At 68.0% G+C, this 55,437-nt stretch carries 50 protein-coding genes and 14 pseudogenes (1 of these 64 running past the window's edge); 32 read left to right on the top strand and 32 right to left on the bottom strand.

Translation table 11 applies throughout. The annotated features are described in order from the left end of the window. On the bottom strand, positions 1-560 hold the 5' portion of the coding sequence (locus NP777_RS31400) for a class II aldolase/adducin family protein (RefSeq protein ID WP_256653546.1). Its footprint begins 232 nt before the window's first position; only the first 560 of its 792 coding nucleotides appear in the window; its start codon is at positions 558-560; its stop codon lies off the left edge, out of view. 120 nt (positions 561-680) lie between these two features. Then, positions 681-2,144 carry a sodium:solute symporter gene (locus tag NP777_RS31395; RefSeq protein WP_256653545.1) on the bottom strand — a complete coding sequence of 488 codons (1,464 nt, stop codon included), beginning with the start codon at positions 2,142-2,144 and terminating at the stop codon, positions 681-683. Positions 2,145-2,447: 303 nt separating this feature from the next. On the opposite strand from NP777_RS31395, the gene NP777_RS31390 reads away from it, so the two are divergent. After that, the gene (locus NP777_RS31390) at positions 2,448-4,037 is read left to right on the top strand and encodes a PucR family transcriptional regulator (protein WP_256653544.1); all 1,590 of its coding nucleotides are present in this window, start codon (positions 2,448-2,450) and stop codon (positions 4,035-4,037) included. A 70-nt stretch (positions 4,038-4,107) separates the two neighbouring features. Here NP777_RS31390 and NP777_RS31385 read toward each other — a convergent pair. Then, positions 4,108-4,314 (bottom strand): annotated as a pseudogene (locus NP777_RS31385) (DUF1343 domain-containing protein); the annotation flags it as partial. Here NP777_RS31385 and NP777_RS31380 point away from each other — a divergent pair. Further along, positions 4,314-4,505 (top strand): annotated as a pseudogene (locus tag NP777_RS31380) (IS701 family transposase); the annotation flags it as partial. The pseudogenes NP777_RS31385 and NP777_RS31380 sit on opposite strands and share 1 nt — an antisense overlap. A 224-nt stretch (positions 4,506-4,729) precedes the next feature. Further along, positions 4,730-5,059 (top strand): annotated as a pseudogene (locus tag NP777_RS31375) (transposase); the annotation flags it as partial. Positions 5,060-5,222: 163 nt separating this feature from the next. On the opposite strand, the gene NP777_RS31370 reads toward NP777_RS31375, so the two are convergent. The 4 genes and pseudogenes from NP777_RS31370 to NP777_RS31355 form a co-directional block, all read right to left on the bottom strand. Next, positions 5,223-6,764 (bottom strand): M81 family metallopeptidase, encoded by a 1,542-nt coding sequence (locus tag NP777_RS31370; RefSeq protein WP_256653543.1) that lies wholly within the window; start codon positions 6,762-6,764, stop codon positions 5,223-5,225. 48 nt (positions 6,765-6,812) lie between these two features. After that, positions 6,813-8,315: a xylulokinase gene (locus NP777_RS31365; protein ID WP_256653542.1), complete on the bottom strand. Its 1,503-nt coding sequence runs from the start codon at positions 8,313-8,315 to the stop codon at positions 6,813-6,815. Positions 8,316-8,327: 12 nt separating this feature from the next. Further along, positions 8,328-9,548, bottom strand: a complete 1,221-nt coding sequence (locus tag NP777_RS31360) for an MFS transporter (RefSeq protein ID WP_256653541.1) — start codon at positions 9,546-9,548, stop codon at positions 8,328-8,330. A gap of 433 nt (positions 9,549-9,981) precedes the next feature. After that, positions 9,982-10,186, bottom strand: a pseudogene (locus NP777_RS31355) (hypothetical protein); the annotation flags it as partial. A gap of 400 nt (positions 10,187-10,586) precedes the next feature. Between NP777_RS31355 and NP777_RS48845 the strand changes: the two are divergent. Next, the gene (locus tag NP777_RS48845) at positions 10,587-10,832 is read left to right on the top strand and encodes a hypothetical protein (protein WP_308405269.1); all 246 of its coding nucleotides are present in this window, start codon (positions 10,587-10,589) and stop codon (positions 10,830-10,832) included. Beyond that, positions 10,829-11,011, top strand: coding sequence for a hypothetical protein (locus NP777_RS31345; RefSeq protein ID WP_256653540.1), 183 nt, complete (start codon positions 10,829-10,831; stop codon positions 11,009-11,011). Before NP777_RS48845 ends, NP777_RS31345 begins: the two co-directional genes overlap by 4 nt. Before the next feature lie 60 nt (positions 11,012-11,071). Here the strand turns inward: NP777_RS31345 and NP777_RS31340 are convergent, their stop codons facing one another. Beyond that, a complete protein-coding gene (locus NP777_RS31340; protein ID WP_256653539.1) occupies positions 11,072-11,782 on the bottom strand; it encodes a TetR/AcrR family transcriptional regulator in 711 nt (236 codons plus the stop codon). 134 nt (positions 11,783-11,916) lie between these two features. Between NP777_RS31340 and NP777_RS31335 the strand changes: the two genes are divergently transcribed. Continuing rightward, positions 11,917-12,942 carry a hypothetical protein gene (locus NP777_RS31335; RefSeq protein WP_256653538.1) on the top strand — a complete coding sequence of 342 codons (1,026 nt, stop codon included), beginning with the start codon at positions 11,917-11,919 and terminating at the stop codon, positions 12,940-12,942. A 120-nt stretch (positions 12,943-13,062) separates the two neighbouring features. Here NP777_RS31335 and NP777_RS48840 read toward each other — a convergent pair. Further along, positions 13,063-13,206 (bottom strand): annotated as a pseudogene (locus NP777_RS48840) (alpha/beta hydrolase); the annotation flags it as partial. 265 nt (positions 13,207-13,471) lie between these two features. On the opposite strand from NP777_RS48840, the gene NP777_RS31325 reads away from it, so the two are divergent. Together NP777_RS31325 and NP777_RS31320 are read left to right on the top strand one after the other, a co-directional pair. Beyond that, positions 13,472-13,969, top strand: a complete 498-nt coding sequence (locus NP777_RS31325; RefSeq protein ID WP_256653537.1) for a GNAT family N-acetyltransferase — start codon at positions 13,472-13,474, stop codon at positions 13,967-13,969. A gap of 123 nt (positions 13,970-14,092) precedes the next feature. Next, a pseudogene (locus NP777_RS31320) lies at positions 14,093-15,235 on the top strand (IS1182 family transposase); the annotation flags it as partial. A 175-nt stretch (positions 15,236-15,410) separates the two neighbouring features. On the opposite strand, the gene NP777_RS31315 reads toward NP777_RS31320, so the two are convergent. From NP777_RS31315 to NP777_RS48835, 8 genes and pseudogenes are all read right to left on the bottom strand, one after another. After that, positions 15,411-15,845 carry a DUF2267 domain-containing protein gene (locus NP777_RS31315; protein ID WP_256653536.1) on the bottom strand — a complete coding sequence of 145 codons (435 nt, stop codon included), beginning with the start codon at positions 15,843-15,845 and terminating at the stop codon, positions 15,411-15,413. Positions 15,846-15,918: 73 nt separating this feature from the next. Beyond that, positions 15,919-16,416 (bottom strand): Hsp20/alpha crystallin family protein, encoded by a 498-nt coding sequence (locus NP777_RS31310; protein WP_256653535.1) that lies wholly within the window; start codon positions 16,414-16,416, stop codon positions 15,919-15,921. Between the two features lie 22 nt (positions 16,417-16,438). Continuing rightward, complete coding sequence (locus NP777_RS31305) at positions 16,439-18,241, bottom strand: FAD-dependent oxidoreductase (RefSeq protein ID WP_256653534.1); 1,803 nt, start codon at positions 18,239-18,241, stop codon at positions 16,439-16,441. Then, on the bottom strand, positions 18,241-18,444 hold the full coding sequence (locus tag NP777_RS31300; protein ID WP_256653533.1) for a hypothetical protein: 204 nt from the start codon (positions 18,442-18,444) through the stop codon (positions 18,241-18,243). The genes NP777_RS31305 and NP777_RS31300 overlap by 1 nt, the downstream gene beginning before the upstream one ends. 5 nt (positions 18,445-18,449) lie before the next feature. Beyond that, a complete protein-coding gene (gene trxA / locus NP777_RS31295) occupies positions 18,450-18,914 on the bottom strand; it encodes a thioredoxin (RefSeq protein WP_256653532.1) in 465 nt (154 codons plus the stop codon). Between the two features lie 6 nt (positions 18,915-18,920). Continuing rightward, positions 18,921-19,139, bottom strand: a pseudogene (locus tag NP777_RS31290) (hypothetical protein); the annotation flags it as partial. A gap of 70 nt (positions 19,140-19,209) precedes the next feature. Beyond that, positions 19,210-20,379 carry a glutathione-independent formaldehyde dehydrogenase gene (locus tag NP777_RS31285; protein WP_256653531.1) on the bottom strand — a complete coding sequence of 390 codons (1,170 nt, stop codon included), beginning with the start codon at positions 20,377-20,379 and terminating at the stop codon, positions 19,210-19,212. 227 nt (positions 20,380-20,606) lie between these two features. Beyond that, positions 20,607-22,392 (bottom strand): annotated as a pseudogene (locus NP777_RS48835) (ATP-binding SpoIIE family protein phosphatase); the annotation flags it as partial. A gap of 269 nt (positions 22,393-22,661) precedes the next feature. On the opposite strand from NP777_RS48835, the pseudogene NP777_RS31275 reads away from it, so the two are divergent. Both NP777_RS31275 and NP777_RS31270 read left to right on the top strand, forming a co-directional pair. Then, positions 22,662-23,576, top strand: a pseudogene (locus NP777_RS31275) (IS110 family transposase); the annotation flags it as partial. Positions 23,577-24,253: 677 nt separating this feature from the next. Further along, positions 24,254-25,090, top strand: coding sequence for a reverse transcriptase domain-containing protein (locus NP777_RS31270; RefSeq protein WP_449343554.1), 837 nt, complete (start codon positions 24,254-24,256; stop codon positions 25,088-25,090). Here NP777_RS31270 and NP777_RS31265 read toward each other — a convergent pair. Together NP777_RS31265 and NP777_RS31260 are read right to left on the bottom strand one after the other, a co-directional pair. Next, positions 25,081-25,622, bottom strand: a pseudogene (locus NP777_RS31265) (reverse transcriptase domain-containing protein); the annotation flags it as partial. The gene NP777_RS31270 and the pseudogene NP777_RS31265 overlap by 10 nt on opposite strands. A gap of 70 nt (positions 25,623-25,692) precedes the next feature. Further along, the gene (locus NP777_RS31260; protein WP_256653530.1) at positions 25,693-25,899 is read right to left on the bottom strand and encodes a hypothetical protein; all 207 of its coding nucleotides are present in this window, start codon (positions 25,897-25,899) and stop codon (positions 25,693-25,695) included. A gap of 133 nt (positions 25,900-26,032) precedes the next feature. Here NP777_RS31260 and NP777_RS31255 point away from each other — a divergent pair, with 133 nt between their 5' ends. Beyond that, positions 26,033-27,040, top strand: a complete 1,008-nt coding sequence (locus NP777_RS31255) for an LGFP repeat-containing protein (protein WP_256653529.1) — start codon at positions 26,033-26,035, stop codon at positions 27,038-27,040. 271 nt (positions 27,041-27,311) lie between these two features. Here NP777_RS31255 and NP777_RS31250 read toward each other — a convergent pair whose 3' ends face one another. Both NP777_RS31250 and NP777_RS31245 read right to left on the bottom strand, forming a co-directional pair. Beyond that, positions 27,312-28,244 carry a recombinase family protein gene (locus NP777_RS31250; RefSeq protein ID WP_256653528.1) on the bottom strand — a complete coding sequence of 311 codons (933 nt, stop codon included), beginning with the start codon at positions 28,242-28,244 and terminating at the stop codon, positions 27,312-27,314. A gap of 272 nt (positions 28,245-28,516) precedes the next feature. Beyond that, entirely contained in the window at positions 28,517-29,116 is a 600-nt protein-coding gene (locus tag NP777_RS31245) for a TetR/AcrR family transcriptional regulator (protein ID WP_256653527.1), read from the bottom strand. Between the two features lie 99 nt (positions 29,117-29,215). On the opposite strand from NP777_RS31245, the gene NP777_RS31240 reads away from it, so the two are divergent. The 4 genes and pseudogenes from NP777_RS31240 to NP777_RS31225 all read left to right on the top strand — a co-directional run bounded on the left by NP777_RS31240 (position 29,216) and on the right by NP777_RS31225 (position 33,103). Beyond that, positions 29,216-30,247, top strand: a complete 1,032-nt coding sequence (locus NP777_RS31240; RefSeq protein ID WP_391858612.1) for a zinc-binding dehydrogenase — start codon at positions 29,216-29,218, stop codon at positions 30,245-30,247. After that, a complete protein-coding gene (locus NP777_RS31235) occupies positions 30,244-30,846 on the top strand; it encodes an NADPH-dependent F420 reductase (RefSeq protein ID WP_256653525.1) in 603 nt (200 codons plus the stop codon). Before NP777_RS31240 ends, NP777_RS31235 begins: the two co-directional genes overlap by 4 nt. A gap of 65 nt (positions 30,847-30,911) precedes the next feature. Continuing rightward, the gene (locus NP777_RS31230; protein ID WP_256653524.1) at positions 30,912-32,027 is read left to right on the top strand and encodes an alkene reductase; all 1,116 of its coding nucleotides are present in this window, start codon (positions 30,912-30,914) and stop codon (positions 32,025-32,027) included. Between the two features lie 72 nt (positions 32,028-32,099). Further along, a pseudogene (locus NP777_RS31225) lies at positions 32,100-33,103 on the top strand (IS5 family transposase). 215 nt (positions 33,104-33,318) lie between these two features. On the opposite strand, the gene NP777_RS31220 reads toward NP777_RS31225, so the two are convergent. Further along, positions 33,319-33,798: a tectonin domain-containing protein gene (locus tag NP777_RS31220; RefSeq protein ID WP_256653523.1), complete on the bottom strand. Its 480-nt coding sequence runs from the start codon at positions 33,796-33,798 to the stop codon at positions 33,319-33,321. Between the two features lie 316 nt (positions 33,799-34,114). After that, on the bottom strand, positions 34,115-34,294 hold the full coding sequence (locus tag NP777_RS31215) for a hypothetical protein (RefSeq protein WP_256653522.1): 180 nt from the start codon (positions 34,292-34,294) through the stop codon (positions 34,115-34,117). 196 nt (positions 34,295-34,490) lie between these two features. On the opposite strand from NP777_RS31215, the pseudogene NP777_RS31210 reads away from it, so the two are divergent. Further along, positions 34,491-35,388 (top strand): annotated as a pseudogene (locus NP777_RS31210) (aminoglycoside phosphotransferase family protein). A 335-nt stretch (positions 35,389-35,723) separates the two neighbouring features. Here the strand turns inward: NP777_RS31210 and NP777_RS31205 are convergent. Together NP777_RS31205 and NP777_RS31200 are read right to left on the bottom strand one after the other, a co-directional pair. Continuing rightward, positions 35,724-36,173, bottom strand: a complete 450-nt coding sequence (locus tag NP777_RS31205) for a hypothetical protein (protein WP_256653521.1) — start codon at positions 36,171-36,173, stop codon at positions 35,724-35,726. Positions 36,174-36,337: 164 nt separating this feature from the next. Continuing rightward, positions 36,338-37,129 (bottom strand): IPT/TIG domain-containing protein, encoded by a 792-nt coding sequence (locus NP777_RS31200; protein ID WP_256653520.1) that lies wholly within the window; start codon positions 37,127-37,129, stop codon positions 36,338-36,340. Positions 37,130-37,761: 632 nt separating this feature from the next. Here NP777_RS31200 and NP777_RS31195 point away from each other — a divergent pair. Then, positions 37,762-38,322, top strand: a complete 561-nt coding sequence (locus tag NP777_RS31195; RefSeq protein ID WP_256653519.1) for a hypothetical protein — start codon at positions 37,762-37,764, stop codon at positions 38,320-38,322. A 155-nt stretch (positions 38,323-38,477) separates the two neighbouring features. On the opposite strand, the gene NP777_RS31190 is transcribed toward NP777_RS31195, so the two are convergent. Then, positions 38,478-39,620 carry a hypothetical protein gene (locus NP777_RS31190; protein ID WP_256653518.1) on the bottom strand — a complete coding sequence of 381 codons (1,143 nt, stop codon included), beginning with the start codon at positions 39,618-39,620 and terminating at the stop codon, positions 38,478-38,480. Between the two features lie 36 nt (positions 39,621-39,656). After that, the gene (locus NP777_RS31185) at positions 39,657-39,878 is read right to left on the bottom strand and encodes a hypothetical protein (protein ID WP_256653517.1); all 222 of its coding nucleotides are present in this window, start codon (positions 39,876-39,878) and stop codon (positions 39,657-39,659) included. 44 nt (positions 39,879-39,922) lie between these two features. On the opposite strand from NP777_RS31185, the gene NP777_RS31180 reads away from it, so the two are divergent. Genes NP777_RS31180 through NP777_RS31170 form a run of 3 tightly spaced genes read left to right on the top strand, consistent with a single transcriptional unit; the run spans position 39,923 to position 42,347 of the window. Continuing rightward, entirely contained in the window at positions 39,923-40,579 is a 657-nt protein-coding gene (locus NP777_RS31180) for a hypothetical protein (protein WP_256653516.1), read from the top strand. Between the two features lie 2 nt (positions 40,580-40,581). After that, positions 40,582-41,370, top strand: a complete 789-nt coding sequence (locus NP777_RS31175) for a hypothetical protein (protein ID WP_256653515.1) — start codon at positions 40,582-40,584, stop codon at positions 41,368-41,370. Beyond that, positions 41,367-42,347, top strand: coding sequence for a hypothetical protein (locus NP777_RS31170; RefSeq protein ID WP_256653514.1), 981 nt, complete (start codon positions 41,367-41,369; stop codon positions 42,345-42,347). The genes NP777_RS31175 and NP777_RS31170 overlap by 4 nt, the downstream gene beginning before the upstream one ends. A 30-nt stretch (positions 42,348-42,377) precedes the next feature. Here the strand turns inward: NP777_RS31170 and NP777_RS31165 are convergent, their stop codons facing one another. From NP777_RS31165 to NP777_RS31155, 3 genes are all read right to left on the bottom strand, one after another. Continuing rightward, positions 42,378-43,052, bottom strand: coding sequence for a LysE family translocator (locus NP777_RS31165; RefSeq protein ID WP_256653513.1), 675 nt, complete (start codon positions 43,050-43,052; stop codon positions 42,378-42,380). Positions 43,053-43,138: 86 nt separating this feature from the next. Beyond that, positions 43,139-43,705 carry an HAD family hydrolase gene (locus NP777_RS31160; protein ID WP_391858611.1) on the bottom strand — a complete coding sequence of 189 codons (567 nt, stop codon included), beginning with the start codon at positions 43,703-43,705 and terminating at the stop codon, positions 43,139-43,141. Further along, positions 43,684-44,418 carry an FGGY-family carbohydrate kinase gene (locus tag NP777_RS31155; protein ID WP_391858610.1) on the bottom strand — a complete coding sequence of 245 codons (735 nt, stop codon included), beginning with the start codon at positions 44,416-44,418 and terminating at the stop codon, positions 43,684-43,686. The genes NP777_RS31160 and NP777_RS31155 overlap by 22 nt, the downstream gene beginning before the upstream one ends. A gap of 108 nt (positions 44,419-44,526) precedes the next feature. Between NP777_RS31155 and NP777_RS31150 the strand changes: the two genes are divergently transcribed. Continuing rightward, on the top strand, positions 44,527-44,997 hold the full coding sequence (locus NP777_RS31150) for an Lrp/AsnC family transcriptional regulator (RefSeq protein WP_256653511.1): 471 nt from the start codon (positions 44,527-44,529) through the stop codon (positions 44,995-44,997). Here NP777_RS31150 and NP777_RS31145 read toward each other — a convergent pair whose 3' ends face one another. Further along, positions 44,998-45,483, bottom strand: coding sequence for an Lrp/AsnC family transcriptional regulator (locus tag NP777_RS31145; RefSeq protein WP_256653510.1), 486 nt, complete (start codon positions 45,481-45,483; stop codon positions 44,998-45,000). Positions 45,484-45,861: 378 nt separating this feature from the next. On the opposite strand from NP777_RS31145, the gene NP777_RS31140 reads away from it, so the two are divergent. The 8 genes and pseudogenes from NP777_RS31140 to NP777_RS31105 all read left to right on the top strand — a co-directional run. Further along, positions 45,862-46,710, top strand: coding sequence for an ABC transporter permease (locus NP777_RS31140; RefSeq protein ID WP_256653509.1), 849 nt, complete (start codon positions 45,862-45,864; stop codon positions 46,708-46,710). Next, the gene (locus NP777_RS31135) at positions 46,707-47,510 is read left to right on the top strand and encodes an ABC transporter permease (protein ID WP_256653508.1); all 804 of its coding nucleotides are present in this window, start codon (positions 46,707-46,709) and stop codon (positions 47,508-47,510) included. Before NP777_RS31140 ends, NP777_RS31135 begins: the two co-directional genes overlap by 4 nt. Positions 47,511-47,582: 72 nt before the next feature. Next, positions 47,583-48,665, top strand: a complete 1,083-nt coding sequence (locus NP777_RS31130; RefSeq protein ID WP_256653507.1) for an ABC transporter substrate-binding protein — start codon at positions 47,583-47,585, stop codon at positions 48,663-48,665. A gap of 2 nt (positions 48,666-48,667) precedes the next feature. Continuing rightward, a complete protein-coding gene (locus NP777_RS31125) occupies positions 48,668-49,753 on the top strand; it encodes an ABC transporter ATP-binding protein (protein WP_256653506.1) in 1,086 nt (361 codons plus the stop codon). A gap of 75 nt (positions 49,754-49,828) precedes the next feature. Continuing rightward, a complete protein-coding gene (locus NP777_RS31120; protein ID WP_256653505.1) occupies positions 49,829-50,620 on the top strand; it encodes a carbon-nitrogen hydrolase family protein in 792 nt (263 codons plus the stop codon). A gap of 8 nt (positions 50,621-50,628) precedes the next feature. Beyond that, positions 50,629-51,327, top strand: a complete 699-nt coding sequence (locus tag NP777_RS31115; RefSeq protein WP_256653504.1) for an RraA family protein — start codon at positions 50,629-50,631, stop codon at positions 51,325-51,327. 48 nt (positions 51,328-51,375) lie between these two features. Beyond that, positions 51,376-52,092: a 3-keto-5-aminohexanoate cleavage protein gene (locus NP777_RS31110; protein ID WP_256653503.1), complete on the top strand. Its 717-nt coding sequence runs from the start codon at positions 51,376-51,378 to the stop codon at positions 52,090-52,092. 156 nt (positions 52,093-52,248) lie between these two features. Further along, positions 52,249-52,557, top strand: a pseudogene (locus NP777_RS31105) (helix-turn-helix domain-containing protein); the annotation flags it as partial. A gap of 371 nt (positions 52,558-52,928) precedes the next feature. Here NP777_RS31105 and NP777_RS31100 read toward each other — a convergent pair. Next, positions 52,929-53,561 (bottom strand): type III effector protein, encoded by a 633-nt coding sequence (locus NP777_RS31100; RefSeq protein ID WP_256653501.1) that lies wholly within the window; start codon positions 53,559-53,561, stop codon positions 52,929-52,931. Between the two features lie 128 nt (positions 53,562-53,689). Here NP777_RS31100 and NP777_RS31095 point away from each other — a divergent pair, with 128 nt between their 5' ends. The 3 genes and pseudogenes from NP777_RS31095 to NP777_RS31085 all read left to right on the top strand — a co-directional run bounded on the left by NP777_RS31095 (position 53,690) and on the right by NP777_RS31085 (position 55,098). Beyond that, positions 53,690-54,121 (top strand): Hsp20/alpha crystallin family protein, encoded by a 432-nt coding sequence (locus NP777_RS31095; protein WP_256653566.1) that lies wholly within the window; start codon positions 53,690-53,692, stop codon positions 54,119-54,121. Positions 54,122-54,245: 124 nt separating this feature from the next. Beyond that, positions 54,246-54,607, top strand: a pseudogene (locus tag NP777_RS31090) (DUF2267 domain-containing protein). Between the two features lie 53 nt (positions 54,608-54,660). Next, positions 54,661-55,098, top strand: coding sequence for a DUF2267 domain-containing protein (locus NP777_RS31085; protein WP_256653500.1), 438 nt, complete (start codon positions 54,661-54,663; stop codon positions 55,096-55,098). Positions 55,099-55,437: the final 339 nt, after the last annotated feature.

Here is a 55,437-nt window from a genome sequence, read left to right as displayed (position 1 = left end):
GCGGGGGTTTCGCCGACGGTGAGCAGGCCGTGGTTGCGCAGGATCATCGCGGGGTGGTCGGCGAGGTCGGCGACGAGGCGGCGCTGTTCGGCCAGGTTGAGGGCGACGCCCTCGTAGTCGTGGTAGCCGACCCTGCCGTAGAACTCCATGGAGATCTGGTTGAGCGGAAGGAGGCCGTCCGCCTGCGCGGCGACCGCGCAGCCGGCCTTGGTGTGGGTATGCAGGACGCAGTGGGCGTCGGGCCGGGCGGCGTGGATGGCGCTGTGGATGACGAAACCGGCGGGGTTCACGGGGTAGGGGGTGTCCTCAACGGGGTGGCCGGAGAGGTCGATCTTGACGAGGTTCGATGCGGTGATCTCCTCGAAGAGCAGACCGTAGGGGTTGATCAGGAAGTGGTGCTCGGGTCCGGGGAGCCGGACGGAGATATGCGTGAAGATCAGGTCGGTCATCCGGAAGTGAGCCACCAGGCGGTACACGGCGGCGAGTTCGCGGCGCAGGCGGTGTTCCTCGTCGGAGGTGGCCTGGGCGGTGTGATCGGTGCGGAGTGTCACTTCGGTCATGAGTGATCCTTCTGTCGTGGGCCTGATGGCCGGCGGGGCCCCGGGCCGGTTTGCCTGGGGTCCGGGTCGGTTTGCCTGGGGTCCGGGTCGGTGAGTCAGCTGCCGACGCCGTCGGTGTGATCAGACCGCGCTGAATTCGGGGGTGCCGGCGGGCTCGCCCGCCAGGCGGCGGCGCCATGCCGCGACGACGGCTTCTTCGGTCGGCTTGGTCGCGAGGCTGACGGCCACATAGCCGATGAGGCTGGCGAGCAGGCCGTAGTAGACCGGTTCGTTGGCGAGGAGTCCGTCGGCCACCATGAACGTAATCACAGTGGCGCCGCCCGCGATCATCGAGGCCATGGCGCCGGGCAGGTTTCCGCGCCGCCAGATCAGGCCGCCCAGGATGGGTACGAGCAGGCCGCCGACGAGCAGGTTGTAGGCGACGGTGAGGGCCTCGATGACGTCCCCGAGGAGGCAGGCGATGACCATGGAGGCCACGCCGAGGATGGCGATGGCCAGGCGGTTGGAGCCGACCTCGTCCTGGTCCTCCGGGCTGGCGGGGGCCTCGTGGCGGCCGCGGTGACGCAGCCGGGCCCAGATGTCATTGGTGACGACAGTGGCGGAGGCGATCAGGGCGCCGCTGGCGGTGGACATCATCGCGGACAGGGCGGCGGCCAGGACCAGGCCCTTGATCCCGGTGGGCAGGGCGTGCTTGACGATGGTAGCGAATGCCTCGTCGGCGCTGGCCAGGTTGGGGTAGAGCACCTTGGTGGCCATGCCGATGAAGGCCCCGGCCAGGGCGTAGACGAGACAGTAGACGCCGGCGACGGTGCCACCCCAGGCGGCGACCTTGTCGGTGCGGGCGGTGAAGACCCGCTGCCAGATGTCCTGCCCGATGAGCATGCCGAAGGTGTAGATCAGTACGAAGGTGAAGATGGCCTGTCCGCCGATGGAGGTCGGGGAGAGGTAGCCGTGCGGAAGACGGTCGGCCATAGCGGGGAATCCGCCGGCCTTGACCACCGCGATGGGCAGCAGCAGGACGAGGACGCCCAGGCTCTTGACCACGAACTGGACCATGTCGGTGAGCGTGATGGACCACATGCCGCCGAGCGCCGAGTAGCCGACGACGATCGTGCCGCCGATGACGACCGCGACCCAGCGCGGGACGTCGAACAGGACATCGAAGACGCTGGCGTAGGCGATAGTGGAGGTCACGACCAGCATGAGGGTGTAGATCCACATGACGATGCCGGAGACGATGCTGGCGGCGTCGCCGTAGCGCAGGGAGAGCATCTCGGCGACGGTGTAGACCCGCAGCCGGGCGATCCGGGCGGAGAAGAAGACGCTCAGGGCCAGCAGCCCGAGTCCGATGGAGCAGACCATGGCGGCGCCGGAGACGCCGTAGGTGTAGCCCAGGCGTACGCCGCCGATGGTGGAGGCGCCGCCCAGGACGACGGCGGCCATCGTGCCGGTGTACATGAGGGGGCCCAGCCGTCTTCCGGCGACCAGGAAGTCGCTCTTGGAAGCGGCGCGTTTCTTACCCCACCAGCCCACGCCGACGATGCCCAGCAGGTATCCGGCCATGACGAGGTAGTCGACGGTCATCAGGGTCCTCCGATTCGCTGCGGCCGGCGCCTGACGCGCGAAGCCGTCAAAGGGGCTGTTCGAGGGGAAGGCAACCGCTGCGCGCCAGGTGGGGAGGTCGGCGGTGCGGTGCCGAGGAGAAGAGAGAGCGGGGCAAGGGGATGTGCACATGGGCAAGGGCCGGGGGTGGTGCCCTGCTGGTCACACGACCGTAGCCACCGGTCGTCCTGTTGCTGAAGTGCGGGTTCCATCCAATATGGAGTCATCCGTTGGATAAAAACGGCACTCCCGCGCAGTGCCGCCGGGCTGGGAGGATGCCTCCTCATGACCGAGACCGAGCAGCCGTCCGTTCCCCTCAGCGTGTTGCTGGCCGACCCGGAACTGGGCCTGCGCCAGGTCGCCGGACCGGCCGAGGACCGCCGTATCAGCACGGTCGGCACCACGGAGATCGAGGACCCCACGCCCTACCTCGTCGGCGGCGAACTCCTCCTGACCGCGGGGGTTCGCCTCCCGCGCTCCGCGGACGGTATCGACACCTACCTGCGGCGCGTCGTCGCCGCCGGGGTGGCCGCGCTCGGATTCGGTGTCGCCCCCGTACACGAGGAGGTTCCACCCGAACTCGCCGCGGCCTGTGACCGCCACGGGCTGCCGCTCCTGCGGCTGCCGCCGGCCACACCGTTCGTGGCGGTCGGGCAGGCCACGTACGCCGCCATCGCCGAGGCCCGCAACCGTGAGCTGAGGGACATCTCCAGGGCTCAGTCGGCTCTCGCCTCCGCCGCCGCCCGTCCGGATGCGCTCCAGGCCGTGCTCGCCCAGCTCAGCGCCCACACCGGGGCCTGGGCGGTGCTTTTCGACGCCCAGGGCAACGAGCTGTTCGGCGCCGGCCCTCGCCCCCCGGCTCCCGCACCGCGGCGCGTGCGCGACCTCGCCGTACGCACCCTCGCGCGCACCAGCCGACGTCACACGGCGCACAGGCCAGCTCCTCCCGCGGCGGCAGCGGATCACCACGGAGGCATCCACCTGACCGTCCACACCCTGCCCGGCGCCGACGGCGCCACCACGCCGCTGGCCCTTGCCCAGGCCACCACCGCGGCCCCGCCCCTGGTTCACCGCCACGTGACCAGTACGGCGACCGTCCTGCTGGCCCTGCTCACCAGCCCGCGGCACGCCCTGGGCACCGACACCCACAGCGTCGGCGCGCTGGTACGGCTGATGCTGGGGGCCACCCCCGCCCAGGTGGCACCCGCCCTGGCCCCCGCCGGCCGAACGGGCGGCGAGCACTGGATCGTGGTCCACGGACGGCACAACCGTGGACGCTCCACACCGGCACCGCCGGCCGGTGACGATCCGGCCCAGCTCGCGACGCTGGGCACCGCCCTTGGCACGCCGTACCTGTACATCGACGGGCCCGGTCTGAGAGCGCTGATCCCCAGCGCACCGGACACCCGGCCCAGCGCCCCCGCACAGGCCGCCGACCTGGGGTGGATCCTCGGCTTCAGCGCGCCCGCGGCCGCCCCCGACCTGCCAGGAGCCGACCGCCAGGCCGAGCGCGCCCTGCAGCGCGCGATCGCCACCGATGCCCCCGCCGTCGTGCACTCCCCCGGCCCGCTCAGCCTCGATGCGATCGTCGCGCCCGCCGACGCCCAAGAGCTCGCCCGGACCCGCTTCGCCCCGCTGGACCAGGCCGGCTCACCGGGCGTCACGGTCCTCCTGGGCACCCTGCGGACCTGGCTGAACCTGCACGGCAGCTGGGACCGCGCCGCGGCAGCCCTGGGAGTGCACCGCAACACCGTGCGCCACCGCCTCGCTCGGATCGCCGAACTCCTCGACGTCGACCTGCGGGACCCGGGCGTCCGGATGGAACTCTGGTTCGCCCTGCACTGGCTGCCCGACGACCATCGCACGCACCCTTGACCGGCGACGAGGCCTGTGCCGCGCCCTGATCGGGGGCCCAGCCAGGTCCTGGACCGGGTCGGTCGGGCTGTCAGCGGTAAAGGAGGTAGTGGCGGCGGATGCCGCGGAACACCGCCAGCTCACTCTCCCAGGCCGCCGCCACCTCGTCCGCCCCGGCGCCCGCATCGATCATCGTGCGGACCCGCGCGCTGCCCGTCAGCCGGTCGATGCTGTGATCGGGCCGCCAGGCGAAGTCGCTCCACGCACGCTTCGCGGTCACCAGTAGCGCCACTCCCGTGTGCGAAGCAGGAATGCGGCCTGGACGACTACCAGGTCCGCCGCTACCCCGGATGGCACCGCCACATGACCCTGGCCATGGCCGCCCACGCCTGCCTGACCGTCCTGCGTGCCCGCGAACTCGACGCCGGGAAAGCAGAAACGGATCCCCTCAGCTCATCCGCCTCAGCCTCACCGAGACCAGACGCCTGATCACCCGTCTCACCGACCGCCGCCCCACCCCGGTCGACCACATCCTGCACTGGTCGACCTGGCGCCGAAGGCGGCAACACCAAGCGCGCATCAGTCACTACAAACGACGCGGACACAGCCCCTGAAAACTGCCCAGCACTCAGAACAAGCACCGTTGCAGTACTAGGTTCTGTCTTCAGTTGTGATCAAGCCCGGGATGGGTGCTGGTCCGGTAGGACCGGGGGGTGACTTGTGCTCAACTCACCGACGTGATGGGGTCCATCGGGCGATTCCTGCCGGTTGGCAGGTTCGGCCCGTACCCCGGGCGGCTGCGGGAGCAGTTCGAGGGGGTGATCTGGCGGTTGCGAACCCGCAGCCAATGGAGGGAGATGCCTGAGCGGTTCGGTGCCTGGCAGACCGTCTACAACCGCTTCACACGACGGCACGACGCTGGCGTCTTCCAGACCCTACTGGAAGCGGCGATCACCGAGACCGCCCGCAGGGAACAGATCGACGTGTCCCTGCTCAGCGTGGACTCCACCACCACGCGGGCGCATCACGACGCGGCCGGCATCTCCAGCCTCCTGAAACCCCACCGATCACAACCGGAGACAGCCCCTGGCCAGCCGGAGCTGTGTGTGAGCCGCGATTGCGGGCCACACCCACCGGTCAGTGACCTCGGGGGTACGAAGCTTCGGACGTGTCCAGCCGAGTGTCGCCGGTGATGGAGGCGAGGCGTCACACGGAGCCCGGTGTGCTTCGGGAGAAGGCGACTGGAAACTCCGGTGATTCTACGTCGGACCAAGGGAAGAGCGACTTCGGAATACGTTCGAAGGGCAGACGCCGCAACTCGGTTGCTGCTGCGCCGGGGGTGTCGGTCTCCAGGATCTCACCCGCGAAAGGTGTGTAGGCGGCACGGAAGGAGGTGTGGGCCTTGACCACGACCAAGTCGTACAGTGTGGGTTCGATGCCGAAGGCACGGTACAACTGCGGATCGCCGTTGCCGATCATCCAATCGCAGACCAGGACGTCGAGGTTTCCGAACCGCAGCACGGCCGTAGGGCCGATCTTGTTGACCATTCCTCGGTTGGCCGGACCCTCCTGGACGAACTCGCCATCGTGCACGGAGCGGACGTACCCGGTAGCTCGGAGCTGGACGGCACGTTGGTCACGGGACGCTCCCAGAGTGAACTCGGCGGTGGCTCCCACACCGAGTTCATGGGCCCGGCGGGCCGCGGCGCCGTCATTGACGACGGTGGCTGCGCGAAGGGACGAGCCACGTTCGAGGAGCCGTGCCGCGACAGCCATGCTGTCACCCGCGGCACCGGCGTTGCAGGAATCCGCCGCATCCACCACGATGACCGGCTTACCGCTCGTGCTCTTCTCGGCGGTGTCGATTGCCTCGTCGATGGAGAGCAGGTGCGTTGTGAACGCGTGTCGCAGGCTGTAGAGACGCCGAGCGAGATCCTTGGCTTGTGCGGCAGCTTGCCCGGCCTCGTCGGCGACCGCGAGGACGGCGGAGTGCCCTCCCGGAACGTCGAGCCAGGGCTGCATCTGATAGATCGACCAGTCGATGAGTTCGCCGGATTCCACCAGATGGTGTGCGTGCTGAACAAGGTCGGCGAACGGTCCGTCCAGAGTGTTGTAGGAGGCCGCTGACACGATCATGGGGACGGGTACCCACGCCATCGTCGGCCGCGCTTGCCCGGCCGCGGCCTTGAGTCCGAGGTGCGCGGCGCGGTGACCAGTGCCGTAGTGGTCGATGTGAGGGTACGTCTGGTAACCACTCACGTAGTCGACCGAGGCGATCAGCTCTCGGGAAATGAAGGCGTGCAGGTCGGTCGAGACCGAGATCACGCAGTTCTCCCCAACCAGTTCCCGGACCTGGCGCGCGATCTCGGCCTCGGGATCGTCGTAGTCGGTCGTCTGCAGTGCGCCGTGGAAGGAGAGCAACACGACGTCGAGGGGGCCCGCGGCCTCGATGGCCGGGATCAGCCGCTGCAGGTAGTGGTCCATCACCGTTTGTTCGGTGATGCCTCCGCTCTGAGCTGCCATCACCACAGCAAAGGTGACCTCGTGGTGGCCGAGTTCGCGGGCGTGTTCGTCGACCGCGTCAATCATTCCTCCTACCGCGCATTGCGTGCCCGCGAAGCGGTCGCGGACTGCTTGCCCTTCGTAGATACCGTTCTGGCTCCAGGTCTCCATGCCTGACAGAGCTGGGTTGAACGAGTTGGTCTCCTGCCGGAACTCGGAGATGAGGACGCGCATCGTCGGGTTCATTCCCTTCTGGTGTTGCGGCGGCTGGTTGTCGGGGATCTGGGCGGTATGTCAGTACCGGCCGTTGAGGTCGTCGTAGAGATTGCCCAAGGCTGGTAGGAGCCGCAGGTAGACCGAGTAGAGACGGTCATAGACTGCGCGGTGGTCCGGGTTGGGAAGAAAGGCCCGCTGCACGCGCACCACATCGCTGACGGCTGCATAATCTTCGAGATTTCCCAGGCCGACTTGGGCGCAGTAGAAGGCGCCCATGACACCGGTGTAACGAGGGGCTTCCGGAACCTCGATGCGTATCTGGAGGATGTCAGCGAGCATCTGCATCCAAGGGTCGCTGTTCGCTCCGCCGCCGACCACACGAATGGCGTCCGGGCGTTCAGCACCGGTGGTTCGCAGATAGCGCTCGAGGTTCATCCGGTGTGTGTAGCAGACACTCTCCATGACGGCGCGCACCATGTGGCGCCGGTCGTGAGACGTGGTGAGGTTGAGAAAGAGGCCCGTCGCGTTCTTGGCCAGCGGGGGAAGCTCTCCGTTGAGCCAGTGCGTGGCGAGGAGCCGCTCTGAGCCGGCTGGGATCTCTTCGACCTCCTTGTTGACCAAGTCGGCGATTTTTCCGCCCAGTTCCTGTCTCTCTGCGTGGTACAGCTGGGCGACTGCCCAGTCGTAGGCGAGGCAGCCGGTCTGGATGACGAAGCCCGCGCCATCGACGGAATTGTCGAAGGCGAAGTGCAAGGTCGCCTCGGAGGCGAATCGGTCAGCGACGATGTTGACCAGCCAAGACGAAGTACCGAGGTATATGTGGAGGTCGCCGAGCCGGGCCCGGCCGATACCGACGGTGATGGCTGGAAGATCACCGAACCCGCCGAAAACCGGGGTTCCTTCGGCGAGGCCGAGCTCAGTGGCGGCCGTCCCGGTGATGGTGCCGACCATCTCGGTCGCCGGGCGACACACTGGAAATTTGGCCAGATCCTGGAGAAGGCCCGCAGACGCCAGGATGGTGCTGAATTGGCGCTGTACCGCCTCTTTACCGGAGCTGATGAAGTCGTCGGAGGGTTCTGTGACGAACTCGCCCGTCGCGCGCCATTTGAAGTAGGTGTTGAGACCCATGATCATGTCGGCGCGATCCCATACCTCGGGCTCGTTCTCCTTGAGCCACATCAGCCGCGGCCAGTATTCCTGACCGGTGCCGACGAAAAAGCCGGCGTTCTGGTTGAGTCGCTCGGCCTGCTCGATCGCTCGTGAGTCAAGCCAGATCATGCTACGTCGTAGCACGTCGCCATCGGCCGTGACCGGTATGATGTTCTTCCACGGAGCGACGAACACGGCTGCGGCGATGGCCCGCGGGTCGATCTGTGAGGCAGCCAGTACCCGCTTGCCGGCTCGGCAGACAGCCTCCCAGAGTACGTCGGGGTCCTGTTCGGCCCAGCCGGGGTGAGGCTGATGGAGGGGGTAGGTCTCGTTGGCCTCGGCGATGATCCTGCCGGAGCTGTCGAAGACCCCTGCCTTGAGTGAGGTCGTTCCGCAGTCGTACGCCATCACGTAGTCGGGTTGGTTGCTCATTACTGCCTCCAGTCAGGAAACGGCGGACGTGACTGCGGGGGACGCGGTCCTGGCGCGCTGTCGTCCGAGGACGAGGTTGAGCAGCAGGCCGATCACCGCAGCTCCGGCAGTGACGTACCAGCCGACGGTCCAGCTGGTGGCCTGGGCCAGAAGAGGTACGAAGATCGGCGCGATGATGCCGCCGGCCCCGGCGATCAGAAGCACCAGACCGACCCCGGGCCCTGCGGCCGCGCTACCGAACAGATCGGAGGGCAGCGACAGCCCTGGACCGTTGGTGGCCGGCCCACCCCAGCCGGCGACGATCACTACGCCGATCGTGAAGCCCAGACCGAGGGGAGCGAGGTGGGGCAGCAGGGTGCAGCCCACGGCAGCGACAGCCAGCGCGGGCCAGGCGTTGGTGAAGGTACGCCCCCGCAGCGCTCCCATGCGCACGACGAGGCGGTCGGAGATCCAGCCGCCCACCGGAGTGGAGACGACGGCGACGAAGCCGTTGAGGAAAACCGCCAGGCCGACCGCCGCCGACGAGTAGTGGAGGGTGAACAGGTACTGGGCCAGGTAGGCGTACATGCCGTAGACGTTGAAGAAGCAGCACAGCGTGATCACACCGAGGATCCACAGGGCGGGCTGGCGGTAAACCGATGAACTTTCCGTACTGTGCGGGTCCGCCTGAAGCGATGAAGGCGAATCGGCGTTTGTCTCCTGCACGGACTCCTCAGCCAGCGGAGGTGCCTGCCGTACGAGCACGTAGAAGCCGATCGCTCCGACAACCGTGACCGCAGTGATGGTCCAGAAGGTGTTCTGCCAGCCGATCACCGGGTTGAGCAGACCGGCGACATACCCGCCGAAGGCCGAGCCCAATCCGATGGTGCCCAGGAGCACGCCGAGCGCCAGGCCGCGCTCACGCATGGGGAACCAGGAACTGACGATGGCGCTGGTCACCGTGACCATGCACCCCCAGCCCTGTACGAAGCGCAGAATCAGGATGAGCGCATAGTTGTCCGCAACGGGGATCAAGGCCGAGGCCAGCAGGAATGCGAGAATCACCCAGGTGAAGACCCTGCGCCAGCCGAACCTGGCCAGCAACCGCCCCTGAACGAAGCCGCCGATCGCGTAGCCGGCGATCAGTGCGGAGGATCCGAGCTGGACCGTCACCGTTGAAAGCCCGAAGTTGTCGGCAAGTTCGTTCACGGCTACGGACCACGAGGTCAGCGACATGTAGACCAATGTCAGCATCAGGGAGCACCCCGCGAGAGCGCTGTACTTCCCGGGTTGAAATCGCCAGACCATGGTTCTCCTCGTCGTCCGATGCGCCCCTCCCGCTCACGCGCTTCCCCCGCTGTTGGCGGGACCTGACGGCGACTCGTTGAGGCCCCATGAGCCTTGGCGACGAGGGAATGTGACCGGAACAGTGGATTTCTGTGGAGCAGTGACGCAAATCATGGAAGTAGCGTTTCCGCCATGTCAACCCCCGGGCAGGCCTTCCGTGGCCCGATGTGGACGTTGCGCGCAGTTGCGCCTGGTCCGGCAAGCTGGCGGCGTAGCAGACGGTCAACCGCTCGCAATCACCCGCATCACGAACCCCGTCCAGGCCGTGCTCTGTCTGCATCACCCCAGCTCAGACCGAAGATAGAAAAGGCTTACCGTGTCTTCAGCGTTTCCGGAGCAGCTACGTCAGGTGCACGCCGCCGACTCCGGCCAGCTGGTCGGCTTGGGCGCGGCAGGAGAAGCCGTCGGCGAGCAGGACGGCGCCAGGGTGTTCGCGCAACGCGGGCAGGAGCGCGTTACGCAACGGCCACGGAAACCTCGAAGTGGCCGCGTTCCATGCCGAAGTTCCCGGCGAGGCCGCAGCAGCCGACGAGCAACGCCGAGGTTGTGAGCGGGTTGTCCGGGTCGAATAGGTTCTTCACCGCTGTGCTTGCCGAGAGTGCCATCCGCCCTGGCCGGAAGCCTGTATCGGGACCGGCGGACGTCCGGCCTCGCCGCTCGGGTAGGCGCTCTCGCGTAGTCGGTGGTTCACGCGTCGTGATGATCGACCGGGCTGCTGCGGCTGGTACGGTCTGCTCCGGGCGATCGTGCGCTCCTGGCGGCGTGGCTGCACCGGCTGCCGTTGCCGGTTCCGCGGCGTGCGCGGCTGCTCATGCGTCCGTCGCTGCCCCAGCGACCCGGGGATGCCGACGTCGATCCGGCGCCCGGCCGGAACTCCAGCACATGGGCCGACCTCCTGCGTTCCCGAGCCGACGCCCTCCTGGCGACGGCTGCCGGGCCTGGTTCATGATCAGGGACAGGGATGCGAAGTTCCCCGGACTGTTCGATGGCGTCCTCAAAGACGTGGGGATCGAGGTCATCTTCGGCGGCATCCAGGCTACTCTCACCGACCGCACCAGGGCATCGCGAACGCCCGACCGCTACACCCACTCCCCCACACCGATCGACGATCCCGACAAGCTAAGCCACCTCGGCATACGACGCCACGACCGCCTTGGCCGCATCCTCCACGCATACAAACACGCCGCGTGACCTGCACGAATGAGGTATTCGGCAAGCGCACGGTCGATCTGCCGACGCACGACCGCGACCTCGTGGCGGAGAGCGAGGATCTCAGCGTTGCTCGCGGCGGTCGGTCGGCCCAGCAAGAGGAAGCAGCCCAGCAGTCGGCAGAAGGTCAGATAAAGCAGTCGCAGGCCCACGATCAGTGATCATGTCCATACTCGGGCGATCGCAAAGCCCCAGGTCATCCGCTGTACGGCAATAAAGAATCAGCGCTGCGGTCGTGCGGCGGGCGTCATCGGCTCTGCCGGGGCGTCTTCGCGTTGGCGGGTCGTTGGTCCGATCCGCTCAACGCCGAGTCGGGGCATGTTGCCCGCGCTGGGGCTGTCGGCGCGCAGGAATCGGTGAAGGATCAGCTTGAGGGTCGGCAGTTGCTCGGTCGGCGCAAACGCTGGGTCGGTGGCAGCGCTTGTGTAGAGCGAAGCGATCAGTGCCAGGACCCACGACGCGGTATCGTCGGGCTTCAGGCCAGGGTCGATCTGGCCGTCGGCGGCGGCCTCCGCGATCAGCGCCGCGATGACAGCGTGCTCCTCGTCGTTGTCCCGACTCAGCCGCGCGCTGAGCTCCGGGTCATGGTGCGCCTGGACCATCGCCTCCATGACAAGGCGCGGTGCCGAAGGCTCCGCCGCGGGCGCGGCGAGAAGGTCCACAACCTCCAGAAGAGCTGCCCACGGATCGTCACTCGTGCGCGCCCGGGCCAAACCTTCTGCCCTCTCCTCGTCCTCCTCGAGGACGGCCAAGAAGATCGCTCGCTTGTTGGAAAAGTAGTGAAACAGGTTGCCCGCGCTGATGCCAGCCGCCTTGCAGATCTCGGCCGTGGTGGTCCGGTCGAAGCCCTTGACGGCGAACAGTTCCGCCGCCGCGTTCACGATGTGCTGCCGCCGTGCCTGGTGCTTGGCCGGGTCGAGCTTCCTCACCATGCTGCCTCCTACCCACACCCTCGGTCGACGCCGTCCCATCATCTTCATCTTCTCAGGCCATTTATAGACCGAGCACTCGGTTTATACTGACCCTGGAGAGAACCCCCGCTTCGACCGCTCGGAGAAGGACCGGCATGGACAGCGGCACCGTCACCACATATCCGTCACGGCGCAGGCTCGTTCCGGCCATGGGCTTGCTGCTCCTGTCGCCGATCAGCGCTGAGTACCTCATCGGCTACGACCAGACCACCGGCCAGCCAGTGCAGCTGCTGGCCGGTCTGCTCGTCCTTGCCCCGCTCTACGGCACGGTGGCCGTGTTGATCCGAGAGGCGTCCCTTCGGGCCCGGCGCGGCTGGCCGACTGTCCTGCTGCTGAGCGCCGCGTTCGGCCTGATCGAGGCCGGACTGATCGACCAGAGCCTGTTCAATCCGCACGTCACGGGTAATCCCGTCTGGGACCAGGATCGCCTGCCCACTCTCATCTCCGGTACCGGCGTCAGCGCCCACTATGTGACGAACTTCGTCATAGGCCACGTGATCTGGAGCTTCGCCGCACCGATCGCCGTCGTCGAGTCCTGCGCCCCGCAGCTCGCCGACCGGCCGTGGCTGCGAAAGGGCGGCGTGATCACAATGGTCGCTCTCTACCTGGCTGCCGCCACACTGGTCAACTATGACCAGACCAAAAACTTCACGGCTGGCCGCGCCCAACTCGCGACCACAGCCGCCCTCGCTCTCTCCCTGGCTCTAGCCGCCTTCGCGATACCGCCACGAGGGGCGCGCACGCCCGGCCGGATACCACCCTTGTGGCTGGTTGGCTGCGGTACCGCCATGGTCCTGACCGCCCATCACCTGATGCCCGTGACGTGGCCGGGAGTCGCGCTGGACATGCTGGTGCTGACCGCGGGTGGTTGTCTGCTGCTGCGCTGGTCCAAGCGCGCTCGCTGGCGTCACCCCCACATCTTGGCCGTCGGCGGCACGGCGCTCGCCGTCAACGCGGCCCTCTCGTTCACCATCGATCCGCTGGGCGCCGTGTCGTACCCCGTGAAGTACAGCGTCAACGCCACCCTGTTCCTGGGCGTACTGGCACTGCTCGTCTGGGCTGGCCGCCGACTACAGTCCGCACGTCGGTCGCCGTCCGACACGACGGAGAGACGCTACTGATGCATGCCCGTCACCGTAGCGATCAGTGCCCGGCCAGTGCATCGAACCAACGCGCCACCTGCGGTGCGGACACGGTGAAGGACCCGAAGTGGTCCACCTCGCCCTGGTTCACAACGGCCTTCCGTCGAAGAGTGACTCCACGCGGCTCGCGTACGGCTCTCGGAAGACCTCGCCCGGGTCCTTGCAGTAGTGATGCAGCCGGTTCTGGGCGACCAGCCAGTGCGAGATGCAGAAGACGCCGCTGGTGTCGTTGACCCGACCGTCTCACCGGTTCCGCCCCCCTTTTTTCCCTGGCCTGGTGCGCGGTGGCCGTCGGGGTTGCGTGCGCGAGCATGGCTAGGAGCGTGGGTCAGTAACGGGCAACCCGGCAGCGGTTCGTGATCATTTATGCGGGATGATCTCGGTATGAGTGGTGAGGATGGGCGGTTCGAGGTCGAGTCGGCCGCGGGGCCGTGTGGCGGGCGTGGACATGCGGTTCCTGGCGTTCGATCCGCTCCAGGTGTTGCAGCAGTCTTCTAGGCTGAGTGCCATGGAATCCGTGATCGACATCCTCGCCGCCCGCGACATCGACCGCCTGAGGCCGCTCTGGCTCCAATTGCAGGCCCACCACCGGCGGATCGGGAGTCACCTGGAGGCCGTGGCGCCCATGCGCCCGCCTGAGGACACCTGGCGAGTGCGGCGCGAGCTGTACGTGGAGTGGCTGCGGTCGCCCCTTACGCGGGCGTTCACCGCGGGCGGCGGGGATCGCCTGCTGGGCTACGCGATGGTCCGGGTCGCTGAGTCGCCGGGCTCATGGCAGTGGGGCGAGCGGGTCGGTGTCCTGGAGACGCTCGTGGTCGATACCGATGCCCGCGGCGCGGGCATCGGCCAGGGCCTCGTATCGGCTGCCCGCGACTATCTGGCGCAGCATGGCGTCAAGGTCATGAACATCTCCGTGCTCGCTGGCAACGACGCCGCCCTCCGCTTCTACGAGCGCGAGGGCGCTGCCGCGTTCGTCCGGACCGTGGTGATGCCAACTGGCGGCTGACGCCGGCAACCCGTGCTCAGATCGTGGTCATTCGTGCGGGATGATCTCGGTATGCGTGATCAGGAGGGGCTGTTCGAGGTCGAGTCGGTTGAGTCGGGGCGGACTCGGGCATATACGGCGGGGGTGGACAAGCGGTTCCTGGCGTTCGACCCGCACCAGGTGTTGCTGCTGCCGCCGTCGCTGGACGACTGGCTGTCCGAGGGCCACCTCGCCCGGCTCGTCGCGGACCTGGTCGACGATGTGCTCGGCCTCTCCCCGGTGCTGGCCGACTACACCGAAAAGCGAGGCTTTCCGCCCTACGACCCCCGGCTGATGCTGCGACTGCTGATCTACGGCTACACCACCGGCATCCGCTCCTCCCGGGCGATCGAGCGCACGTGCGTCGACGACATGGCGTTCCGGTTCCTGGCCGCCGACCAGGCCCCGGACTTCCGCTCGATCGCCCGGTTCCGCCGCCGCCACCTTCACGCGCTCGCTGACCTGTTCACCCAGTCCCCGCACCTCGCCCAAAAACTGGGCATGGTCAAGATGGGCCGCGTCGCCTGGACGGCACCAAGCTGGAGGCCAATCGCCTCCAAGCACAAGGCGATGAGCTACGGCCGCCTTGTCGACAAGGAAGAGCGTATCGAGGCCGAGATCGCCCACCTGGAGGCGAAGGCCGCCGCCTTGCTGGTCGACGCCGAGGCCACCGACGAAGCCGAGGACGCCCGGTTCGGCCCGGACGGCAAGGACGCCGACCTGCCCGCCGAGTTCGACCGGCGCGAGAAGCGCCTGGCCAGACTGCAGGCCGCCCGCGCCCAGATCGAGTCCGAGGCCGCTGAAAAAGCGCGCCGCCACGCCGAGGACAAGGAACGCCGCCGCCAGCAGCGCACCGGCACCATCGACGAGCAGGCCGTCACCGACGCCGGCGAGCAGGCCGCCGACCGGGCACGCCCGAAGCCGAAGGCCCAGGCCAACTTCACCGACCCCGACTCACGGATCATGAAGAACAGCGACGGCGCCTACATCCAGGCTTACAACGCCCAGGCCGTCGTCGACGAGGCCCACCAGGTCATCACCGCTGCCGACGTGACGACCAACGCCTCCGACGCGCTGAACTACACCACCATGCTGGAGCAGCAGTCCGCGGCGAACACCGGCACCCACCCCAAGCAGGCCCTCGTCGACGCCGGGTACTGCTCCGAAACCAACCTCCAAGCCGCCAGGGACCGCCAACCCGCCTGCGGAACCGATACATTCATGGCCACCGGCCGCCTCGCCCACGAATAGCCGCCCTGGCCAGCTGACCGGCCGGGCCCCCGGCTACGTGACGAGCTTTCCTGGCCGGACACCCGGCCATCACGGCCCCGCCAGAGCCCCACAGGCCCGGACAGAGCCGCCGCAACCGATCCGCCGGTCACAGCAACGGAGCCGCTCGCTCGTTACTGGCCCACGCTCCTAGCTAGGAGGGCATGACCGCGGACATCGAGGCGGGCATGCGCGCCTCGAGGTCCTTCCACTCGCCCTCGCTGATGTGGTGCTCGAGGACATGCAGGACCGTGCGCACCAGTTGCTCGGTGTCGCCCTCGATCGCGTACGGAAAGTCGTGCCGGACCTGCCGGAAGAATTCGTCGCTGTTCAATTTCACGGGCGTCTCCGCGGGTTTCCACCCGTCGTAGTAGACGCCGCGCAGCAAGGTCGGAAGCTGCGCTCCGAAGTGCACGGTCTCATCGACCGACAGCCGGTCCCGGAGATGGTGCAGGACCTCGCGCAGAGCGGCGTACGACTGCTTCCGGCGCTCCTTGGGCCACCCATAGGCGTGCTCGATCTCCTTCAGGACATGGTTGGCCTTGTCGACCATGGTGTCGAACGAGGAAAAGCCTGCCGCAACCATCATGTAGTCCTTCCGATGCCCGCGGCGGCACCCGGCGGAGCGGGGCCGCCGCGGGGAGAGCCGGATCCCGGCGGTCTCAGCCGCCCTGGCGTTCGCTGCTCTCGGTTATCTCGATGTGACGGGGCTTGGCGGTCGCCGCCTTGGGGACGGTGATCGTGAGCACGCCGCTGGACATGCTCGCCGTGACGTCTTCGGTGTTCACTTCGCTCGGCAGCAGCAACCGGTACTCGAAGCGACCGGTACGGCGACTGCTGTGCCGTATGATGCCTTTGCGCTCCTGTTCCTTGATCTCTCCCGTGACGGCCAGCTCCTGACCATTGATCTCGATGTCGACGTCCTTGCGGTCCACGCCGGGGAGCTCGAGTTCTATGTGATAGGCGTCGTCGGCTTCGGTCACATCGGCGGACGGCGTCCACGCCGCTATGGCGGGAGCCGCGCTTCCGACCGTGGATTCGAGCAGACCACCCATCTGGTTGATGAGGTCGTCGAATTCCAGAAGCGGATGGCGCGCCCAGCCCCTGGGACGCTCCGCCGTTCCCTGGCCTCGCTGCTGTCGGCGAACCGGCATGTTCATCGTCCGTCACCTCCGGTGTCGGTTAGTGGGCAGGGGATGTGTTGTGGCCACCGCCCGGCTCGGTGAACCGGCCGGACGGAGCTTCTGTGTCATCGGGGTGGCGCGCGACGTCGACGGTGGTGTGGCCGAGGTGCTCGTGGACCTGGTGGATGGCCATCGCCCCTTCGCCGGCGGCGGAGGCCACCCGCTTGACGGAGCCGCTGCGCACGTCGCCCGCGGCGAAGACGCCGGGCAGGCTGGTCTCCAGCCCCAGACAGGTACGGCCCTGGCCCTCCCAGACCGTGCCACTCGCGCGGGCCTGCGCCGAGGCGCCGGTGAGCACGAAGCCCCGGTCGTCCAAGGCGACCACGTCGCCGAGCCACGTCGTACGGGGCCGGGTCCCGATGAAGACGAACATCGCGCGCACGACCAGGTTGCGGCGCTCCCCCGTGCGGTTGTTCTCCACCACGACGGCCCGCAGGACATCGTCGCCCTCCACCACCCCGCGCACTTCGCTGTTCAGCAGCACATTCACCCGTGGATGGCGTTCGATCTGGTCGACGAGGTAGCGGGACATCTTGGCGCCGAGGTCCGGGCCCCGGATCAGCAGATGCACGCGCGGGACGCGCTGCGCGAGGAAGAGGACGGCCTGGCCCGCGGAGTTGCCGCCGCCGACCACCGCGACCGGATCCGCGCTGCACTGCTGTGCCTCGTACACGGTCGCCGCATAGTAGACGCTCGTCCCCTCCACCCGTTCGATGCCGGGCACTTCGAGCCTGCGGTACCAGGCGCCCGTTGCCAGCACGACGGTGTGGCTCACCACATCGCCGCCGTCGGCGAAGGTGACGCGGTAGTAGCCGTCGTCCTCGGGCTTGAGCAAAGCCGCTTCCGCCGGAACCCACACCTGGGCCCCGAACTTGCGCGCTTGGAGTTCGCCTCGTTCGGCGAGGTCGGAACCGGAGATCCCGCTCGGAAAGCCGAAGTAGTTCTCGATGAGGGACGACGTGCTCGCCTGGCCGCCCGTGGCGATCGCGTCCAGGAGGGCCGTGGTCAGTCCCTCGGACGCGCCATAGACGGCGGCCGCCAGCCCGGCGGGCCCGGAGCCGATGATGATCAAATCGCTGCGGGTCTCCTCGACGGACGGAAGGGAGAGACCGATGAGCCGCGCAAGTTCGGCGTTGCTGGGGTTGCGCAGCACCCGCTGATCGCGCCAGATGACGATGGGTGTCTCTTCCGGGGGGATGGAGAAGCGGCGCAGCAGTGCCTCGGCCTCCTCGTCCGCCTCCAGGTCGATCCAGCGGTGCGGCAGCCGGTTGCGGGCCGCGAACTCGCGCAGCCGCCGGGTGTCGGGCGAGTAGCGCGAGCCGAGGATGCGGAAGCCCGCGCCGACCCCGACGAGCAGCGCGCGGCGGCCCAGGTAAGCGCGGAGGATGAGGTCGCCGAGGATCGGATCGCGGGCGACCAGCACCCGCAGCCGGTCGATCGGAAGGGACAGCACCTCCCCGGGCTCACGGACCCGGGCGGTGTAGAAGGCCACCTGCCCCTGGAGCAGCCCCAGCTCGCCGAGGAAGCGCCCCGGCCCATGTACTCTCAGGACCCGCTCGTCGGGGGTGCCATGGGCCTCTACGATCTCGATGGAGCCGATGAGGATGACCAGGAACTCCGCACACCGCTCTCCCTCCCGGACCAGCACCTGGCCCGGCTCGACCCGCAAGCGCTCCCCGTGTTCGGCGAGGAACGCGATCTGGGCTTGCGACAGCCGGGGATAGGCGCCGTACAGATCCGGGGTCTCGAACGACACCGCCTCGTCGGGAGCGGCCTCGGGGGGCCGGTCGCCGCCTGCCATCAGGCCATGGCCTCGTGGGCGTAGCACCACCGCCAGGTCTCGCCCGGCTCCATGGAGTCACAGCACCCCACGTGTCCGCAGGTCAGGCAGAGCCGCAGATGCACCCAGGGGGACCCCAGCCGCAGGCACTCCTCACACCCCTCGGGGCTGCGCGGGGAGACCGGGCGCACCATCGACAGATGCGGATCGGGTTCGATGGCCATGGCGTTCACCCTCTCTCGCTGTCCCGCCGGCCCGTCGCCACCTGCTCTACCCACGAGCGCAGGGTGCCCGCCGGGGCGGCACCCGCGCGGCGGGCGACCGGCTCCCCCTTGTCCAGGATGAGCAGGGTCGGCACGGCCTGCACCTCGAACCGCTGGGCGAGGTGCGGATTGCGGTCGATGTCGACCTTGACGAGTTTGACCTTGCCCGCCAGCTCCGTGGCGACCTGCTCAAGTGCGGGGCTGACCATCCGACAGGGCCCGCACCAAGTCGCCCACAGATCCACGACGACGAGGGGCGTCGCCTCCTCGGCGACCCCGGCGAACTCGTTCTCGTCCGCGTCCACGATCCATGGCAGCGACGACTTGCAGTTCCCGCACCGAGGGGCGCCCTCGGCCGCCACGGGGATCTTGTTCGCGCGTCCGCAGGTGGGGCACTTGATGGTCCGGGCTTTGATCGTTGGGCTTGGCATGGCCGGTCACGCCTCCTCTCCGACTTCCTGCCGGGCTCGCTCCTCGACGTGCTCGCCCGATGGCTGTTCGTAGGTGACCACCAGTTCGCCGTGTCGGCCGTCCACCTTGACGGTGGCGCCCTCCTCGACGTCGCCGCGCAGCAGGGCGCGCCCGATGAGGGTCTCCACCTCGTGGGAGATGGAGCGGCGCAGCGGGCGGGCCCCGTACACCGGGTCATAGCCCTCGCGCGGCCAGGAGGCGCCCCGGCCTCGTGGGCTTCGGGGGGCACCGGGACAGCGGCGCCCGGCCGCCGGATCAGCCGGAACCGTCCGGGTGCAGGATGACCTTGGTCCAGCCCTCGTCCCGGCGGTCGAAGTGGTCATAGGCGTCGGGGGCCTGGTCCAGCGGAAGCTCATGGGAGACCACCCAGCTGGGCTTGGCCTTGCCCCCGGCGATCAGGTCGCGCAGCCGGCGGTTGTATCTCTTCACCGGCGCCTGACCGGTGCCGATCTTCTGGCCCTTGAACCACAGCTTGCCCCAGTCGATGGGTACCTTGCCCTTGGCCTCGAAGTCGCCGATCTGGGGCTGGGCTTCCCTGCCGCCCGGGTCCTCGGGGACGAACACGCCCACCACGCCGATGCACCCGGTGAAGCGGACGTTCTCGATCAAGCTGTTCATCGTGCGGGAGGCGTCCTCGTGGCCCGACGGGTCATGGGCCTGGTAGCCGACGCACTCGCAGCCGTTGTCGGCGCCGAGCCCCAAAGTGGCTTCCTTGATGACCTCGCCCGGGTCCTGCTCGCGCATGTCGATCGGCATGGCGCCGATCTCCTCGGCCTTGCGCAGCCGATCGGTGTGGAAGTCGCACACCCACACCCGTCCAGCACCCTTGATCACCGCCGAGTAGGCCGCCATCAGCCCCACGGGACCCGCACCGTAGATGACGGTCTGGTCCCCGGCCTTGACGCCCGCCATCTCGGTGGCGTGGTAGCCGGTGGGGAAGATGTCGGCCAGCATCACGTAGTCCGTCTGGCGCTCTTCCGCGTCCTCGCCCAGCCGCAGCGCGTTGAAGTCCGCGTACGGCACGCGCAGGAACTCGGCCTGGCCGCCCTGGTACGGTCCCATGTCCGCGAAGCCGTAAGCGGCTCCGGCGGCCGAGGACTCCGGCTGCATGGTCAGGCAGTAGTTGGTCAAGCCGCGCTCGCACTGTTTGCAGAAACCGCAGGCGATGTTGAACGGCAGCACCACATACATGCCGACCTTGAGCTTTCTGACCGCCGAGCCGACCTCGAGGACCTGCCCCAGGTTCTCGTGCCCGAAGATGCGGCCCTTCTCGAACGACGTACGCCCTTCGTACATGTGCAGATCGGAGCCGCAGATATTGGTGGTGGTGATTTTGACGATCGCGTCGCAGGGGTGCTCGATCCTCGGGTCGGGCTTTTCCTCGACCGCGACGTTCCGTGGTCCTTCGTATACAGCTGCTTTCATGATCACTCCTCGCTCACCACCACACGCGTGCGACCACTGCCGTCACCCGGCCCGAGGCCGCCAGTGATGGTGGATGGATGGTGGCGAGGCCGTCATGTCCTGCGGCCCGCTGCGATGGCGGCACGTGCCGTGGGAGACGGGTCGCCCTGTCCTCCACGCTCTCACCCGGGCACTTCGAACGCGACCGCAGCCGGCAGGGGTGGTGGGGCGGCGCCCTCGGCCCCGGCTCAGTCGTCGGAGAGGTCCTGCTCGGCCCAGATGGTCTTGCCATGAACCTCCAGGCGAGTGCCCCAGCGCTGGGCGAGTTGGGCCACCAGGAAGAGGCCGCGGCCGCCCTCGTCAAGGGCGCGGGCCCGGCGCAGATGCGGTGCCGTGCTGCTGAAGTCGGAGACCTCGCAGATGAGCGCGCGGTCGCGGATCAGGCGCAGCCGGATGGGCGGGCGGCCGTAGCGGATCGCGTTGGTGACCAGTTCGCTGACGACCAGCTCGGTGGTGAGGACCAGCTTCTACAGTCCCCAGTCCATCAGTCGGGCGGTGACCTCCTGCCGGATCCGGGAGACGACGGCGGGTTCCGGGGGGATCTCCCAGGTGGCGACCCGGTCGGGGCCGAGGGCCCGGGCGCGGGCCAGGAGCAGGGCGACATCGTCTTCGGGGCGGGCGGGGAGCAGAGTCCGCAGTGTCGCCGAGGGCGTCCGGGGACGGGCCCGGCTGGGCCAGGGCCTCGCACAGCGCCTCCAATCCCTCGTCGATCGCGCGGCCGTGGCCCTCGACCAGACCGTCGGTGTAGAGGGCGAGGACACTGCCCTCGGACAGTTCGGTCCCGACCGCCTCGAAGGGCAGGGTGCCGAGGCCGAGTGGCGGGCCGTTGGGGACGTCGAGGATGTCGGCACTGCCGTCCGCGGTGACCACGACGGGCGGGGGGTGGCCGGCGCTGGCGAGCGTGCAGTGGCGGGAGACCGGGTCGTAGACCGCGTACAGGCAGGTGGCGCCGGTGGCCCCGGGAGGTTCGGGATCGTCCTCGGCCGCCAGCCGGGTCACCAGATCCGCGAGGTGGGTGAGCAGCTCGCCGGGCGGCAGATCGATATCGGCCAGGGTGCGTATGGCGCTGCGCAGCCGCCCCATGGTGGCGGACGCCTCGACGCCGCGGCTCACGGTATCGCCGACCACCAGGGCGGCGCGAGCGCCGGAAAACGGGATCACGTCGAACCAGTCGCCGCCCACGCCGGCCCAGGTTTCCGAAGGCAGATAGCGCGAGGGGACCTCCACCGCGGCCAGGTCGGGCAGGCCCCGCGGCAGCAGATTGCGCTGCAGAGCCCTGGCCGTCATGCGCTCGCGCTTGTAGCAGCGTGCGTTGTCCACGCATACGGCCGCTCGGACCGTGATCTCCTCGGCCAGCAACAGGTCGTCCTCGTCGAAGGGCACCGGCGTCCGGTGGCGCGCGAAGAACACCACGCCAAGGGTGACACCGCGGGTGCGCATCGGCACCACCAGCTCCGAGTGGATCCCGTACTCCCGGATCCGGGCGGCCCGTACCGAGTCGAGGGCTTCACCGGACCATGAGCTCGTCGGTCACCTGGTAGAGGATGGCACGGCCCTCGGCCAGGCATTCGGCCGACGGTGAGTACTCCGGGTGGGTGTCCAGTTCGCCCACGTCGACCACGGCCTCCGGAGTTCCGGGGAGGACGGAGCGATGGGCCCCGCGGCGCATGGTGATGGGACCGGACAGCGGGCCCGAGGGGGGTTCCTCACCCCGGTCGAGAAAGGTGAGCAGGTCGACGCCGACGAAATCGGCGACCCGGGCGACAGCCACGTCGGCAAGTTCATGGGCGACCTGCGCGAGGTCCAGGGTGGAGCCGATGCGCTTCCCCGCCTCGTTCAGCAGCAGCAACCGTTCCAGGGCCTGGTATCACGGGTCGTACCGTACGCGGCGAAGCACACGCCGTACACGCGGCCCGTCCGGTCCTTGAGCGGCGCGAGCGAGATCGTCCAGACGTGCTCGCGGCTCTCCCCCGTCAACTTTTTCGCGGTCCTGCAAGAGGGCCGCTGGCCTCCGGGCCCGGCATGGCTGTTCCCCCTTGTCGAACGGATGACCTGGGGCGTGGTGTCACCGGGCCTGGGAGGTGCCGTTGGAGACGCTGATGAGAGGTCCGATCACCGCCCGGCCTGGCGCAATGCCCGGCATCTCGCGGGTGGCAGGTCTGCATAACCTGGATGCGCGCGTACGGCACTACCACCCCGGCCGGCACCGCACGAGCCCTGTTTGGGAGGACGGGTCGTACGGCATCGACGACGTGGGCGTCTTCCTCGGCCTGGACGTCGGCAAGAGCGCCCATCACGGGCACGGGCTCACCCCGGCCGGCAAGAAGGTCTTCGACAAGCAGCTGCCCAACAGCGAGCCCAAGCTGCGGGCCGTCTTCGACAAACTCGCCGCGAAGTTCGGCACCGTCCTGGTGATCGTGGACCAGCCCGCCTCGATCGGCGCTCTGCCGCTGACGGTGGCCCGGGATGCGGGCCGCAAGGTCGCCTACCTGCCGGGACTTGCCATGCGGCGGATCGCCAACCTCTACCCGGGCGAGGCGAAGAGCGACGCGAAGGACGCGGCCGTGATCGCCGACGCGGCCCGCACCATGCCCCACACCCTGCGCTCGCTGGAGCTGACCGACGAGATCACCGCCGAGCTGACCGTTCTGGTCGGCTTCGACCAAGACCTGGCGGCCGAGGCCACCCGCACCTCCAACCGGATCCGCGGCCTGCTCACCCAGTTCCACCCGAGCCTGGAACGCGTCCTCGGCCCACGCCTGGACCACCAGGCCGTGACCTGGCTGCTGGAACGCTACGGATCCCCGGCCGCGCTGCGAAAAGCCGGTCGACGCAGGCTGGTTGAGGTGATCCGGCCCAAGGCCCCGCGCATGGCACAGCGGCTGATCGACGAGGTCTTCGACGCGCTCGACGAGCAGACGGTCGTCGTTCCCGGCATGGGCACCCTCGACGTCATCATCCCGTCGCTGGCCCGCTCGCTCGCCGCTGTTCACGAACAGCGCCGAGCTCTGGAAGCGCAGATTGCGGCCCTGCTGGAGGCTCGCCCACTTTCCGCGGTCCTGACCTCGCTTCCGGGGGGCGCGGTCAGGACCGCCGCCACCTTGCTGGTCACCGTCGGCGACGGCACCTTCTACGAACCCCGAACCCCACGCCTCGCTTGACGAAAGACATAGGTGCGCCGTGAAGCGCGAGTTGTTCGAGTGGCGGTGAAAGGACGCCACCGCCGTCCCGTCGCAGCAGGGCGGTTGAAGCTGAGGGCAGCCCGACCCGGGAGGTGCCGGGGAGGGTGGCAAGCGGCCCTGGCAAAGCCGGGACGTATCAGCACTGCCAGATGGTGCGGGTCCGGCAAGCGAGACGGAAAGGAGTACGCGAGGAACCGGCGTTGGCGCCTCCTTACTCGTCACCAGCTCGAACCTGGCGGATCTGGGCTGGTTGCGGTGCGTCCCTGCCTTGCTATGGGGGCGGGGAACTTCCCGGTCGGTTGCTATGCGTCGGCCGGGGAGGCCACGGCGAAGTGCTGCGGGGTAGTCGTGGCGATGCTGCGGGGGTATAGACGGGCTCCTAATCCGTCGATCGAACAACACGTGAACACGGGAACCGTTCCGGTCCTGATCTGCGGCAACGCCTCCAGCGCGGTTGCAGGCTGGGCCCACCGTCGGCCGAACGGGCCGGGACGGGGCGGAGCCGCCGTAGTACTCCGGGCCGGGGAGAGCCTGGCACATGGGGAAGGGCGGCAGCGGAATCGAGAAGAGAGGAGGCTGCAATACCGAAAGAAGCACTGCTGAACAGCGGTGCACCGGAGGCCCCGACGGGGTCTCACCAGCGGGTATCGGAGATGCAGGCCAAACTTCACCGTTGGGCCGCGGCCGACGAAGGCCGCAGGTTCGACGATCTGTTCAACCTCGTGTGCGACCCGGCGACGCTCCTGGTGGCGTTCGAACGGGTCGCGGGAAACAAGGGGGCCAAAACGCCCGGAGCGGACGGCCTCACCGCCGTCAACGTCGAGCAAGAGATTGGCCCCTACGGGTTCCTGGAGGATCTTCGCCACGTACTTAAATCGGGTGAGTTCCGCCCGCTGCCGGTGCGCGAGCGCAAGATCCCCAAGCCGGGCGGTTCGGGCAAGGTCAGAAGGCTTGGCATTCCGACCATCACCGACCGCGTGGTCCAGGCAGCCCTCAAGCTGGTGCTGGAGCCGATCTTCGAGGCCGAGTTCAAGCCGGTCTCCTACGGCTTCCGGCCCCTGCGGCGGGCACACGACGCGATCGCCGAGATCCACTTCTACGGCACCCACGGCTACCGCTGGGTCCTGGACGCGGACATCGAGGCGTGCTTCGACTCGATCGACCACACGGCCCTGATGGACCGGGTGCGCGAGCGGGTCAAGGACAAGCGCGTGTTGCGGCTGGTCAAGGCGTTCCTCAAGGCCGGCGTCCTCACCGAGGACAACAACCGCGAGGACACTCTCACTGGCACCCCGCAGGGCGGCATCCTCTCCCCGCTGCTGGCGAACATCGCCCTGTCGGCGCTCGACGAGCATCTGACCGGGCCCTGGGAGCCGGACGGGGAGATGGCCACCAGTCCCCTGCGCAGGCGTCGCCGTTCCGCTGGACGTCCGAACTGGCGAATCGTCCGCTACGCGGACCTATGCCGAGTTCGGCATAGGTCGGCATAACGGACCAGCACCGGGGAGTCAGGTGCAGTCTCCAAACCTCCTCGACTGCGGTGGTAATACCTGACTCCTGCGGCCGTCTCCATCCCGTGCAAGGCGATGTTCAACAGCACGGGGCTGATGACGCCTCCCTGGGATTTCCCTCCTCGGTCGGCGTGAACTCTCCCTTATCCATCACGCCTGCTGTCAGCCAGTCCCGGACGAGCCCACGAGCGGGAAATGCGCCGAGAAGACTGAGCAACTTGCCGTGATCGATGCGGTCGAATGCCGCTGCCAAATCCGCGTCCAGGATCCACCGGCGTTTAGGGGCACGCCCCTTGACCGCCTGATAGATCGCCTCGATCGCGTCATGACAGCCGCGGCCAGGCCGAAAGCCGTACGACTTCGGCTCGAACCGCGCCTCCCACTCGGGCTCCAGCGCATTCTTCACCCGCGCTTGAAGCACGCGGTCAACAATCACCGGGATTCCGAGCGGACGCCGCTTCCCATTCGACTTGGGGATGAAGACCCTCCTGACAGGACGAGCATGCCAAGGCTTCACCTGGTGGTGCATCCACTCGGGGTGCCGGTAAGAACTCTGTCACCGGCCGCAAACGGCGCGGTGGTCACTCGACGAGGGCGTTGACGCGGTTCTCGTACTCGCGGCGGGCCTTGCGCTGGGCCGGAACCGCCGGGGCGCCCTGGCCGCTATCGAGGGGCTGGCAACGGGCGAGGAGTCGGCGGTGGATCGCGGGGACGGCGGAGACGCGCAGGGTGTAGCCCCTGGCCGCGCCGTACGGTCGCGCCCTGGTCGGGCGCGGCCCGCTCGGCATCGTCCAGCTCGGCGGCGCGGAGGAAGTCGGCCATGTCCAGGGCGAGACGGTCGCAGTGGAAGACCTTCGTACGACGCTTTTCTCACCTTGCAGTGGGGTAGCTACGCAGAATCCCGGCAAAAAGGAGCACCGCATGACACCACGCACCAAGCTCTTACAGCGGACCACTCGACTGGTCCAGGCCGCAGCCGTAGCGCTTACTGCCCTCGCCACGCTCCTCGTACAGGCACCCACGGCCGCCGCCGAGGACATTTGCGGCTACCAGGTCGGCGGAGACATCCTCATCGCCTACAACGCCACCGGCGGCAAGGGCGGGCCGCTCGGCTGCCCCACCACCGACGAACTGGTCACCCCCGACGGCGTCGGCCGCTACAACCACTTCACCGGCGGCAGCATCTACTGGACCGCGCAGACCGGCGCACACCCCGTATGGGGCGCGATCCGCGACAAGTGGGAGGCCCTGGGCTGGGAGACCGGAAAGCTCGGGTACCCCACGTCCGACGAGCTGACCAACCCCGACGGTACTGGCAAGCGGCAGACGTTCCAGGGCGGCACCGTCTACTGGCACCCCTCCTACGGTGCGCACCCCGTGTGGGGGAAGATCGGCGAACTCTGGGGCCAGTACGGATGGGAAGGCGGAGCGTTCGGCTACCCCACCTCGGATGAGCAGTGGGACGAGAACTACAAATCTATCTATCAGCGTTATTCGAAGAACAACCTCGTCCTGTTCTGGTCCGCCGGCAACGGCGTAGAAGGCTGCAAGGGCGAATGCGTCGGTTATTCCGGCACCACCGGCACAGACTGGTTTCGCGAACTCCGCGTCGAGATCCCGTACGGTACGAGCAACGTCGTCGTCCGCGCGTTTCCGACTGAGGCCGGGTTCATCAACGCTCGCACCGACTTCCAAGGCGGCTGGTACCAGATGTGGTCCCTCGCCCCCTACCCGAACGACGTTAGCCAGACCGAACACAACTCCCTGTACGAGCAGTACGCCTGCCACGCGAAGTTCGCCGACCAGCTCCTGCCTGGCGAGTGGAACACCGGCGTCAGCTTCGATCTCGAATCGTGGCGCAGCGACATCGGCATGGAGGACGCCACCAGCCTGACGAAGTTCCTCAGCCACAATTGCGAGTGGGACTGACCAGCAGCACCCTGTACGCACCGCCCCTCGGTGGTCGAGGAGGCGGGGCGTACGCACATTTATGCCCCTTCAGTCAGGGCCGTTCGGGTGCAGTCTGCTCCGGTCTCGACATCGGTACAGCCGTTGACGCCGAGAACGATCATGGTCCGGTCGGCGCGATGGTGCTGACGCGGTTCTCGTACTTCGGCCGTGGGGACCAGCGGAACATCCAGTATCGGTGAGATTGATCTTGGTTGCGTAGCAGGTCAGATGCCCGATCGTGGGACCGCGCTCAGTGCAGGGTGTCGGCCACGAGGGCGTTGACGCGGTTCTCGTACTCGCGGCGGGCTTTGCGCTGGGCCGGGATCGCCGGGGCGCCCTGGGTGCCGTCGAGGGGCTGGCAGTGGCCGAGGAGCTGATGGTGGACCGCAGGCGTGGCGCTGACGCGCGGGGCGTAGCCCTGGCCGCGCCGTACGGTCACGCCCTGGTCGAGCGCGGCCCGCTCGGCGTCGTCCAGTTCGGCGGCACGGAGGAAGTCGGCGACCTTGCCCGGCATGTCGAGGGTGACCGGCAGCTCCGGGGCCGGGGCGCCCGGGTCGGCGGCCGTGTGCTCGGGCAGGAGGTCGGCGACGGCGGTGCGGATGGCGCCGCGGCTGACGTCGTGGTCGCGGGCGAGGGCGGCGATGGACCGGCCTTCCAGGTACGCGGTGCGCACGGCGTCGGTCTTGTCGGCGGGGACGGCGGGGCGGCGCCCGCCCTTGTTGCCCTTCGCCTCGGCTGCCCGCAGCCCGTCGTACGTCAGCTCGCGCTGGAGGTCGCGTTGGAGTGCGCCGGCGGCGGCGAGCGTCTGCACCATGAACTTCACCGTGGACAGCAGCTCGCCGGTGCGCGGATGGCGGGCGGTGAGGTCCATCGCGGAGAACGCGCCGTCGTGGATGCGCAGGGCGAGACGGTCGCGGTGGAGGACGTCGAGCACGTCGAGGATGTGCCCGGTGCCGCGCACGAGGCGGAACATCTCGGAGATGTGCACGGTGTCGTCCGGCCGCGCGTACGTGAGCAGTTCGCCGAACTTCGGGCGCTGGAGCGGGTGGAGGCGGCTGGAGGTGCCGGCCTGTTCCTCGAAGACGACCGGGTCCTCGATCCCGGCCGCCTCGTCGAGGACGAGGTTCTGACGGTCGGTCGACTGCTGGTCGGTCGACACCCGCTTGTAGACCAGGTTGGCCATGCCGCTCCCCGTTGTGGTGGTCGCATTCGACCCTAGCTGTCAGCAAACCCTGTCTTCATCCGCCATCGGATCCGATTGGATTCGCGGCGCCGCGAGGCCCCGGAAAGTCCGGGTTCATTGGACGCCCGCCGTTCCTGTCTTCATTCCTTCGTTTGACGACAGGGCGGCGCAGCTTGATCCATCCGCCCGCCGTCAACTCGGGTGGTGCCAATGCCGTGATCGTGCGGCTCGCCGCCGGACGGGACATCGCAGGGCTGGAGGGCGCGAAGCCGTCAGTCGAGAGCGTGGGCGCGACAGGTCCGCAGAATCTCGTCGGACAGTTCGGGCTGGACGTGGCTCACGGCGCGGGCGAGGGCCATCGCCCCTACGAGTCGGCTGAGCAGCAGCACCGCGCGCTCCCGCGCCTCCTGTGAGGTGATCTCCCCTTCGTGCTCGCGGGCGAACTCCTCGGCGAAGCCGGTGAGGTACCCCTCCACGCCGGCTGCGTAGGCGCTCTGGACCGTGTCGCTGTGCCGTCCGGCGTCGGTGACCAGGGAGGCGGAGGGACAGCCGCCGTCCGAGGCATCGCGGTGGGCGGCCGAAAGATAGTTGTCCACCACTCGCTTCAGCGGTGGGCCGGTGAGATCGGCGCCTTCCCCGAGGATGTGGTCCAGGGAGCCCAGAGAGGCTTGGAACGAGGCGCCGCACGCCTCGACGGCCAGATCACCTTTGGACGCGAAGTGGTTGTAGAAGCCGCCGTGGGTCAGGCCCGCTTCCTTCATCAGTTCGGCGATCCCTACGGCATCGACGCCCTGCGAGCGGAACATGCGCCCGGCCGCCTCGATGATGTTCTGCCGGTTCCTGGCCTTGTCTTCCCTGGTGATCCGCGGCATGGCCGCCCTCCTGTGTCGGCAGTGTTTGACGTTTTCAATGTTACCCCTCATCATTCATTTTTAATGTTGTACATCATCAAAGAGTGAGTGGAGGCGCCTATGCGCACCGTGGAGTACACGCGGCAAGGGGATGCCACACAGGTACTGACGCTGAGGGAGGAGACCCGCCGGCTGGCTCCCGGCAGCGGAGAGGTTCTGGTTCGCATGCTGGTCCGGCCCATCCATCCGGGGGACCTGATCGGTGTGGAGGGTCTGCCGGGGCAGCCGGAACAGCAGTCGGGGGCCCGGACTCCCGGAGTGGAGGGGATGGGCGTCGTCGAGAGCGTCGGAGCAAACGTCCGCGCACCGCACCCGGGGCAGCGGGTGGCGGTTTTCCCGGCGCCGGGAACATGGAGCGACTTCGTCGTGGTCCCAGCCGATCTGGCAGTGCCAGTGCCGGACGGCGTCAGCGACGAGACCGCAGCCCTGATGCTGGTCAACCCGCTGACGCTGCGCATGCTGTACCGCGCGGTGGAGAACGCCCTGGGCGGGCAGGCGGGTCCCGTCCTCCAGACCGCCGCCGGCTCGTCCGTCGGCAGGCTGGTCAGCGCGGCCGCGGCCCGGCACGACCTGCAGTTGATCAACCTCGTGCGCAGCACCTCCGGTGCCGAGAAGGTGCGGACGCTGTACCCCTCCCAGCCCGTGATCGCGACGTGCGACGACGACTGGCGGGAACAAGTCCGCCTGCACGCCGGTGAGCGGGGTGTCCAGGTGGTCCTCGACTGTGTCGGTGGTGCCATGACCCAGGACCTTGCCGAACTGCTCGCCGACGGCGGCACCCTGATCTCCTACGGGCATCTGGGTTCCGGCACGACATCGTTGGAGGCGCTGCCCCTCATAGCGCGGGCGCTGACGGTGCGGGGGATGTCGATACTGCGCTGGATGAGCCGCACCCCCGGGGAGCGGGCCCAGGATGTCGCCTTCGCCCAGGACCTGGCGCAGAACACGCCGGACCTGCTTGAAGCCGCGGCCAGCTACGACCTCGCCGACTTCAAGGCGGCCGTCGAGCACGCCCGCCGCCCGGCCAAGAGCGGAACCGTCCTGCTCACCACACCGCGGACGGCCGACTCCGGACACGGGGCCGCCCGATGAAGATCGGAATGCTCGGAGCCGGAGCAGTCGCCCAGGCCCTCGCCCGGCACGCGATCCGTCACGGCCACGAGGTCGTGCTCAGCAACAGCCGAGGGCCGGCCTCCCTGGCCCCGCTGGTCAAAGACCTCGGCACGCTCGCGGCAGCCGCGCCCCCTGCGGAGGCCGCCACCGCGGACCTCGTCGTGCTAGCGGTCCGCTGGCCGCAGATCCCTGACGCCGTCGCCGGGCTCCCCAGCCTGGACAAAACCGTCGTCATCGACGCCACCAACCAGTTCGCCTCCCTTCCCCCGAACCCGAAGATCGCCGACCTGGGCGACCTCACCGGAAGCGAATACGTGGCCTCCCTGCTTCCCGGCGCACGCGTGGTCAAGGCGTTCAACGCCCTCCACGCGCAGTTCATCGCACCCGATCCCCGCCACGAGGCGGGGCGGCAGGTGCTGTTCCTCGCCGGCGACGACGCCGACGCCAAGAACACCGTGAGAGACCTGACCTCCGAGTTCGGCTTCGCCCCCGTCGACCTCGGAACGCTGCGCGAGGGAGGGCGCCTCATCCAGCTCGGCGGCCCCCTGTCCGCCCTCCACGCCCTCAAGCAGGACTGATCCCACCAACCCGCTCGTGCTCCTCATGCCCACGAGGAGCGACTTCCGCCACGAAAGAGAACCTCATGTCCGACCGAACCTCAGCGCCCAGCACCCAGCCCCTCCTACAGCCCGTTCAGCTGGGCGCGCTCAAGCTGCCCAACCGCGTCGTCATGGCTCCCATGACACGCTCCCGGGCCGACAACGAGGAACTGGCCCCCACCGCCCTGCACGCCACCTACTACGCGCAGCGCGCCGGCGCCGGCCTGATCATCAGCGAAGGGACCTGGGTCAGCACGGACGCGATCGGCTTCATCAACGTCCCAGGCATCTACACCGACGCCCAGACCGCCGGCTGGACCAAGGTCACCGAAGCCGTGCACTCCGCGGGAGGCAGGATCATCTCGCAGATCGGCCACGTCGGCGCCGTCTCCCATCCCGACCACCTCGGTGGCCGCCTCCCCGCCGGCCCCTCGGCGATCAACCCCCAGGAGATGTCCTTCACTCCCGACGGCCCGAAGGACACGGTCACGCCCCGCGCCTTGACCGCGGCGGATATCGCCACCACGATCGACACCTACCGGCAGGCCGCCGCCAACGCTCTGCGCGCCGGCTTCGACGGCCTGGAGATCCACGCGCAGGCATCCCACCTCGTGGCCCAGTTCCTCAACCCCCGCCTGAACCAGCGCACCGACGCCTACGGCGGGAGCAGTGAGAAGCGGGCCCAGTTCCTGTTCGACGTCGTGGATGCCGTCAGCAGCGTGTGGGGCAGCGACCGCATCGGCGTCAAACTGTCCCCCTACTGGCGTCGCGAGCCGGCCTTCACCGCGGACGCCGAGATGCTGACCGACTACGACCTGCTCCTCAAGCGCCTCAGCGACACCGACCTGGCCTATCTCCACCTCGTGGGGCCGGAACCCGACACGGGCACCGACGACACCTTCACCGCATTCACCCGCTACCGCGCCCACTACCGCGGCGCCGTCATCGCCAACCTCGGCTTTACGCAAGCGAGCGGCAACGAGCTGCTCGAACGGCAGCTGGCCGAGGCGGTTTCCTTCGGCGCCCCCTTCATCGCCAATCCAGACCTCGTCGACCGATTCACCCACGGCCACCCTCTCGCCGCCGGCAACCGCGACACGTACTACGCGGGTGACGCCGCGGGATACACGGACTACCCCGCGGTGACCGGCTCCTACTAGGGCCTGTGTGAGGTCGTGATCAATCTCGGATTCTGGTCCCGTGCGGGGACAGGACCTGGTAGGACGCTGGGTGTGACACGTAGGCAACTCACCGACGAGCAGTGGGAGTTCATCGAGCCGTACCTGCCGATAGGCGGGTACGGTCCGTACCCCGAGCGGCTGCGGGAGCAGTTCGAGGGGGTGATCTGGCGGTTCCGGTCCAGCGCCCAGTGGCGCGAGATGCCCTCCGAGTTCGGACCGTGGGCGACCGTCTACGGGCGCTTTCGCGTCTGGCGGGACGCCGGGGTCTTCTCCGCTCTTCTGGAAGGCATGATCGCCGAGGCCGCCTGCCGGGGACAGACGGACTTATCCCTGGTCAGCGTGGACTCCACCACTGCCCGCGCCCACCACGAAGCGGCCGGGATGCACATCGGCAAGGACGTCATGGAGGCACTTGAGGAAGCCGCCGCCGAGCAGGAGCAGGCCCGGCAAAAAGGGGCGGCCCGCCAGAACAGAACGGACAGGACGGCAGGGGCGACCCCGAGCAGGAAGAGCGACGGCGTATCCGGCGACGGCGCAAGCTCCGCTTGAACCAAGCCCTGCTCGGCAGATCCCGTGGTGGACTGACGAGCAAGATTCATCTCGCCGCTGACCGCAGGTGCCGTCCGCTGTCACTCGTACTGACCGCAGGACAGGCCGCCGACAGCCCGCAGTTCGTCCCCGTGCTGCAGAAGATACGGGTCCGTCTGCCTGTCGGCCGGCCTCGAACCCGACCCGACGCTGTCGCCGCGGACAAAGCCTACTCGTCCCGCGCTAACCGCTCTTACCTGCGGAAACGCAACATCAAGGCAGTTATCCCGGAGAAGAAGGACCAGGCCGCCAACCGGAAGAAGAAAGGCCGCCGGGGCGGTCGTCCCACATGTCACGACGGCGATCTTTACAAGGAGCGGAACACCGTTGAGCGGCTCATCAACAAGTTGAAGGCATGGCGGGGAATCGCGACTCGATACGACAAGACGCCCGAGAGCTACCTCGCCGGCCTCCACCTCCGTGCCTCGATGATCTGGATCAACGACCTCCTGAAGGCAACTACCTGATCACAACATCACACAGGCCCGAGTCGAGCAGACACCGGATCGGTGAGCCGTCACCCGACCCCCTGCACGGACCACCTATTCCGTGATACAGCGCACGGCCGTGATCAATCTCATCGATAACCACGGTTCGGTTGGTCCCCGACGCCGGTGTACTGGCCAAGCCATCCGTGCGGGCCCCTGGCCCGTCCCGGCAAGGGGCTCGCACGGAGCCGGAATCAGCTCGGCTGGTCGCCGGTGTACCGGTAGATGTCGCCGGCGCTGTTGACGTGCCACACGGTGCCGTCAGCGCCCGCGCCGATGTCGGTGGCGACGCCAGAGATCTTGATCCACGGGTTGGTGCCGCTGGCGTCGTTGTTGGTGTACCGGTAGATGCTTCCGGCGGGGTCGATGCCCCACACGTTCGTCCGGGAGCCCACCGCGATGCGCTTGAGGCTGCCGGGGACGCCCTTCCACGCCGTCGAGCTGTCCTGGTCCCCGATGTATCGGTAGATCTGGTTGCCGCTGTTGACCACCCACACGGTGCCGTCTGCCGCGGCACCGATGTCGCTCAATCCCCCGGGGATGTTCATCCACGGGTTGGCGTCATAGTTGGTGTACCGGTAGATGGCGCTCGCCGCGTTCACACCCCACACCGTCGTCCTGGACCCCACCGAGATGGCACTGAGACCGCCCGCGACCTTCACCCAGTCCGCCATGCCGAGCACATCCTTTCTCGAATCCGGTAGTAGCCGTCATCCTTCGCAATGAGATGAGCTGATAAGCCAGGAGAACGCCTGTCCTGATCTTAAATAGGTCAGTAAGTGAGTGTTTCAACTCCTATCTCCTTGTGGGGCGGAGGCAGGAGCTTCTCGGGAGGCAGTACTTTGACGCGAAGCGTTGTCCCACCCTGGGGGGATCGACACGAGCGCCGGTTCATGCCTCCCACCAGGTCGGCCCTGTTGGCCGGGGGTGGACGGGGTCGGCGCGGAGGACCGAGAGACGGCAGGAGCGAGCGTTCAGCGGATACAGCGCTCACACGGGTTTCCGGGCTGGCATGCCGAGCATCGCCGGCTCTGTCCGGGAGGCCCTGTCGACCTGGCTGATCTTGGACTGGGCTCCGGCCAGGCTGACCTGGAGTCCTTCGATTTCGCCGAGCCAGCCTTCCCGCTCTGCCTCGGCGATGCGGTCGAGGAGGTTGTCGCGGATCTCCACCAGGCGGCCGCGTTGTGCCGGGTCTGGTCGAAGCAGTGAGCAGCGCACGCAGGATTCTCTGAACTTTGGGGCCGTTCCGTTCAAAGCCTCTGATCTGCAGCTCTCTGAACCGAATTGGTGATGCCAGAGGAATCACAGCGAGACGTTCCGGAGAGCGAGAGCCGTTCCGCCTGCCACCTCAGTAATGTGGCTTCGCATGACCGACACCGAGATCGAGATCACCGCAGATCTGGTCCGTGACCTGCTGCAGGAGCAACATCCAGACCTTGCAGGGCTGGTCATCCGCGAGGTGGCGGGCGGCTGGGGCAACCAAATGTGGCGCCTCGGAGATGAGCTGGCTGTGCGTATGCAGCGCATGGACCCCACCCCGGAGCTCCAGCTCAAGGAGCGGCGGTGGCTCCCCGTGCTGGCTCCGCGCCTGCCGCTCCCGGTGCCGACCCCGGTGCGGTTCGGTGAACCGTCCGAGCTCTTCCCCAAGCACTGGACCGTGATGACGTGGGTTCCCGGCGAGCCGCTGGACCACGGCTCGATCAGCCGCGGCGCCCACGCGGCCGACACGCTGGCGGGTTTCCTCCGGGCGCTCCATGTGGAGGCGCCCGCCGAGGCGCCGATCGCTACGGACCGCGGTGCCCACCCCAAAAACTGCACGGACGGCTTCGAGCAATTCTTCCAGGCCGTTGCCCCCGACGACATCGCTGCCGACGTCCGGGCCGTCTGGGATGACGCCGTTGCGGCCCCCGCGTGGGAGGGCACGCCGGTGTGGGTGCACGGCGACCTGCATCCCGCGAACGTCGTCGTCTCGGACGGAACGCTCTCGGGCATCGTCGACTTCGGTGACGTGTTCGCCGGCGATCCCGGCGTGGGACCTCGCCGCCGCGTGGGTGCTGCTGCCCGCGGGCACGGCCGCACGGTTCTTCGTCACGTACGCGCATGCAGACGAGTCGGCGATCCGGCGCGCCCGCGGGCTGGCCGCGATGAAGAGCCTCTTTCTGATGCTCATGGGGCAGAACGGAGATCGGGGCCTTCCCGGCGGCAAGCCGCACTGGGGACCTGTAGGCCGGGCGGCACTTGACCGTGTTCTGAAGGGCGTTTGATGCGCGCTTCTTTGAACTTGTTCTCGACCTTGGTTGAGGGCCATGCGGCAGCTCACCTTCGTAGGTTCATCGATCACGACGCGTGGTGGGGATGCCAAGGTCCACGGCCGAATGCTGCCCGTGGCCCCGATCGAGCTGGCGAAGCTTCTCCCCAGCGCCAGCCAGACTGACCTGGAGACCCTCGACCTCGCCGAGCCAGCCTTCGGTCTCGGCTTCGGCGATTCGGGTGATCAAGTTGTCGCGGATCTCGGCAAGCCGTGCCCGTTGGGCTGGATCAGGCCGGAGGAGCGAGCATCTGACACAAGCTTCTCTGAACTAGCGTTGGCGGGTGCGGATCACGTCTCGTCGGAGCCGATTGCGGCGTTCAGGGCCCGCAAGGCGTCATCGTATTGGTGACGGTCGAACTGGAACGGACCGAATGCCACGTAGTCGCGAGTCTTGCGGTGCGGTTGCTCGAAGGAGTCCCAGATCACGAGGTCGGCTGTCGCGGTGATGCGGGCCATGAGCGGCCAGCATCCCCACTCGCCGCATTCACAACCGAGAACGGGTGTCTTCGGCCCCATCGCGTTGGTGGACCGTCCGAGGAAATGGTCCTGTATCGGGCCGAACCGGAAGAACTGCGGGATCAGCCCGCCGTAGGCGTCGCCTGCGGGCTGCATCCCGGCCGCGATCTCGAACCCGTCGATCAGCTCGGTGAGTGGTGCTCCGTTGATGCGGGGGACGATCACGAGCGCGCCGCCGTCGCCACGGTGCCGGCAGTCGAAGCGGATCTCATCGCTGGTCATCCAGTGATTCTCTCAGCGAAGCCGTTCCCTCCTCCCGGATGGGTTGAGCTGGGACCATGCGTGGCATGCCGAGGCTAAGGCCCGAAACCAGTTCCAGCCCTTCTGTATCTGTGTTTCGGCTTGCTGAGACAGCCACATGATGCGGAACCGCGCACGTCAGCCGATCAGACTGTGAATACCGCCTCGGGGGTGATGGGGCTTTGACCACCTGGAGTGGTGACCCTGACGTTGTAGGTGTTCTGAGAAAGGTGGGGGGGGACGATGGCGCTGATCTGCGCGGGAGAGAGGACAACGTAGTCGGCTTGGACCAATTGACCTCCTGCGGTTGGAGTGAAGGTCACCCTGGTGGCGTCCAGCAAGCAGGAACCGGAGATCGTGAAAGTTGAGCCGACTGAGGCCGACGAAGGCCGCATACCTGTGACCACCGGGGCGTCGTAATAGGTGTACTGACTCCCTGCGCCAGTGGAGAAGCTGGTGCCGCCAGCAGTAGTGACAACGACGTCCACAGTGTCTGTGCAGGTACCGGGCTCAAGGGGCGCATGCTCAGGAGACATCACAGTGAGCGTGGTGTTTGATGTGATGACCACGTCACTTGCGATCCCCGCATCGCCGAAGGCCACGGAGGTCGTGGTAACCAGATTTTCACCGAAGACGGACAGGGACGTGGCGGCGAGAGGCCCCGTGCTGGGGGTCAGGGAAGTAACTTTTGGCGGGCCAATGTAGTAGAACGGCAGCGAGTTGCTGGTCAGACTCCCCGTGAATACAGAGACGTTGTACTGACCGGCAGGGAGTTCCGGGATCATGCAGGTCACGGTCGTGCTGGTGACACTGGTCGGCGTGACTGGCCTGGTGCCGAAATTGACCCTGATCACGGACGACAGCCCCGTTCCGGTGATGGTCATGGGGACAGCGTGATGACTCTGGGTAGGGCTAATCGACGTGATGACGGGCGCCATGGCGTCTCCTTTGATTTGACGCGAGTCGCGAGACGGATTACGCAAGACCGTGGGTCCACCCGTGATCTATTAGTGGCTACGGCCACGAATAGATCACCGCAAATCACACCCCGGAAGCGCAACCCGCTCACTCGGATACCTTCATTAGATGAGTAACCACCGAACTAATCTGTGGCCGCAATAGGCAGATTGTTCATTCACTCCTCTGGGCGAGCGCATGGTGACTCGCGCCTGCAAACGCGCACTACTGACACTCATCGGGCCGACCGGTGCACTTATTCACACCTCAGCGCACACACGCGAACGGGGCTGTTGCGGCCCGTCCCGGAGCACCCCAGACACAGAGGCGATGGGCTCTCAGGGGAGAGAAGCGCCGAGTTCGCTATCTCGCCAGCGGTATTCCAACAAATCAGCCAACTTTAGACGAGAGGAGTTCGAAAACACGCGCACTCAGAGGTCACTAGAGGTCACTGACGGCATGGCCGCGAGCCCCGTCTCACAGCCTCACACCCTTACAGCACACCGCATCTACCTGGGGAAATGGGCTGTGAGCCTCACAGGCTCACAGCGTTGAGGTGGTGGCTCTTCTTCAACCGCGCTTGCCCCCGGCAAGAGGGCATCACAATGTCGGCGTGGAATCAGACCTGGCAACAGCTCTCATCGCCTTCGTCGCGACCCTCGCTGGTGCCGTCGTCTCCCTGGGCGGCGTCATTTGGCAGCAGAAGCAAAACGAGAAGAGCGCCGAAAGGAACCGTCGCACTGCCCTGCGAGAGGCCAGCATCGAACGCATCGCGGAAGAGTTCTTCGTCATCATCCGCCATGAGGAGTCGCTTCCGCATCGACACACTCCAGCCCAGGAACACTTGGCCTGGGACAAGACACTTCGAGAACACGTACTCCGGATCCAGCTGGCGGCTCTCCGCCTGGATCCACCCGAGCTCCGAGCCAGGATCCGCGACGTGTGTTCCCTGCTCAACGACTGGAACCGGCTGCAGCCGCACGCCTGGCCACACGAAGTCGTGACTGGTGCCACCCAATACGCGATCGACAGTATCGAGGCATTCCTCCAGAAGCCGGACAGCCCCTTGCCACCTCCGGGCCCTACCGTTCAGAGACTTCGGGAGGCACGCGAAGCCGCAATCGAGGACGAAAGGGTCGCTGCAGAAGAGACGCGACGGAACGCTCCGTTGTGATCTCGCCTGCGGGTCCTGGTCGGCAGCCGCAGCAACGGCGCCGGCCTTTCGCCCGGCGCCCCAGCGCTGATGCTGGAGCGCACCTTGGACACCGCCCAGCACGCCCGGCTGTGCAGCCTGTGCAGTGCGGCGGTCGAAACGGCTGATTCGCCGTCTCAGGCGAGGTTCCGCGATGCGATCAGCCGGTTGGTGAGCTCTACCGTGGCCAGGTACCACCAGAAGATCCAGTCGAGGAACGCTTCGTCGTACTCGCCGCGCTGGTCGGCCCGGCGGTGGCGCAGGTCGAACCGGTTGGCGATCTCGAACAGGGCGCCTTCGTCCTTCCCGAGGTGCTCCTTGATCAAGGCGCGGCGCTCCTCGAGGATCCGGGCGAGGTTGAAGATCGCTGATCTCTTGCTCTCAGCCGACGTGTCACGTGCGCGGAAGAGGGCGATGGCGTGGCGAACGCCGGCGGTAGTGTCGGGCGGGCTGTCGTTGAGGATGCGGTGCACCAGCTGGCTGCGGGCGTCGTCAGTGACGGCGACCAGGTGCCCGAGGTCCTCGCCTTCGGCGGCCAGTTCGTACTCGATGCCAGCCTCGCGCAGCAGCTGGTTGACCTTCCACCGGTGCAGGACGCGTGCCGGGCCGTTGTGGAACTCCGAGTGGTGCCATCCGCAGCCGCTGTAGGAGTGGTAGCGCCGCATGCGGGGGCGGCTCACGAGGTCGTGGAAGACCTCGATCAGCCCGTAGAAGGTGTCTTCGTCCCACGTCTCCGGCGCCAGAGGCCACAGGTCGGGGATGCCGAGGCGCCTGTCGATCACCTCGGAAGCGTCGGGCAGCTCACTGTAATCGTCGACGCATTCCTCGCCGAACACCTCAACCAGGTAGCCGCGGTCGGCGAACTCGCCGATGAGCCGCGCGAAGTCACGCCGGGTGTCCCGTGCGGTACTTCCGTCATGGGCGAGCCCGTTGCCACGGCGCTGCGGCCAGTACGGCCGCGGGGCGGCAGCGTGCCTGAGCTCGGGCGCCCGGTTGATGAGCTCCGTGAACCAGTCGTGCTGGTCCATCACGGCCCGTTTGGTGCCCCAGCCGGTGGTAGTCGCCCAGCAATCGGCTGTCGGCTCGGTGTGGTTAGGCAGGTCCTCAAAGTCAGCGACTGCGGTTGTGCCGGCCAGAGCCTCCGTCATGAGCCATTTCGCCCGGTCCTGCCAGGAGCTCGTGGATCGGAGGATGCGTTCGCCCTCGGACACGAACAGCGATGTGGGCCAGCGGAGTTCGTAGTTGCTCAAGTCCAGACTCACCGCAATATCATCGCCCATCAAAGTGTGTCCCGACCCTGATGATGAATTGGCGTCTCAGCCCTGGATCAGCTCTTGGAACTGCGGACATCCGACGGCATGCCACTCCCTGACGAGGACCTCCCCTTCCACAACCACGACCTCGGCGTGCCACGGCAGGCAGTCGTGGCACGCATGGATCTCGTACGAGTTGCCGTCGTCGTCGAACGCCTTGAGGTCGACGGAGCCGACCGGGGCTCGGTAGGTGACGTCCTGCTGCGGATCGGAGCCTTCTGCCATGGCGGTCAGTATCCACGCGAGCTAGTGGCTCGTACGGCGCGTGGTTGCGACAATCAGCCCCGGGCCAGCGGGTACGCAGGGCTTTGATCAGGCTGTTCTCCACAGTGCGCCGCAACCGGACCAGGTCCATAGTCGTCATCGACGTCCTGGGGCGGTACTCCCTCGAATGGGCGCCCCAGTGGAAACGTTCCCGCTGGCCGTATCGGATGAGCTTCTTCCGGAGCGATGAGCGCGCCCAAGAGGTGCCCATGACCTTCTGGGACGCGCACAGCATCAGCACCTGCGTCCGCTCGGCCGCCGCGGCTGCTGACTGCCGTATCGAGCGGCAGCAGCTGTTCGACCGATCGGTCATGGTCGGCAGGCATACCGCCACCGGAGACTTCAATCCGGGACTACCGCCGTACCGCACCTTGATCAACCGTTTGGAAGACGGGGAGATGGTCCCCACCGGCCAGTTACGGCCCCCCGTCGTCGATCAGTCCGCGCCCGAGGCCATCCAAGCCTTCTTCGGGAGGTTCGCGGCGCGGTGGAACGACGTGCTGGACGCAGCGGAGGCAAACGGCACGGCGCGGCCACTGCCACCCGCGGTCGCGGGGCCCATGCTCGCGCGGGGCCTGCGAGCAGTCGAACACGGACTCGCCAGCGGGCTGGGGACGGGACACTCCCTCAGCGCCGTCATCACTCTCGACGAGAGGAAGTGACCGTGCTGCGCATCCTCGAACAACGTGACCTGAGCAGCGTCACCGGTCAAGAACGCGACGTGGACGCCGTCTCACCACTGGGCTACGTCCGCTACGTCCACGGCTACCCGGAAGACCTGCTGGAGGACATCCTCAACGAGGCCCGCCGTGTCGCCGAGTACGAGTGGGAAGCCCGCAGCGCCGACCGCTATTTGAAACTGCGGCACCTGCGCGCTGCGCATGAGCTCATACCAGCGGTCCAGGACCTGATGTACGACCGGACCCGCTTGAAGACGCTCAGTGACCTGGCCGGCGTCGAGCTGGAACCGTACCCGATCACCCGGGCTGCCTCTCACATCAATTTCTACCAGCCAGGAGAAGTGCCCATCGAGCACCACACCGACGGGGCCGCCATGGTGGAACTGATCCCGCTGTATACCAGCGGGAACGCCCAGGGAGGGGCCACTTTGATCTACCAGGGGACTCCCGAGCACGGCCGGTGGGCCCTCCAGCGAGGCCAGACCCTGCCTTCACAGCGGCACGCCCGCGTCCCTCAGCGCACCGGACACGCGGTCCTGATGCAGGGCCGACGCCTGCTGCACACCGCCCAGCCCCTGGAGGACGGGGAGCGCATCACTTTGGTGCTGGTGATGCGCTCGGCCGCCGAGCCGTGGAAGGACGGCAACAGCCTGGCACGGCTCCTGCTCGACGATCCGCTCGACGCCGTCCGCGATGAGTGGCTACGTGACCAGCAGTACCAAGCCGACCGCTACCGCGCACGCCTGACCCCGACCATGAGGAGCACAGCATGACCGCGCAGGCATCCCAGGAGACGCGGGTCGCCGCGATCACCACCGGGCTGGATCGCCTCAAGCGCTCCTTGCATCCCGACCCCCGGGCCACCGGCCCTGACGCTGTCCATGAACCGCCGTGGAACTCCGCCTACGTCGCGCACGCGGATCCCGCACCCGCCATCACCGCCCGCATGGCCGACTTCGGCTACAGCACCGATGAACTCCACGGCCGCGCCGGGATACGCGATGACCTCGCCATGGCCGGCCCCATCCAACTGCTCACATCCGACGGCGCGCAGGCACTGCGCGCCATCTGCAGGGGCCTGAAGCCGTACGCCCCGCACAACGACTACGTCGTCTCCCACCGCTTACGCGGCGTCGAAGCGCTCTCCCCGTTCGTTCACGCCATGGCCCGCGACCCCGGCTTCCTGCACGCAGTGTCCGGCGTGGTCGGAGTCCCTCTGATCCCGCATCCTCTGCGCGATGCCGGTGTCCAGATCAACTACTACGGACCGCCCTCCGATCCGACACAAGCCGCACCGGTGGCCAAATGGCACCTTGACGGAATGAACTACGTCTTCACCATGACCCTCTCCGACCACGAGGAACACGCAGGCGGCGACTACATCTACTACCGCGGCCACCCGCGCGACTTCGACACCCGCCGTGCAGAGATCACCGCCAAAGGGCCCGCACACGCACAGGTGCACACCGCGCCTTTCCAGCACGTCGGAGACACCATGTTCACCCGGGGCAGCCGTGTCTACCACGCCGTCACCCCCGTAACCCGCGGCGACCGCATCACCCTCGCGGTATCCCTGTTCTGCCCTGTCCTCGGACGCCAGGACGAGAACCGCTTCTGGCACAGCGCACCGGACGACGGACTGCTCCGCACCATGAACAATTGGCGCAAACTCCATCAGGCCATACGCCGCCCCGCCACCTACTGCCGCCGGGAGCGGATCCCCATCCTCCCGATCGCACCCGGCGGTTGAGACCGCGACGAGCGGGACGGGCCGGCTCCGCTACTGGTTCTCCGCCGCCAGCCAGCCGGCCAGTCCCAGCATCGCTGCCCCGGTCATCGCGTCCAGCAGCCTCCGGATCCGCTGAGTGAGCCCCATCGACCTCAGCCGCCCCCCGAGGGCCGCGTACCCGCACGCGCAGCAGAACTCCACGCCGATATACGCGGCGCCGAGGACAAGGAGCGGAATCGTGACATCCTCGGCGCCGTTGACCAGGAACTGCGGAAGGAACACGGTGAACAGAATTACCGCTTTGGGGTTCGATGCCGCCACGATGAATTCCTGACGGGCCAGCCGCCACGAAGCCAGATCGGCCCCACGATCTTGAGTATCCTCTGCAGGCGCCTGCTGAGCTCCTGTTGTCTTCTGTCCTTGAGCAGGGTCTTTTCGCGCCGCCGTCAGCATCGTCCGCCCCCCGAGCCAGAGCAGATAGGCCACACCACACCATTTGATGGCATTGAACGCCACCTCAGAAGCGGTCAGTACAGCCCCCAGCCCAGCCGCCACCGCCACCACCATCAGCGCGAAGGCGGCAAAGCGCCCGGTGGAAGCGCTGATCGCCGGACGCGGACCGTGACGTAACCCGTTACGCAGAATCAACAGCTGATTGGCTCCCGGCGTAGCAGCAAGCAAGACTGCCGACGGGAAGAACGTCGCCCACTCGATATCGGAAACCATAAATGCGCATGTACCCCCAGTTGCCTGATCCCCAACAGGAAGGGTGACAAGTTGAGCCAGACTCTCCCCTAGCATCAGCAAGTCAGCTATCCATCATGCTCGAACGGGTAACGCCCCTGGCCGATCCAGTGCAAGACCGCCCGGGCATCGAAGGCGTCACGCTCGGCGAGCAACAACCGCCCCGAACAAGCGGAACGCGGATGCGTGAGCGCAGCAGCAGCTGTTACCGCCACGCACCGCATCCCTGCCCGCAGCCCAGCCTCCACCCCTACGGAGGCATCCTCGACGACGACACACCGATCAGGTTCCACCGACGGCAAACGGCTGGCCTCCAAGAAGACGAACGGCTCAGGTTTGCCCTGCTGTACTTCTTCGGCAGACACCCGGACGGGAAAGAGATAATCCAGTCCCGCACAGGACAGGACGACTTGAATGACCTCTAGAGACGACCCTGATGCCACAGCTATCGCAAAACCAGCACCCCTCAACAAGCGGGCGAGCTCCACCACCTCGGAAAAGACTCGAACGCCTCCTCTCACATGACGGAGATAGAAGCGATTACTGCATTCTAAAAGCTCGGCAGGAGAAACATCCAACCCCCAAGCGGCGGCGATCTCCTCCCACATCTCCTTCATTCCCATTCCAGTAAACAAGGAGTGGTCGGCGGCAGTGAAACCCTCATAGCCAAAATGAGCGAGAGTATCGCGCTCCGCAGAAAAATAGGCTGAGCCACGGTGTGGTGCCGGAAGCCGAAGGCGATCGCCTCCAGCACGGACCGGTACAGGTCGGCGCGGGTGTGCCCCAGACGCGGCCCGGCGAAGGTGCCGCGCAGGTCGGGGTCGTGGAGCGGGCTCTTCTCGCCGAGGAAGTAGGGCAGGCACAGCACCGCGGCCGGCGCTCGCTCGGCCGCCTCGGCGTCCAGGGTGAGTAGATCCTCGCCACCGGCGAGGCTCTGGTACCAGCGGATCAGGCTGCCGCTGGTCGCCATGCAGCCGTTCGGCAGCCACCGCCCGGGGACAGGGTGTGCATCGAGGTACAACCGCGGGTCGACGACGTTCTCCCGCGAGGCCGCGAGGATGTCCCCCGCGGCGCCGAGCTTGATCAGCCAGTCGCCCGGCTCCGCCACGCCCGCCGCGTAGGCGGAGAGTACGTGGTCGGCGCCGCTGGCGAGGAGCGGCACCCCGGCGGGCAGACCGGTCGCCTCCGCGGCGGCCGCCAACAGCCGACCGGCCTGCTGACCGGGATTCAGGACGGGCGGGAGCCGTTCCGCGTCCACTTGGCTTGCGTCGAGCACGGCGTCCACGTGCTTCCCGTCGAGGGTGCACAGGCCGGACTCGATCCCCCCAGGCACTCGGCTGGCCCGCAACCGCCAAGGAGACAGGCTCGAGGCCGAGGTCTCTATCTGGCAGCCTTCGTCCTTCCACACAGGAGCCGGCCGACGGGCAGCACGTACCATCGGAGCAGGAGGTCATTCGTGATCGACGAGCTGGACCAGAAGATCATGCAGACACTCACCCGGGACGGCCGGACGCCGTACACGGCGCTCGCACGTGATCTGGGGGTGTCGGAGGCCACCGTGCGCCAGCGCGTCTCGCGGCTCCAGGAGAGCGGAGCTCTGCGCATCGTGGCCCTGTGCAACCCGCTCACTCTGGGCCATCAGTCCGTCCGCCTGATGATCCGGGTGCGTGACCTCACTCCCCGCGCCGTCGCCAAGAGCCTTGCGGACATGGCGATGATCAACCACGTGGCGCTGTGCGCCGGGAGTCAGGACATCTTCCTGGAGGGCACCTGCCGGGACCAGGCGCAGTTGGTGCAGCTCCTCGACAGCATCCGGATGCTGCCCGGTGTGTCCAAGGTGCAGGTCCTACTGCTGCTCGAACTGTTCAAGGACTACTCGTGGAACGGTCTCACCAGCGCGGTGGGACAGAGCGAGACCGGGAAGTGATCACGGCGGGAGGATCCGGTCGCCCGGGGCGGCGGGCAGTTCCCGGAAGCCGGCCCACAGGTACGTGTCCTTGAGTACGTCCAGAACCGTGAGCGCTTCCGCATGGGCGACCCCGTTCACCCGGCGGACCCGTTCGGTGAGCAGCTCGGACAGGTGTGAGAGGTCCCGGCAGCGCACGTCGGCGATCAGGTCGTAGGGGCCGACGCACGAAGCGACGTAACGCACTTCCGGCATCCTCGACAGTTCACGCGCGACCAGGGACACCGGGATGTGGTGCACGCGTACGGCCAGGTGAACCCCTATCTCCCCCAGCTTCACCGCGTCGGTCATGCCCACGACCTGGATGATGCCCCGGCGTTGCAAGCGCTGGAAACGGGCCCGCACGGACGCCTCCGACAGCCCCACGGAGCGGCCGATCTCACCGAAGGACCGTCGGCCGTCGACCCGCAACTGGTCGATGATCTGCCGGTCGAGGTCGTCGATCATGAGCACCTCCCCTTCCGTCCTTTGTCTCACCACCATCATCACCCGGCACGGACAGCGTGGGAATCCGGCCGGTGTCGGCGGCCGGTTGCGAAATGCGTGGAACGGGGCACGCGATTCCACTCGATTCGATGCCGCGGTGCCTGTTCACCTCCTGTCCCCCTGGCAGAAGCTGTTCCGCAAACAGGACGGCCCAGCGACCGCACCGGTCGTCCAGCCGAAATCCAAGGAGGCAGAGCACATGCACGCACCCCCTCCCACGTCGCCACGCGGTCCGCGGTGACGGAGACAGTGGCCGCGCCGCCGCCCGTCAGCCCCCCGCCGTCCGTCAGCCTCCCGCCGGCTGTGCCGACCCGGCGGACCGGCGTCCGGCGCACCGCAGTGACCGCAGCCCTCCTCGCCCCCGCCGGGCTCACCGTCGGCGCGCTGGTGCTGGTTCCGCTGGCCTTGGTCCTGCGGAACAGCTTCGCGACCGCCGATCCGTACGGCGGCATCCAGGGCGGCTTCACTCTGGCGAATTACCACGAGCTGCTGGACCCGGTCTATCTGAAGGTGTTCGGCTACAGCCTGGGCATGGCGGCGCTGAACTCCGTCGTGTGTCTCGTCCTGGGCTACATGGTCTCGTACTACCTCGTCGGACGGCCGCCGCGGCGTCAGGGGCTGCTGCTCCTGTTGATCATCGTGCCGTTCTGGACCGACTTCCTGGTGCGGACCTTCGCCTGGATCAACCTGCTCAGCCCCGGTGGCCCGGTGAACGCCCTCACCGACGCCCTCGGACTGACGCACGGCCCGACCGAATGGATCCCCAGCCAGGGTGCCTCCTTCGTCGGTCTCGTCTACGCGTTCCTGCCGACCGCGATCTTCCCGGTGTACGCCAGCCTGCGCGGCGTCGACCCGGCGCTCGGTGAGGCGGCACGGGACCTGGGCTGCGGCTGGTGGCGGGTGCACACCAGGGTTCTGCTGCCGTTGGCCCGTCCCGGTCTGCTGGCGGCGGCGCTGCTCACCTTCGTGCCCACCCTTGGGGTCTTCGTGATCCCCGTCCTGCTCGGCGGGGGCAAGCACCAGCTCATCGGCAACCTCATCGTCACCCTCTACACCGAGTTCCGGAACCAACCCATGGGCGCGGCGGCCTCCGTCGTCCTGCTGGCGCTGATGATCGTCTCGCTGGCGGTGTTCGGGGCAGCGGCCGGGCGGCTGAGGCGGGCCCAGCGGAAAGGCGGAACGTCGTGAGGTCCCTTGCCGACCGCGCCACCGGGTGGCTGGCCCGTGGTGTCATCGTCTTCCTGTACGTGCCGATCGTGGTCGTCGTCGTCCTCTCGTTCAACGATTCCGACGTGACCTACAAGTGGGCCGGGTTCAGCACCCGCTGGTACGGCGTCCTCGCGGGCGACACCGATCTGCTGTCCTCGCTGCGGGTCAGCGCCGAGGTCGGCGTGGCTTCCGCGACCCTGGCCACCGCAGGCGGGCTGCTGGCCGCGATGGGCATGGCCCGGCTCGGCCGCCGCTTCCGGGCGGTCTTCTCCGGCGGCCTGTTCCTGCCGCTGGTCATCCCCGAGATCGTGCTGGGCGTGGCCCTCCTGTCGGTCTTCGGCACCCTGCGGGCCGACCTGGGCCTGACCACGCTGGTCCTCGGCCATCTCGTGGTGACCCTGCCGTACGCGGCCCTCATCGTCCTGGGCGCCCACGGTGCCCTCGATCCAGCGCTCGACGAGGCCGCCGCCGACCTCGGCTGCAACGCCTGGCAGCGTTTTCGCCGGGTGACCCTCCCGCTGCTCCGGCAGCCCCTGGTGGCGGCCTGGCTGCTCTGTTTCACCATCTCCTTCGGCAACATCGTGATGTCGACCTTCACCAGCGGTGTCGGCACCACCACCCTCCCGCTGCGCGTCTACTCGCTGCTCAAGGGCGGCCTCACCCCCGAGATCAACGCGCTCGGCACCCTCCTCGTCCTGTTCACCTTCCTGATCATCCTCGGCGCCGGCCTGCGTCAGATGCGCCGCGTCCTCGTCGGCGGCGACGGCACCCCCGGCTGAACCCGCGCTCGCCCCGCCCGCTCCCCGCACCGTCGTCCGCGCCCCTCCAGTACGTTCTCGAAAGGCCCTGCCATGCCCCGTCGCGCTGTTTCCAGAACCCTCCTGGCTACCTCTTTCGTCGCCTCTTCCGCCCTGCTCGCCTCGGCCTGCGGCGGCTCCGGTGCAACCGCCACCTCCTCTTCCGGCGGGGGCAAGAACCTGAACATCTACGCCTGGGCCGGGGAGGTCCCCGACAGCGTGGTGAAGGGCTTTGAGAAGGAGACCGGCATCAAGGTCACCGTCGACACCTTCGACAGCAATGAGACGATGACCGCCAAGCTCAGCTCCGGCTCGTCCGGTTACGACCTGGTCGAGCCCAGCCAGTACACGGTGCAGCAGCTCATCGGCCAGCAGCTCGTCCAGCCCCTGGACCACGCGAAGATCAAGGGCCTGGACAACCTCGCCGCGAAGTTCCGCGACCCGTCCTACGACAAGGGCCTCAAGTACACCGTCCCGTGGATCTGGGGCACCACCGGCTTCGCCTACAACGACAAGTGCGTCAAGTCCGCGACCAGCTGGAAGACCCTCTTCGACAGCAAGTACAAGGGCAAGCTGTACATGCTCGACAACATGCTGGCCGCCTACATCGCCGGACTCCAGGTCACCGGCCACCGCGCGACCAGCACCGACAAGGACCAGATCTCCGAGGCCACCTCCGTCCTCCAGAAGCAGAAGAACATCCTCGCGGGCTACAACTCGACCAACTACCCGCAGCTGCTCGCCAGCGGCCGGGCGTGCGCGGCCGAGGCGTGGAGCGGTACCGCGATGGCCAAGGTCGTGCAGTCCGACTCCCACGTCCACTACGTGATCCCGGAGGAGGGCGGCTCGGTGTGGACCGACGGACTCGCGGTCCCCAAGGGCGCCAAGAACACCACGTCGGCCTACAAGTTCATCAACTACCTGCTGCGGCCCGAAGTCGCGGCCAAGGCCACCGACGACGGCTCCTCCGCCAGTGCCAACCAGGCGGCCCGGTCCTACGTCAAGGGCAAGGCGGCGCTGAACAACCCCGCGGTCTACGCGCCCGACTCCGCCATCGCCAAGGCCGACTTCCTCCTCGACCCGGGCACCGCCATGCAGTACTTCCAGCAGGGCTGGACCAAGGTGAAGGCGTCCTGACCATGACCGTCTCCCCCACGCAGACCACCGTGCCGGCCGTGCGGCTGAGCGGGGTCGGCAAGTCGTTCGGCTCCACCCACGCTGTCCGCGACGTCACCCTCGATATCCGGCCCAATGAGTTCTTCTCCATCCTCGGCCCGTCCGGCTGCGGCAAGACCACGCTGATGCGCATGATCACCGGCTTCGAGGAACCCACCGAGGGTGCCATCGAACTCGGCGGCGTCCCGGCGGGCGGCGTCCCGGCGCACAAGCGGGACCTGAACATGCTCTTCCAGAGCTACGCGCTGTTCCCGCACCTGAGTGTCCACGACAACGTCGCCTTCGAGCTGAAGGTGCGCAAGTCACACCCCAAGCAGGCCATCGCGGAGGCCGTCCGCGACGCCCTCGCCCTGGTCCGCCTGGAGGGTTACGGCGACCGGGCCATCTCCCAGCTCTCCGGTGGCCAGCGCCAGCGCGTCGCCATCGCCCGCGCCCTGATCGGCCGACCCTCGCTGCTCCTGCTCGACGAGCCGCTCGGCGCACTCGACAAGAAGCTGCGGGCCGAGATGCAACTGGAGCTGAAGAAGATCCAGCGCGAGGTCGGGGTCACCTTCGTCACGGTCACCCACGACCAGGAGGAGGCCCTGACCATGTCCGACCGCATCGCGGTCATGCACGACGGCCGCGTCGTCCAGGTCGGCACCCCGGAAGACATCTACGAGCGCCCGGCAACACGCTTCGTCGCCGAGTTCATCGGCACCTCCAACTTCCTGACCGGGAAGTCGGACGGTGCCGTCCTCACGGTGGACGGCCTGGGAACCGTACCGCTGCCGGCCGACGCCTTCACCGGCGAGGCCCACCTCGCCGTACGCCCCGAGCACGTCCGCATCTCCTCCGGGGATCCGGCACCCCCGCCCGAGCGGGCGAGCCTGCCCGCCACTCTCCAGTCCGTCGTCTACCTCGGCAGCGCCACCCGCTATCACCTCGCCCTCGCCGACGGCGGCCCCTTCATCGCGGAGACGCACGGCACCGGCCCCGCCGGGCTCACCGCCGGCGGACCGGTACTGGCCCACTGGGATCCCCAGGCATCCCGGCTCCTGGCCGAGTGACCGCGGCCCCTCTCATCGGAAGCCTGTTTCGCACCTGCGTCCCGTAACCCACCCCCACAGCAAGGAGATACGGCCTTGAAGGTCGCCGTAGCCCAGTTCGCTCCCACCGCCGACGTGGGCCGCAATCTCACCACCATCGAGGAGATGGTCGGCGAGGCCGTGATGGCGGGCGCCGAACTCGTCGCCTTTCCCGAGGAGTCGATGATCCCGGCCGAGGCCGCCGCACAACCCCTTCGGGACGTCGCGGAGAAGCACTGGCCCGTCTTCCTCGACGGACTGTCCCGCATGGCGGCCGCCCACGGCACCGCGGTGATCGCGGGTGGCTATGAGGGCAGCGGTGCCGCCCTCCCGTACAACACCATCGCGGCCGTCTCCGCGGACGGCGAACTCCTCGGCCGCTACCGCAAGATGCACCTGTACGACGCCTTCGACTACCGGGAGTCCCGCGAGGTCCAGCGCGGCGACGAGGGCCCCTGCGTGGTGCGCATAGGCGAGTTCAACGTCGGGCTGGTCAACTGCTACGACGTCCGCTTCCCCGAGTTCACCCGCTCCCTGGTGGAGATGGGCGCCGACCTCCTGTCGGTGTCGGCGGCCTGGGTGCGCGGCCCGCTGAAGGAGGACCACTGGACGACGCTGCTGCGCACCAGGGCGATCGAGAACACCTGCTGGGTGGTGGCAGCCTCGCTCACCACGCCCGACTGCATCGGGATGAGCATGGCCGTCGACCCGCTGGGCATCGTTCGCGGAGCCCTCGGCGAAGAGGAACGCGCCCTGTTCGTGATCGACGCCGACAAGCACCGCATCGACCGCGCCCGCACCGTCCTGCCGGTACTCCGCAACCGCCGCATCATCATCGGACCGAGGTGACCACCCCCATGCCGCTCCACATCCGGGACCTGTCCCAACTCGCGCCCCTCAACAGTGCATTGGCCGAGCGCCTCGCCCGGGTCGACTTCCCCACCCTCGGCCACTACCTCGAAGAGGGCTTCTGTGACCCACTGCTGCGGCGGATCGCTGGTGCGGGCAGACTCGTCGGCCGCGCCGTGACCGTACGCATCACCCCCACGGACTCAACCCTGCTGCATCACGCCGCGAGCCTGGTGGGTCCCGGCGACATCGTGGTCGTCGACTGCGGCGGGGACCGCCGCCACGCCCCTCTCGGCGAGGTCGTCGTCAACGCCCTCGCCGCGCGCGGAGCGGCCGGCGCCGTCGTGGACGGCGTCTGCACCGATGTCGACGCACTGCGCGAACTCGGCCTGCCGGTCTACGCGTACGGCACCTCCCTGCTGACCACCAAGCTGCACGGCATACCCGACGGCGGCCTGAACGTCCCCGTCACATGCGGTGCGGTACCCGCCGGGCCGGGCGATCTCGTCCTGGGCGACGCCAACGGCGTGCTTATCGCCCCTGCCGCACGCCTCGCAGCCGTACTCGACGAAGCCCTCCTCGACGACCAGGAGGAGCCCTCTCTCGTAGCGGACCTGTACGCGGGCCGCCCCCTGGGCGAGCTCACGAAGGCCACGGCGACCGTGGAGAAGCTGCTGGCCGCGGCCACGCCCACCGAGAACCCGTAGGCCACAACCACCGCATCACCGACTCCCGTACCCGACAAGGAGGCTCCCATGTTCCTCAAAGCAGCCGTCAACGGCGGACGCAGCAAGACCGAACACCCCGCAGTCCCCGTCACCCCGAGGGAACTCGCCGCGGACACCGCCGCCGTGATCGCCGCCGGCGCGGACATCGTCCACCTCCACGTCCGCACCCCGGACGGCGGCCAGACCATCGCTCCCGACGCCCTGGCCGAGGTACTGCGCGAGGTCCGCGCCACCGCGCCCGGCGCGATCCTCGGCACCACCACCGGTCTGTGGACCTGCTCAGGTCCCGAGGAACGCTACGCGCTGGTCAAGGCATGGGAGGTCCTGCCGGACTTCGCCTCCGTCGCCTTCAGCGAGGAAGGCGCCGCCGAAACGGCGTCCCTGGTCGTCTCCCGAGGCATGATCCTGGAAAGCGCGGTGTGGAGTCTGGACGACGTCCCCGCCCTGCTCGCCTCGCCAACACTCCACGCCAACGTACGCATCCTCATCGAGCCCATGGACGCCGAACCGGACACGGCCGTGGCCCACGCCCGGGCGATGGCCGCCCGCATCCGCGAGGCCGGCGTGCGCTGCCCCCTCCTCTACCACGGCGAAACCGCCACGACCTGGCCGGTTCTGCGCGCCGCGCTGGAGGACGGCCACCAGACTCGCATCGGCTTCGAGGACGGCGTCCACCTCCCCGACGGCACCCTGGCCCCGGACAACAGCGCCCTCGTCCGCGCCGCCCGCGCCATCGCGGCCTAATGGGAGCTACGGGGTCGGACGACCGACCCGTCGCTCTCCTTGCCCCCGATGGCCCTCTGAGGTTTCCCTGCCGTGCAGGTGTGGCTGATTACTGACCTTGGGGGCGTGTTGTCGTTGGGGGCTGACGATGTGTGATCGTCGCGGTATGCCGGTTGTATGAGATATCCGCAGGGTGGTGGGCTGACGCCTGAACGGCAGGCGTTTCGCGAGCGGATCCGGCTGGAGGTCGCGAAGCGATTCGCTGCCGGTACTTCCAACGCCGAGGTCGCCAAGGACTTACGGGTGAGTGTGCGCTCGGTGCAGCGCCGGCGCCGGGCCCGGCACGACGCCGGCACCGAGGGGCTGCGGTCTGCCGGGCCCGTCTCACGGCCCAAGCTGAGCGAGGCCCTGTTCACCGTGCTCGAGCAGGAGCTCGCCAAGGGGCCGGTCACGCACGGCCGGCCGGACCACACGTGGACACTGGCAAGTGGATCGAGAGCAGGCCTCGGGGAGGCGGCCGGCGACTCCTGAAGGCCGCCTGGCCGCCTCCTTGACGGGCCATCAGGCAGCAGCCGCACTCGCGGTCGATACGGCCGCATCCGGGCTGTGGCCGCTTTGCTCTCTCAATCGTCGCCCCGGTCCTGTGGTCAGGCCGCAGGGGTGCCGTGTTGCGGGACCGGTAGCGTTGCGGGGCACTCCCCGTTCACTCCGGGTGTGAGCTTCGCAGACCGGCTGGCGGGCGCGGGCAGCACATCATGGGGCGGGTCACCTACCTGGAAATGGCCGAATTCACCTGGGCATGCCCCCACGTCCCGGGGCCCAAGCAGGAACGGAACAGACAACCGGAACGGGTGGGTTCAGGGGTGTGTGAGGGTGTCGAGTTGTGCTGCGAGGTCGGGGTGGGTGGCGGTCAGGTGGGGGCGGGTGGCGGTCAGGGGGGCGATGAGGTCGGAGGGGTCGTCGTGGGCGAGGGCCGCGTGGAGCTGGCTGAGCGGGCGGTGGGCCGTGGCGGGCAGGTCGGTGAGGGCGGCGATCTGGCCGGCCAGGCGGCGCAGGTCGGCTGCGTTGGCCCGGGCCCAGGTGGCGGTGGTGCGTTCGGCGGCGCGGCGTTCGCGGGTGGCCTGGACGCGTTGTTCGCCGGTGGTTCCGGCGGGGCCGGGGCGGCCGCGCAGGTAGCGGCGTTCGGCGGCCTGGCGGCTGGCGACGCCGAGGGGGTGGGCGAGGTCGGCCCAGCTGGCACCCGCAGCGCGGGCCGTTTCGATCAGGCCGGTTTCCCATCCGGCGAGTTGCTCGCGGACCTGCCGCAGCAGCAGCAGGGAGACCAGCGCCTGCTCCGGCCCGGGATCGGGCGCGTCGGGGGTGTCCGGGGACTCTTGCTGGGCTTCGCGCAGGGCGTCGTCTATGGCGTTAAGGGCCGCCGCGGCGGCGAGGAACGACGCCGGGCTGTGGGCGTTCGTGCTGGTCGTGGGCGGCTGGTGGGCTGCGGTCACGGGCACCTCCCTCGGATTGTCGTCACATGGACGACACCATGTTTGTCATCCACTGGATGACATGTTACAACAGTGTCAGTGCAGCGCATTGGCAGCAACTGCTCGAACCTGCTGGAGGTGCTTTCACGATGTTGATGCGCACTGATCCCTTCCGTGAGCTGGACCGGCTGACGCAGCAGCTGATGGGCCCGGGCACTTGGTCGAGGCCGTCGGCGATGCCGATGGATGCCTACCGCGAGGGCGACGAATATGTGGTGGCCTTCGACCTCCCCGGCGTGAGCACGGACGCGATCGACATCGACGTCGAGCGGAACATGCTCACCGTCAAGGCCGAACGGCGGCCGGTGGCGAAGGCCGACGACGTGAAGGTGGAACTGTCCGAACGGCCGCTGGGCGTCTTCTCCCGCCAGATCGCGCTCGCCGACACCCTCGACACGGAGCACATCCAGGCCGACTACGACGCGGGCGTGCTCACCCTGCGCATCCCCATCGCCGAGCGCGCCAAGCCCCGCAAGATCTCCATCGGCGTCGGATCCGGCCACAAGGAGATCTCCGGCTGACACCAGCTGGACAGGCGCGGAGGGCGGGCACCTGATCTCCCCCTCACCCCGCCCTCCGCACCCCCGTAGGCAATCCGAAGGGGGCGGCCGAGATGCCCCGCGACGCGCAGCGTTCCTCGGCCACGTGACCGAACGCGGCGAGTATGCCACTTGGGAGGAAGCCGGGCGCGCGGCCCGCGCGGTGCTCGCTCTGCCCGGCGCGCACCTGGTCGGCGACGTTCGCGCCCAGATGCCGGCGCGCCTGCCGGAGGAGTTCGCCCTGATCCTGCTCAACCCGCTGCAGAGCGCCGAGCCGCTGCCCCGGAGCGGTTCGTCCGCGCGACCGCCGCGTGGATCGAGGGCGCCACCGAGCAGACCGCGGCCTGGGACGTCGGCGCGGTGCTGTCCACCGACGCCGACGCCGCCAGCGAGGACCTGTCGGGCCAGATCCTGCTCCAGCTCCCCGCGGTCTACGACCTGCTCTTCGGCCGCCCCCACCCCACCTGACCATCCCGCCCGGCGCCCGGACACCGGCCACAGCAAGAAAGGCAACCACCGCAGTGATCTCCGACCGGCACGCACCGTCCCAGCAGCCGTACGGGAGGGCGTACGAGCAGATGCTGGAGAAGGTCCGCTACGAAGGCGCCTACCCCACCCGCGAGAGAGCCGAAGAAGCCGTACGCCTCGTCCTGGGAGGGCTCGGGCGTCAGCTGACCGGCGACGAACGCGTCGACCTGGCCGGCTGCCTGCCCCTAGAAGCAGCACGCGTGCTGACCGTGCAGATCCCCGACACCCAGCCGCTGACCGGCTTTGCCTTCGTCAAGGACCTCGCCTCCCGCTCCGGCGCCTCCCTGGCCACCACCCGCTGGGACACCGGCTCCGTGTTCTCCGCCGTCGCCGCCTATGCCGGCCCCGACCTGCTCACCCGCATCCTCCACCAGCTCCCCGCCGGCTACCCCCTGCTGTTCGGCCGCGCCGAACTCACCCAGGCCGCATAGACGGCGCGCGGGCTCGGCTGCTGTCCGCGGCCGCGCCCGCGTGTCCCCGGGCCGGGAGGCACCGGTAGACCGCTGATAGGGGCACGAGCGCCAGCCCATCTGGCAAGGCTCTGCGTAACGTGGTTGCCGGCAGCGGGTGCCACGTCGAGGCCGGGCGGTATGACCTTCCCCGGAGGAAGTGCGTGATCGACATCAGCGACATAGGCGTCCGCCTCGGGCTGGACGTCGGCGAGGGCGAACATCACGCCTGCGGCCTGCGGCACGACGGCCGTCGTCGGCGTCTTCGCGCATCGCCGGATGGACGTCTTCCGCGGTTCGCCACAGGGCGTCTCGCAGGTC

The sequence above is a fragment of the Streptomyces rugosispiralis genome (assembly GCF_024505145.1).
GTDB lineage: Bacteria > Actinomycetota > Actinomycetes > Streptomycetales > Streptomycetaceae > Streptomyces > Streptomyces rugosispiralis.
The sequence above is the reverse complement of the archived record's forward strand: the minus strand, read 5'-3'. Positions and strand labels throughout refer to the sequence as shown.

What these genes read in the sequence shown, in the direction of transcription:
- NP777_RS31395 (WP_256653545.1), bottom strand. Translation starts at nt 2,144, where the DNA reads ATGACCGTCGACTACCTCGTCATGGCCGGATACCTGCTGGGCATCGTC.
- NP777_RS31390 (WP_256653544.1), top strand. Translation starts at nt 2,448, where the DNA reads ATGACCGAGACCGAGCAGCCGTCCGTTCCCCTCAGCGTGTTGCTGGCC.
- NP777_RS31370 (WP_256653543.1), bottom strand. Translation starts at nt 6,764, where the DNA reads ATGAACCCGACGATGCGCGTCCTCATCTCCGAGTTCCGGCAGGAGACC.
- NP777_RS31365 (WP_256653542.1), bottom strand. Translation starts at nt 8,315, where the DNA reads ATGAGCAACCAACCCGACTACGTGATGGCGTACGACTGCGGAACGACC.
- NP777_RS31360 (WP_256653541.1), bottom strand. Translation starts at nt 9,548, where the DNA reads ATGCTGACATTGGTCTACATGTCGCTGACCTCGTGGTCCGTAGCCGTG.
- NP777_RS48845 (WP_308405269.1), top strand. Translation starts at nt 10,587, where the DNA reads ATGATCAGGGACAGGGATGCGAAGTTCCCCGGACTGTTCGATGGCGTC.
- NP777_RS31340 (WP_256653539.1), bottom strand. Translation starts at nt 11,782, where the DNA reads ATGGTGAGGAAGCTCGACCCGGCCAAGCACCAGGCACGGCGGCAGCAC.
- NP777_RS31335 (WP_256653538.1), top strand. Translation starts at nt 11,917, where the DNA reads ATGGACAGCGGCACCGTCACCACATATCCGTCACGGCGCAGGCTCGTT.
- NP777_RS31325 (WP_256653537.1), top strand. Translation starts at nt 13,472, where the DNA reads ATGGAATCCGTGATCGACATCCTCGCCGCCCGCGACATCGACCGCCTG.
- NP777_RS31315 (WP_256653536.1), bottom strand. Translation starts at nt 15,845, where the DNA reads ATGATGGTTGCGGCAGGCTTTTCCTCGTTCGACACCATGGTCGACAAG.
- NP777_RS31310 (WP_256653535.1), bottom strand. Translation starts at nt 16,416, where the DNA reads ATGAACATGCCGGTTCGCCGACAGCAGCGAGGCCAGGGAACGGCGGAG.
- NP777_RS31305 (WP_256653534.1), bottom strand. Translation starts at nt 18,241, where the DNA reads ATGGCAGGCGGCGACCGGCCCCCCGAGGCCGCTCCCGACGAGGCGGTG.
- NP777_RS31300 (WP_256653533.1), bottom strand. Translation starts at nt 18,444, where the DNA reads ATGGCCATCGAACCCGATCCGCATCTGTCGATGGTGCGCCCGGTCTCC.
- trxA (WP_256653532.1), bottom strand. Translation starts at nt 18,914, where the DNA reads ATGCCAAGCCCAACGATCAAAGCCCGGACCATCAAGTGCCCCACCTGC.
- NP777_RS31285 (WP_256653531.1), bottom strand. Translation starts at nt 20,379, where the DNA reads ATGAAAGCAGCTGTATACGAAGGACCACGGAACGTCGCGGTCGAGGAA.
- NP777_RS31270 (WP_449343554.1), top strand. Translation starts at nt 24,254, where the DNA reads ATGCAGGCCAAACTTCACCGTTGGGCCGCGGCCGACGAAGGCCGCAGG.
- NP777_RS31260 (WP_256653530.1), bottom strand. Translation starts at nt 25,899, where the DNA reads ATGCCGAGCGGGCCGCGCCCGACCAGGGCGCGACCGTACGGCGCGGCC.
- NP777_RS31255 (WP_256653529.1), top strand. Translation starts at nt 26,033, where the DNA reads ATGACACCACGCACCAAGCTCTTACAGCGGACCACTCGACTGGTCCAG.
- NP777_RS31250 (WP_256653528.1), bottom strand. Translation starts at nt 28,244, where the DNA reads ATGGCCAACCTGGTCTACAAGCGGGTGTCGACCGACCAGCAGTCGACC.
- NP777_RS31245 (WP_256653527.1), bottom strand. Translation starts at nt 29,116, where the DNA reads ATGCCGCGGATCACCAGGGAAGACAAGGCCAGGAACCGGCAGAACATC.
- NP777_RS31240 (WP_391858612.1), top strand. Translation starts at nt 29,216, where the DNA reads ATGCGCACCGTGGAGTACACGCGGCAAGGGGATGCCACACAGGTACTG.
- NP777_RS31235 (WP_256653525.1), top strand. Translation starts at nt 30,244, where the DNA reads ATGAAGATCGGAATGCTCGGAGCCGGAGCAGTCGCCCAGGCCCTCGCC.
- NP777_RS31230 (WP_256653524.1), top strand. Translation starts at nt 30,912, where the DNA reads ATGTCCGACCGAACCTCAGCGCCCAGCACCCAGCCCCTCCTACAGCCC.
- NP777_RS31220 (WP_256653523.1), bottom strand. Translation starts at nt 33,798, where the DNA reads ATGGCGGACTGGGTGAAGGTCGCGGGCGGTCTCAGTGCCATCTCGGTG.
- NP777_RS31205 (WP_256653521.1), bottom strand. Translation starts at nt 36,173, where the DNA reads ATGACCAGCGATGAGATCCGCTTCGACTGCCGGCACCGTGGCGACGGC.
- NP777_RS31200 (WP_256653520.1), bottom strand. Translation starts at nt 37,129, where the DNA reads ATGGCGCCCGTCATCACGTCGATTAGCCCTACCCAGAGTCATCACGCT.
- NP777_RS31190 (WP_256653518.1), bottom strand. Translation starts at nt 39,620, where the DNA reads ATGGGCGATGATATTGCGGTGAGTCTGGACTTGAGCAACTACGAACTC.
- NP777_RS31185 (WP_256653517.1), bottom strand. Translation starts at nt 39,878, where the DNA reads ATGGCAGAAGGCTCCGATCCGCAGCAGGACGTCACCTACCGAGCCCCG.
- NP777_RS31170 (WP_256653514.1), top strand. Translation starts at nt 41,367, where the DNA reads ATGACCGCGCAGGCATCCCAGGAGACGCGGGTCGCCGCGATCACCACC.
- NP777_RS31165 (WP_256653513.1), bottom strand. Translation starts at nt 43,052, where the DNA reads ATGGTTTCCGATATCGAGTGGGCGACGTTCTTCCCGTCGGCAGTCTTG.
- NP777_RS31145 (WP_256653510.1), bottom strand. Translation starts at nt 45,483, where the DNA reads ATGATCGACGACCTCGACCGGCAGATCATCGACCAGTTGCGGGTCGAC.
- NP777_RS31130 (WP_256653507.1), top strand. Translation starts at nt 47,583, where the DNA reads ATGCCCCGTCGCGCTGTTTCCAGAACCCTCCTGGCTACCTCTTTCGTC.
- NP777_RS31125 (WP_256653506.1), top strand. Translation starts at nt 48,668, where the DNA reads ATGACCGTCTCCCCCACGCAGACCACCGTGCCGGCCGTGCGGCTGAGC.
- NP777_RS31115 (WP_256653504.1), top strand. Translation starts at nt 50,629, where the DNA reads ATGCCGCTCCACATCCGGGACCTGTCCCAACTCGCGCCCCTCAACAGT.
- NP777_RS31110 (WP_256653503.1), top strand. Translation starts at nt 51,376, where the DNA reads ATGTTCCTCAAAGCAGCCGTCAACGGCGGACGCAGCAAGACCGAACAC.
- NP777_RS31095 (WP_256653566.1), top strand. Translation starts at nt 53,690, where the DNA reads ATGTTGATGCGCACTGATCCCTTCCGTGAGCTGGACCGGCTGACGCAG.